The organism is Pseudomonas sp. NPDC077451 (genome assembly GCF_044543345.1).
Taxonomy (GTDB): Bacteria; Pseudomonadota; Gammaproteobacteria; order Pseudomonadales; family Pseudomonadaceae; genus Stutzerimonas.
On sequence record NZ_JBITVX010000018.1, the window covers coordinates 1 to 57,506 of the forward strand.

At 60.9% G+C, this 57,506-nt stretch carries 48 protein-coding genes and 1 pseudogene (1 of these 49 running past the window's edge); 27 read left to right on the forward strand and 22 right to left on the reverse strand.

All coding sequences use genetic code 11. The features are described 5' to 3' along the window. Positions 1-91: 91 nt before the first annotated feature. Positions 92-1,750 carry an ATP-dependent nuclease gene (locus tag ACIGHL_RS20145; protein ID WP_499176707.1) on the reverse strand — a complete coding sequence of 553 codons (1,659 nt, stop codon included), beginning with the start codon at positions 1,748-1,750 and terminating at the stop codon, positions 92-94. 461 nt (positions 1,751-2,211) lie between these two features. Beyond that, the gene (locus ACIGHL_RS20150) at positions 2,212-3,078 is read right to left on the reverse strand and encodes a LysR family transcriptional regulator (protein WP_446697717.1); all 867 of its coding nucleotides are present in this window, start codon (positions 3,076-3,078) and stop codon (positions 2,212-2,214) included. 122 nt (positions 3,079-3,200) lie between these two features. On the opposite strand from ACIGHL_RS20150, the gene ACIGHL_RS20155 reads away from it, so the two are divergent. Then, on the forward strand, positions 3,201-3,869 hold the full coding sequence (locus ACIGHL_RS20155; RefSeq protein ID WP_446697718.1) for an NADPH-dependent F420 reductase: 669 nt from the start codon (positions 3,201-3,203) through the stop codon (positions 3,867-3,869). A gap of 237 nt (positions 3,870-4,106) precedes the next feature. On the opposite strand, the gene ACIGHL_RS20160 is transcribed toward ACIGHL_RS20155, so the two are convergent. The 5 genes from ACIGHL_RS20160 to ACIGHL_RS20180 all read right to left on the reverse strand — a co-directional run bounded on the left by ACIGHL_RS20160 (position 4,107) and on the right by ACIGHL_RS20180 (position 11,983). Then, positions 4,107-6,068: a methyl-accepting chemotaxis protein gene (locus tag ACIGHL_RS20160; RefSeq protein ID WP_446697709.1), complete on the reverse strand. Its 1,962-nt coding sequence runs from the start codon at positions 6,066-6,068 to the stop codon at positions 4,107-4,109. Positions 6,069-6,520: 452 nt separating this feature from the next. After that, positions 6,521-7,309, reverse strand: a complete 789-nt coding sequence (locus ACIGHL_RS20165) for a WecB/TagA/CpsF family glycosyltransferase (protein WP_446697710.1) — start codon at positions 7,307-7,309, stop codon at positions 6,521-6,523. A 498-nt stretch (positions 7,310-7,807) separates the two neighbouring features. Beyond that, entirely contained in the window at positions 7,808-9,544 is a 1,737-nt protein-coding gene (locus tag ACIGHL_RS20170) for a diguanylate cyclase (RefSeq protein WP_446697711.1), read from the reverse strand. Positions 9,545-9,906: 362 nt separating this feature from the next. Then, complete coding sequence (locus ACIGHL_RS20175; RefSeq protein ID WP_446697719.1) at positions 9,907-10,608, reverse strand: SDR family NAD(P)-dependent oxidoreductase; 702 nt, start codon at positions 10,606-10,608, stop codon at positions 9,907-9,909. Positions 10,609-10,672: 64 nt separating this feature from the next. Beyond that, positions 10,673-11,983 (reverse strand): ABC1 kinase family protein, encoded by a 1,311-nt coding sequence (locus ACIGHL_RS20180; protein WP_446697712.1) that lies wholly within the window; start codon positions 11,981-11,983, stop codon positions 10,673-10,675. Positions 11,984-12,429: 446 nt separating this feature from the next. On the opposite strand from ACIGHL_RS20180, the gene ACIGHL_RS20185 reads away from it, so the two are divergent. The 3 genes from ACIGHL_RS20185 to ACIGHL_RS20195 all read left to right on the forward strand — a co-directional run bounded on the left by ACIGHL_RS20185 (position 12,430) and on the right by ACIGHL_RS20195 (position 17,323). Beyond that, on the forward strand, positions 12,430-13,956 hold the full coding sequence (locus ACIGHL_RS20185; RefSeq protein WP_446697713.1) for an ATPase domain-containing protein: 1,527 nt from the start codon (positions 12,430-12,432) through the stop codon (positions 13,954-13,956). Continuing rightward, complete coding sequence (locus ACIGHL_RS20190; protein WP_446697714.1) at positions 13,940-15,661, forward strand: response regulator; 1,722 nt, start codon at positions 13,940-13,942, stop codon at positions 15,659-15,661. The genes ACIGHL_RS20185 and ACIGHL_RS20190 overlap by 17 nt, the downstream gene beginning before the upstream one ends. A gap of 135 nt (positions 15,662-15,796) precedes the next feature. Next, entirely contained in the window at positions 15,797-17,323 is a 1,527-nt protein-coding gene (locus tag ACIGHL_RS20195) for a sialate O-acetylesterase (protein ID WP_446697715.1), read from the forward strand. 1 nt (position 17,324) lies between these two features. On the opposite strand, the gene ACIGHL_RS20200 is transcribed toward ACIGHL_RS20195, so the two are convergent. Next, entirely contained in the window at positions 17,325-18,245 is a 921-nt protein-coding gene (locus ACIGHL_RS20200) for an AraC family transcriptional regulator (RefSeq protein ID WP_128119534.1), read from the reverse strand. A gap of 209 nt (positions 18,246-18,454) precedes the next feature. On the opposite strand from ACIGHL_RS20200, the gene ACIGHL_RS20205 reads away from it, so the two are divergent. Continuing rightward, entirely contained in the window at positions 18,455-20,764 is a 2,310-nt protein-coding gene (locus ACIGHL_RS20205; RefSeq protein ID WP_128119535.1) for a putative bifunctional diguanylate cyclase/phosphodiesterase, read from the forward strand. 79 nt (positions 20,765-20,843) lie between these two features. Here the strand turns inward: ACIGHL_RS20205 and ACIGHL_RS20210 are convergent, their stop codons facing one another. From ACIGHL_RS20210 to ACIGHL_RS20220, 3 genes are all read right to left on the reverse strand, one after another. After that, a complete protein-coding gene (locus ACIGHL_RS20210) occupies positions 20,844-21,296 on the reverse strand; it encodes a PA2169 family four-helix-bundle protein (RefSeq protein WP_128119536.1) in 453 nt (150 codons plus the stop codon). A 116-nt stretch (positions 21,297-21,412) separates the two neighbouring features. Beyond that, complete coding sequence (locus ACIGHL_RS20215; protein WP_128119537.1) at positions 21,413-22,768, reverse strand: heavy metal sensor histidine kinase; 1,356 nt, start codon at positions 22,766-22,768, stop codon at positions 21,413-21,415. Then, positions 22,765-23,436 (reverse strand): heavy metal response regulator transcription factor, encoded by a 672-nt coding sequence (locus ACIGHL_RS20220; protein WP_127838681.1) that lies wholly within the window; start codon positions 23,434-23,436, stop codon positions 22,765-22,767. Before ACIGHL_RS20220 ends, ACIGHL_RS20215 begins: the two co-directional genes overlap by 4 nt. Before the next feature lie 146 nt (positions 23,437-23,582). Here ACIGHL_RS20220 and ACIGHL_RS20225 point away from each other — a divergent pair, with 146 nt between their 5' ends. Beyond that, positions 23,583-24,077, forward strand: a complete 495-nt coding sequence (locus tag ACIGHL_RS20225) for a GlcG/HbpS family heme-binding protein (RefSeq protein ID WP_446697716.1) — start codon at positions 23,583-23,585, stop codon at positions 24,075-24,077. Positions 24,078-24,089: 12 nt separating this feature from the next. Then, positions 24,090-24,500, forward strand: coding sequence for a hydroxyisourate hydrolase (gene uraH / locus ACIGHL_RS20230; RefSeq protein ID WP_128119538.1), 411 nt, complete (start codon positions 24,090-24,092; stop codon positions 24,498-24,500). Positions 24,501-24,563: 63 nt separating this feature from the next. Here the strand turns inward: uraH and ACIGHL_RS20235 are convergent, their stop codons facing one another. Next, entirely contained in the window at positions 24,564-25,817 is a 1,254-nt protein-coding gene (locus ACIGHL_RS20235; RefSeq protein ID WP_128119539.1) for a sensor domain-containing phosphodiesterase, read from the reverse strand. Positions 25,818-26,373: 556 nt separating this feature from the next. Here ACIGHL_RS20235 and ACIGHL_RS20240 point away from each other — a divergent pair. Genes ACIGHL_RS20240 through ACIGHL_RS20250 form a run of 3 tightly spaced genes read left to right on the forward strand, consistent with a single transcriptional unit; the run spans position 26,374 to position 30,517 of the window. After that, positions 26,374-27,951 carry an MFS transporter gene (locus ACIGHL_RS20240; RefSeq protein ID WP_128119585.1) on the forward strand — a complete coding sequence of 526 codons (1,578 nt, stop codon included), beginning with the start codon at positions 26,374-26,376 and terminating at the stop codon, positions 27,949-27,951. Next, positions 27,948-29,132 carry an HlyD family secretion protein gene (locus ACIGHL_RS20245; RefSeq protein ID WP_128119540.1) on the forward strand — a complete coding sequence of 395 codons (1,185 nt, stop codon included), beginning with the start codon at positions 27,948-27,950 and terminating at the stop codon, positions 29,130-29,132. The genes ACIGHL_RS20240 and ACIGHL_RS20245 overlap by 4 nt, the downstream gene beginning before the upstream one ends. Beyond that, complete coding sequence (locus ACIGHL_RS20250) at positions 29,129-30,517, forward strand: efflux transporter outer membrane subunit (protein WP_241509040.1); 1,389 nt, start codon at positions 29,129-29,131, stop codon at positions 30,515-30,517. Before ACIGHL_RS20245 ends, ACIGHL_RS20250 begins: the two co-directional genes overlap by 4 nt. 227 nt (positions 30,518-30,744) lie before the next feature. Here ACIGHL_RS20250 and ACIGHL_RS20255 read toward each other — a convergent pair whose 3' ends face one another. The 4 genes from ACIGHL_RS20255 to ACIGHL_RS20270 all read right to left on the reverse strand — a co-directional run bounded on the left by ACIGHL_RS20255 (position 30,745) and on the right by ACIGHL_RS20270 (position 34,779). Beyond that, complete coding sequence (locus tag ACIGHL_RS20255; protein ID WP_128119541.1) at positions 30,745-32,139, reverse strand: PepSY-associated TM helix domain-containing protein; 1,395 nt, start codon at positions 32,137-32,139, stop codon at positions 30,745-30,747. A 221-nt stretch (positions 32,140-32,360) separates the two neighbouring features. After that, positions 32,361-32,747 (reverse strand): DUF2946 family protein, encoded by a 387-nt coding sequence (locus ACIGHL_RS20260; protein WP_128119542.1) that lies wholly within the window; start codon positions 32,745-32,747, stop codon positions 32,361-32,363. A 61-nt stretch (positions 32,748-32,808) separates the two neighbouring features. Continuing rightward, the gene (gene xth / locus ACIGHL_RS20265; RefSeq protein WP_128119543.1) at positions 32,809-33,654 is read right to left on the reverse strand and encodes an exodeoxyribonuclease III; all 846 of its coding nucleotides are present in this window, start codon (positions 33,652-33,654) and stop codon (positions 32,809-32,811) included. Between the two features lie 216 nt (positions 33,655-33,870). Then, positions 33,871-34,779, reverse strand: a complete 909-nt coding sequence (locus tag ACIGHL_RS20270) for a LysR family transcriptional regulator (RefSeq protein WP_216706932.1) — start codon at positions 34,777-34,779, stop codon at positions 33,871-33,873. 115 nt (positions 34,780-34,894) lie between these two features. Here ACIGHL_RS20270 and gcl point away from each other — a divergent pair, with 115 nt between their 5' ends. The 6 genes from gcl (at position 34,895) to ACIGHL_RS20300 (ending at position 42,790) form a co-directional block, all read left to right on the forward strand. Continuing rightward, positions 34,895-36,676 (forward strand): glyoxylate carboligase, encoded by a 1,782-nt coding sequence (gcl, locus tag ACIGHL_RS20275; protein ID WP_216706933.1) that lies wholly within the window; start codon positions 34,895-34,897, stop codon positions 36,674-36,676. 205 nt (positions 36,677-36,881) lie between these two features. Continuing rightward, positions 36,882-37,664, forward strand: coding sequence for a hydroxypyruvate isomerase (gene hyi / locus ACIGHL_RS20280; RefSeq protein WP_128119545.1), 783 nt, complete (start codon positions 36,882-36,884; stop codon positions 37,662-37,664). Positions 37,665-37,857: 193 nt separating this feature from the next. Then, on the forward strand, positions 37,858-38,748 hold the full coding sequence (locus tag ACIGHL_RS20285) for a 2-hydroxy-3-oxopropionate reductase (protein ID WP_128119546.1): 891 nt from the start codon (positions 37,858-37,860) through the stop codon (positions 38,746-38,748). 345 nt (positions 38,749-39,093) lie between these two features. Next, on the forward strand, positions 39,094-40,365 hold the full coding sequence (locus tag ACIGHL_RS20290) for a glycerate kinase type-2 family protein (RefSeq protein WP_128119547.1): 1,272 nt from the start codon (positions 39,094-39,096) through the stop codon (positions 40,363-40,365). A gap of 51 nt (positions 40,366-40,416) precedes the next feature. Next, the gene (pyk, locus tag ACIGHL_RS20295; protein WP_128119548.1) at positions 40,417-41,832 is read left to right on the forward strand and encodes a pyruvate kinase; all 1,416 of its coding nucleotides are present in this window, start codon (positions 40,417-40,419) and stop codon (positions 41,830-41,832) included. A gap of 73 nt (positions 41,833-41,905) precedes the next feature. Then, a complete protein-coding gene (locus ACIGHL_RS20300) occupies positions 41,906-42,790 on the forward strand; it encodes an urea transporter (protein ID WP_128119549.1) in 885 nt (294 codons plus the stop codon). Between the two features lie 3 nt (positions 42,791-42,793). Here the strand turns inward: ACIGHL_RS20300 and ACIGHL_RS20305 are convergent, their stop codons facing one another. Further along, positions 42,794-43,018, reverse strand: coding sequence for a DUF2188 domain-containing protein (locus tag ACIGHL_RS20305; protein ID WP_128119550.1), 225 nt, complete (start codon positions 43,016-43,018; stop codon positions 42,794-42,796). 281 nt (positions 43,019-43,299) lie between these two features. Here ACIGHL_RS20305 and hmpA point away from each other — a divergent pair, with 281 nt between their 5' ends. The 5 genes and pseudogenes from hmpA (at position 43,300) to pncB (ending at position 46,768) form a co-directional block, all read left to right on the forward strand. Next, on the forward strand, positions 43,300-44,478 hold the full coding sequence (hmpA, locus tag ACIGHL_RS20310; RefSeq protein WP_216706934.1) for an NO-inducible flavohemoprotein: 1,179 nt from the start codon (positions 43,300-43,302) through the stop codon (positions 44,476-44,478). A 59-nt stretch (positions 44,479-44,537) separates the two neighbouring features. Further along, entirely contained in the window at positions 44,538-44,771 is a 234-nt protein-coding gene (locus ACIGHL_RS20315) for a hypothetical protein (RefSeq protein WP_045429252.1), read from the forward strand. Between the two features lie 239 nt (positions 44,772-45,010). Next, a pseudogene (locus ACIGHL_RS20320) lies at positions 45,011-45,169 on the forward strand (con-10 family general stress protein); the annotation flags it as partial. 191 nt (positions 45,170-45,360) lie between these two features. Next, a complete protein-coding gene (locus tag ACIGHL_RS20325; RefSeq protein ID WP_128119552.1) occupies positions 45,361-45,540 on the forward strand; it encodes a hypothetical protein in 180 nt (59 codons plus the stop codon). 28 nt (positions 45,541-45,568) lie between these two features. Beyond that, entirely contained in the window at positions 45,569-46,768 is a 1,200-nt protein-coding gene (gene pncB / locus ACIGHL_RS20330) for a nicotinate phosphoribosyltransferase (RefSeq protein ID WP_216706935.1), read from the forward strand. Between the two features lie 5 nt (positions 46,769-46,773). Here pncB and ACIGHL_RS20335 read toward each other — a convergent pair whose 3' ends face one another. Next, on the reverse strand, positions 46,774-47,964 hold the full coding sequence (locus tag ACIGHL_RS20335) for a GGDEF domain-containing protein (protein WP_216706936.1): 1,191 nt from the start codon (positions 47,962-47,964) through the stop codon (positions 46,774-46,776). 405 nt (positions 47,965-48,369) lie between these two features. On the opposite strand from ACIGHL_RS20335, the gene ACIGHL_RS20340 reads away from it, so the two are divergent. Continuing rightward, positions 48,370-50,286 (forward strand): autotransporter domain-containing protein, encoded by a 1,917-nt coding sequence (locus tag ACIGHL_RS20340; protein WP_216706937.1) that lies wholly within the window; start codon positions 48,370-48,372, stop codon positions 50,284-50,286. Positions 50,287-50,359: 73 nt separating this feature from the next. On the opposite strand, the gene ACIGHL_RS20345 is transcribed toward ACIGHL_RS20340, so the two are convergent. After that, positions 50,360-51,262, reverse strand: coding sequence for an ATPase (locus tag ACIGHL_RS20345; RefSeq protein WP_216706938.1), 903 nt, complete (start codon positions 51,260-51,262; stop codon positions 50,360-50,362). A 369-nt stretch (positions 51,263-51,631) separates the two neighbouring features. Here ACIGHL_RS20345 and ACIGHL_RS20350 point away from each other — a divergent pair, with 369 nt between their 5' ends. After that, a complete protein-coding gene (locus ACIGHL_RS20350; RefSeq protein ID WP_216706939.1) occupies positions 51,632-51,904 on the forward strand; it encodes a hypothetical protein in 273 nt (90 codons plus the stop codon). A 6-nt stretch (positions 51,905-51,910) separates the two neighbouring features. On the opposite strand, the gene ACIGHL_RS20355 is transcribed toward ACIGHL_RS20350, so the two are convergent. Further along, on the reverse strand, positions 51,911-52,798 hold the full coding sequence (locus tag ACIGHL_RS20355) for a LysR family transcriptional regulator ArgP (RefSeq protein WP_064481796.1): 888 nt from the start codon (positions 52,796-52,798) through the stop codon (positions 51,911-51,913). A gap of 96 nt (positions 52,799-52,894) precedes the next feature. On the opposite strand from ACIGHL_RS20355, the gene ACIGHL_RS20360 reads away from it, so the two are divergent. Together ACIGHL_RS20360 and ACIGHL_RS20365 are read left to right on the forward strand one after the other, a co-directional pair. Beyond that, positions 52,895-53,497 carry a LysE/ArgO family amino acid transporter gene (locus tag ACIGHL_RS20360; protein WP_216706940.1) on the forward strand — a complete coding sequence of 201 codons (603 nt, stop codon included), beginning with the start codon at positions 52,895-52,897 and terminating at the stop codon, positions 53,495-53,497. Between the two features lie 362 nt (positions 53,498-53,859). Next, the gene (locus tag ACIGHL_RS20365; RefSeq protein ID WP_128119559.1) at positions 53,860-54,438 is read left to right on the forward strand and encodes a superoxide dismutase; all 579 of its coding nucleotides are present in this window, start codon (positions 53,860-53,862) and stop codon (positions 54,436-54,438) included. Positions 54,439-54,721: 283 nt separating this feature from the next. On the opposite strand, the gene dcd is transcribed toward ACIGHL_RS20365, so the two are convergent. Further along, positions 54,722-55,288, reverse strand: a complete 567-nt coding sequence (dcd, locus tag ACIGHL_RS20370) for a dCTP deaminase (protein WP_045161043.1) — start codon at positions 55,286-55,288, stop codon at positions 54,722-54,724. Between the two features lie 321 nt (positions 55,289-55,609). Here dcd and ACIGHL_RS20375 point away from each other — a divergent pair, with 321 nt between their 5' ends. Beyond that, positions 55,610-55,819: a cold-shock protein gene (locus ACIGHL_RS20375; RefSeq protein ID WP_003282211.1), complete on the forward strand. Its 210-nt coding sequence runs from the start codon at positions 55,610-55,612 to the stop codon at positions 55,817-55,819. Positions 55,820-55,930: 111 nt separating this feature from the next. Here the strand turns inward: ACIGHL_RS20375 and apbC are convergent, their stop codons facing one another. Then, the gene (apbC, locus tag ACIGHL_RS20380) at positions 55,931-57,025 is read right to left on the reverse strand and encodes an iron-sulfur cluster carrier protein ApbC (RefSeq protein WP_216706941.1); all 1,095 of its coding nucleotides are present in this window, start codon (positions 57,023-57,025) and stop codon (positions 55,931-55,933) included. A 194-nt stretch (positions 57,026-57,219) separates the two neighbouring features. On the opposite strand from apbC, the gene metG reads away from it, so the two are divergent. Next, positions 57,220-57,506 carry the 5' portion of a methionine--tRNA ligase gene (gene metG / locus ACIGHL_RS20385; RefSeq protein ID WP_216706942.1) on the forward strand. 1,756 nt of this gene lie beyond the right edge of the window, so only the first 287 of its 2,043 coding nucleotides appear in the window; its start codon is at positions 57,220-57,222; the stop codon falls past the right edge of the window.

Consider the following 57,506-nt stretch of genomic DNA (forward strand, 5'->3'; position numbering starts at 1 on the left):
TCACGATGTGATACACGGTAAGCGTTCAGCGTGTGATACAGCTACCCGTGCAGCCTGTGATACAGATACGCAAGGTGAGTTAGCTAGACGCTTACGCTCCATCACCTTTCCAACGTTTCAGCAGCACGCTCAAGATCGCCTTTAGCTCGTCAGCGGTGGTTTGATCTGTTGGTACCCTTTCTCTGAGGTCTGATGGCCAAGATTCGCTGGCGACCAGATCGGTAGCATACTTGCGAAGCACAGCCACATCAGTTCCGTTGAGAACGACATTCTCGAACCCTGTTTCGGGAGCCTCGTAAGGGAAGTCAACCGACTCGGTAATAGCCTGCCGCTGTGCCAGCTCTTGCTGGTCGAAAACTGCGTACACCGTTTTCCCTAAGCCACGGTAGTAAGCCCCCATGGCAGCTATCTGAGAGTCGCTGCCGGCATCTAGGATGGGGATACCTAATGCCTCTAACGGCATGAACCGGTTAGGATCTTCCTTGTGGAGCATGCGAGCCACTGCGGGCCAAGCATCATATTCAGTGCGTCCCTCTGCAAGAAGCACACGCCGTGCAAGCAAGGCTTCACAGACCCGCTGCCGGATATCTTGCCTATAGAGCTTGGCTTTGATGCCAGGTGGCATCCCGGCCTCGCGTGCCTGCAGATGCCCTTCCTCCCGACTAACTACGACGATCTGCTGTGGCGTGAATTCTTCAAGAACGTACGGAGAGTGCGACGTGAACAGGGCTTGGGCTGACTTACCTCGGACGCCATTGATGATGCGTTTTTGGATATGGGGAGGGATGGCAATTTCTGGCTCCTCCATTGCAAAGATGACGTTCTGCTTCAGCTCAGCGATGAGTGATAGCAGCGCCAGAACCATCATGTTTATCGTGCCGGTGCCCTGATGTTGAAACGGTGCGGCATGTTCGCTGCCGTCGCTACGTTGAGCACCGGTGGCCATGAACACTGTGAGTGTCCGACGAAGAGACTCTCTTGTGAGGTCAGATACCCGCATGTGGGGATCAGTACCGCCATCAGACGGCATATAGCTTCTGATAGCGGCCTGTACACTTGAAAGGATGTTACTGATCCCAAGTTCCGGCTTTTCGGCAACCTCAAGGTCGCGAAGTTCGACAAGCAAGTCCTCCCAGATCTTGAAGTTCTTTTCCTGCTGTAACCTCAGGATGATGTCGAGCAACGAGCCCCGCTCTAGGCTTAAAGCTCGACTGCCAGTGCGCACAGTTCGAAGGTAAAGGAACCCGCACTCTCGTTTGTCAGTGTTTCGAAAGGCATCAAATGTACCGTCTTGCCTTTCAGGAGACGCGAAGTACGTTGAGCCGATGAAATCATCATCCTCGGCGTCATACCCACCGGTGAAACCAACGCGTAGGCAGGTTTGAACCCCTTCTGCATCTGTCCCCTGAGCGGGAGGTCCATCGAGAACCTTAGAGTGCTTGTTATCCCACCATTCAAGGTGGTCTCTGAAGCGCATTTCCTGGTCTGCATTCAACCCAGTAATCACGAGCTCAATGCTAATGGGGACAGGCTGCCCCTCTGGACCAATGTATTCGCTAGCGTAGAAATCGTGTTCATCAATAACCGGGCGACGTGACAAGCGCTCCGGCCCCAGAACAAGGTCAATAGCCTCGAGAAGGGTGGATTTCCCTATGTTGTTGTCGCCGACGATAACCGCATGATCAGGAAGAAGAATATCTGCAGTTCTAATCCCTCGAAAATTTTCCACTTTCAGGCTTGCAACACGCATGTCATCCCTCTTTCCTTGCGCTGATTTCGATCCCACCCCCAGGATAGCGTCTAAGCAAGCACGTGCGGTTGATTACGAAGGGATACTGAAAACGTGCCGATGACTCTCACTGCAGGCTGGGCAATATCTCGCCAAGCAGTCAACCCACCGTACCTCCTGTTAATTGGCAAGCCCGGCGCCGTGAGGAGTTTCAGCGGAATCTGCTGGAAAGACCGCTTCCGGTCGGAAGAGGTCATTCTGTGTTTAGGAAAACCGGGCAATTCACGGGATAGGTACGCCTGCTGCAAGCAGAAACTCTCAGATTAACCCTCAAGCCTGAGCAAGGACGCTCAGTGAAACGCCGGCACACCTGACCGGCTGGCTGCCGCTGAAGCTAGTTTTTCAACAGAATCGGCCAAAAGCGGACACTAACGAATCCTGGGGTCTCCATGGTTTGGGGTGTCTTCGAAACCGGGGACGATTCAGAAACGCGCAAGAGCAGCATCAATAAAGTGGCGCACCTTAACTGTTCTTTGGCGGTTGGCTGTGTAAAGCAAGTGCATGGGCCGGCTTGGAGTCTCATATTCAGCGAGCAGTCTAACCAGTTCGCCGCTGCGCAACGCTGGCGTAAGAAAATCTTCAGGACCCAGTACAATTCCGAAGCCTTCCAGGGCTGCCGACACAAGGGCTCTACTTTCATTGACCGACAATCTGCTGGAAACCTGTACCCGCTCGGTCACTGAGTCCTTGGAGAACTCCCACTCTCGATCAGCCGGGCGCGACCAGTACGCATATCCAAGACACTCATGGTTCGTCAGATCGTTTGGCACTAGCGGGACACCGCGGTCGGCCAGATAGCTTGGAGCCGCGCAAGCTATCAATTTGTAATGCCTCAATGGCCTTGCCACTAAGGTTGAAGATGCCAACGGGCCGATCCTGAACGCCACTTCATACTCCTCATCGACTAGGTCGACTAACCGATCGGTCAAGTGTAGGTCGATTTCAATTCTCGGATGTTGTCGCAAAAAATCGGTGATGAAGGGCATTAGGCTGTGAGAGCCGAACGTTACAGGTGCGCTAACTTTCAGCCTGCCGCACGGCGTGTCACTCATGACTTGAACAAGGGAATCGGCTGCCTGAGCTTCACTGAGAATGTGCTTGCAGCGTTCGTAGTAGGCGCTGCCCAATGCAGTCAAACTCTGGCGGCGAGTGGTCCGGTTCAGCAAACTCGCTCCCAGCCGCTGCTCCAACGCAACGACGTGCTTGGCCACCATTTGCGGCGACAAGCTTAATCGCTCCGCCGCCTTGGCAAATGAGCCGCTCTCTACCGCGGTCACAAACGCTGCCATGCTCGTCAAACGATCCACGATTAGACACTCTTAGTAACGAGACTAGGAATTAGATGATTATTTATCTGCTACTGGTTGGCAATCATCATGAATTCTCCATCAGCCTTAAGCGGAGCAATCACATGAGGATTGGCATCATCGGAGCAGGTTTTATAGGGCGTGCGGTAGCTACATTGCTCCTCGCAGCTGGGCACGAGGTGCTGCTCAGTAATTCACGAGGTCCCGAGAGCATGAGTGGTGTGCTTATTGATATCCCTGGCTCCCAAGTCGGCACGATTGAGGACGCATCGAAATTCGGTGAAGTTGTATTGGTGGCCATTCCCTTCCGACGCTACCTAAGTCTTTCAGCCGAATGGCTTGATGGCAAAATCGTGTTGGACGCAAACAACTATTACCCTGACCGCGACGGTCAGATTGGTGTTCTGGATAGGCTCGAGAAAACCACGAGCCGCCTTATCGCCGATCACTTACGGGGGTCCAAGGTGGTCAAGTTGTTCAATGCAATTCTTGCCGAAGACTTGACGCGTGATTCACGCCCTAAAGGGGCGCCTGATCGACGAGCACTGCCGGTCGCTGCGGACGACTCTACGGCAAAACAACTCGTGATCTCGCTGCTGGATGAAATAGGATTCGACGCGGTCGATGCTGGAAAATTGGATGAAAGTTGGCGATTTGAACGGGCGAAGCCGGCCTACTGTATACCGCTGAACAAAAGGGATCTGATTGTTGCCCTGGCATTGGCTGATCGAGTGGCTGAACTTCCCGACGGCTCGTGGCGCCGCGGAGCATAGAGTGAGGAGAGATTGACCTACATCTAAGGTGGCGTGCTTTGTGGCTAAAAAAACCTGTCCTTAATGGCCGCTTCTGGCCGATAGCGGCCCCTTGCGGCTTCGTTTATCGACCTACCGCAGTCCAATACATAAGAAAGCCATTAGCCGAATATCGAACGGATAACGGCACATAACACCCTCCACCTCATCCACAAAGCGGCCGTTTGGCGGCAGGGGGTTACACCGCAGCGTCGCGGCTCAAGCAACCTTGAACCGGCCCACCAGCTGTTGCTGCTGCTCAGCCAGGCGGGCGAGTTCCAGACTGGTCGTGGCCGTCTGTTCTGCGCCCGCGCTCACCTGAATCGCGACATCGTTGATTTCGACGATGTTGCGATTGATGTCTTCGGCCACCGCACTCTGCTCCTCCGCTGCCGTGGCGATCTGCAGGTTGCGATCACTGATCGCCGACACACCTTCGGCAATCTCTGCGAGCAACTCACCCGCCCGGCCAATGTTGCTGGAGCCGTTCTGCGCTTTGACCAGTGTTTCCTGCATCGAGCGAGCTGCCCGGTCAGCCCCGCCCTGGAGGTTGGCGATCATCTCCTGAATGCTGCCGGTTGATTCCTGTGTCTTCTGCGCAAGCGTCCGTACCTCAGACGCGACGACCGCAAACCCACGCCCGTGCTCCCCTGCTCGGGCAGCTTCGATGGCCGCGTTGAGCGCCAGCAGGTTCGTCTGGTCGGCAATCCCACGGATCACATCCAGCACTGACGAGATGGAATCGCTCTCGCGCTTCAGGTCCGCGATGATGCTTGCCGTCTGGTCAGCTTGGTCAGAAAGCTCACGAATGACGCCAATGGTGCTTTCAACCTCGGCTCGCCCTTGAGCGGTATTGGCGTTGAGCTGCTGCGACAGTTCGGCCGCATCGTTTGTGCTTCTGGCCACATCGCGCACAGTCGCGCTCATTTCGTTGATGGCGGTCACCACCAGCTCGGTTCCCTGACGCTGCCGATCGATACTCTCGCTCGTTTGTACGGTGACTGCGGATGACTCCTCGGCGGCGGTCGCCACCTGCGCCGTTGCGGTACTGATGTCTTGAACGACCTGTTGCAGCTCCATCGCCATGAGGTTGAGGTTGCGTGAGATCTCGCCGAATTCGTCCTTGCCCTCGTAGCGCGCCTTGGCCGTCAGATCCCGCGCCGACAGGGCGAGCAGCGCCTGATTGACCTCCCGAACGGCCAGCTTGATGTTGCGAATAATTAGCAAGGACAGGCCAACCACGACCAACAGCGCAATGACCACCGCGGAGACGGTCATCCACAAGGCGCTCTGTGCCTCGTCGCGCGCCAGAGCGGCCAGGGTCCCGACGTCCTGAGCGAGTGCCTGTTCCAGCTCACCCATAAGGTCGATCCGGTTGGTGGCTGTCTCGAACCACGTTTCACTGTCAACGCCCAGGCTTTGGCCAATCGGCACCTCAAAAGCCAAGCGTTGCAGCCGCGCCACTTCGAGCGCGCTCGGCTGCTGCAGTTTTTCGTCCAGCGCACGGGTAAAACCCTCCGCCGCCGCACGACGGAAGCCTTCCATATAGGCAGAGAATTCACCGAGGTTTCGGCTGAAAGATGCAAGCAAAGGCGCGTCGAAGCGATCCTGAGCGAAGACAACACCCAGCATTGCGCGCTCGCGGCCTGCACGCTCCTTCATTTCGATGAACTGGTTGAGGCCGCCTAGCGCTCGTGCGAGCGTGGCGTCCTGCACCCCGCGCTCCACCGCATGCGTGAAACCGATCAGGGACCTGATGTAGCCGGTGAAGCGAGCACCGGACTCGACATTGGTGATCGCAAACGTATCGACCTGCGAACGTGTTGCCGGAAGCTCATCAAGGCCCTTTAGAACATTGCCTATGTGCGAGCTATCCCGTGCGGCAAGTTCCCTCACGGCGCTCAACGCTTCATCGGTAGCTTGACGCATGCCTGGCAGGCGATCCGCCATGGTGCGTCCCTGGCTCCCCAGGTAGACCCCACTGGCGCCACGCTCACGCTGCAATGCGGTGATCAGGCGGCTGACGGTCTGCGCGGCCACGCTGGCCTCTACAGTGTCCTCCATCTGTTTTAGCGTGCTGTAGCTGTTAGCGATGTAGAGGCTGGCCAGCCAAAGGAAACCGAGTACCGGACACGCAAGAATGAGCACGAGCTTCGCGCTCAGGGGAATATTTTTCAGCATAGGAACCTCATGCTCCGTTTGTACGGAGCGGCGCAGGCATGGGCAGTTCTCGCTCCGGTGCACTGCGATGCAATACATCCAATGCGTGAGAGCGGTTTTACGTCTGTTTGGGCGGTCGAAGCTTTTCGTAGATGCTCAGAAGCTTTTCGTGGTGCCCAATATGGTGGCCGACGCATGCCGAACAGCTTGCGTGGACTCCGTTTTGACGGGCGGTATTTTTTAGGCTTAAGCCTCAGCCACCCATGACGCAAGTCAATTAAGTAACGCCAATATCTCGCCACTCGTCGGGACGCGCATTACTCGGTAGACCTGTTCCGATTGAGGGTGGGCGGCGGCTGCGCCGCCATGGGTTGGGCTAGCGAAATCCTTTCGATTACAACCAGAACAACGACAGCCGTCGGGCCGGACGGCTGTCGTAAGAAAGGGGAACGACGGCCGTCACGCTCCGGCCGTCACCGAAATTGCCGGTACACGATAGGCATGATGCGAACCGCGTCTTTGGCGTAGCGCTTTGCCAGGCGTCGCGGTTCGGTGCACATACGGTGCAACCATTCGAGCGACATGCGCTGCATCCATCTCGGCGCTCGCTTAACCTTGCCGGAGAGGAAGTCGATTGATGCCCCGACGCAAAGTCCAACCCCTCGTGCTCGACCATCTGCTCGAATCAGTCGCCCCAGAACTTCCTGGCGAGGGCAACCTACGGCAAGTACCACGAGCTCGGCAGGATGACCGATGACGAAGTCCATGCACCTCTGAACGTCCTGCGGGTTGTCGTCGAACCCCATGGGCGGGTTGTGATGGAAAAAGGTCACATTCGGGTATAGCTGACGCATCGTTCCTACGCCCGATGCGTCGCTGCCAACCACCGTTACCCGCCACCTTTTCGCCTCGGCGACATACATCAGTTCCGCGGTCAGGTCGCTGCCAGGGATAACGTCCGGGACAGGGATGCGCAGCAGTGTCATCAAGCCTTTCAACACCTGGCTGTCGCAAATCCTGTGACTGGCGTTTGCATAGGCGCGGCGCAGTTCGGGATCGTCTTCGAGCCGGACCACATGGTTGACGTTAGGGGTGACGATATAGCTGAACTCGCGGTTGCTCGCCTCGATGATGTGGGCGATGAGTTCAGCATTCGATCCGTCATAGAACTCGATATCGAACCCTCTTACTGTGCTTTGTCTGTTGCAACTGGACGGTCGCTCGTCTGCATGGGGCTCCTTGGGTCCCAAAAGCTTTTGCAAAACGCTGTCTCCTCGTCAGACATAGGGCATCGCATAGGGGTGCATTCAAGCCAAGCCAGCATTAAACGCCGCTGAAGCTTGCATTGTTCTTAAACTGAACCCGATCGAATGCAGAGGTTCGAGCCAAGCGGCGAGGAACCGGACGGCGAACAGCTGGCTTTGACGCGTCCGTGGCGATCAACCTGCAGCGCTGCCGTCTGACACGCATTTGCGGTCGCTTCGGCAGCTGTGTCGGATCAATAAGGATGGGGACAGTGCTCGGCCAGCTCGCAACGCAACGCCGTGTGGAATCGAGCACCTGGGCAATGCCCTTGGCGTGGGGGGAGTAGGTCGCAAAGAAACAACCGCATCAGGTCGTCATGGGATCCTATGCGATGCCGCAGCGCATCAACAGCGATGCGCGGCAGGCAAGCCCCATCCATATGGCTTTATAGAGAGTTGTCCAATCCGTCCCGCCGATGGTCAGGCGGTTGGGTCACAACGGGCACACCAATCGGTTCAATCGCTTACGCAATCAGCCAACGCTTCGATGCTAGAAGCCATAGCGGGCTCTGCTTGGCACACGCGGTTGCGACCGCTTTCCTTAGCCTCGTACAGCGCCCCGTCGGCGCGCGCCAGTGCGGACTCGATGCTCTCTTGGGTGGTATCGATCTCTGCGACACCAATACTTACGGTGACCTGAATGCTCTCGCCTATGCTGGACGTAACTTCCAGCACCTGCACGGCGCAACGGATGCGCTCGGCAAATTGGCCAGCCTCCAGGAGGTTAGCCCCTGGCAGCAGAACGACAAACTCCTCGCCGCCCAAACGAGCAACCAGGTCAATAGTGCGACTTTCTTCTTTCAGAGTTTTCGCCAAGAGCCTGATGACCTGGTCGCCACTGGCGTGGCCGTGGGAGTCGTTAATGCGTTTGAAATGATCAATATCGAGCGTCACGATCGATATCGAAGTGCGGGAGCTTCTGGCCAGCTTGAGTAAGTAATCTGATTCTGGAAAGAAGTACCGTCGGTTATACAGCTTGGTCAGCGGGTCAGTGTCCGCCTGCTTTTTCAAATCCGCTTGAGAGGCACGCATATCCTCTAGCAGCTTGATTCGGTGCGAGATAATGAATGCCAGTGTCAGCGCTTCGAGCACGATACCGATGCCAACCCCATGACTGCTTACATAGGTCGGCGAAAGGATGCCTTTATAAGTAAGCACGGCAAGAATATTGAATAGTACGAAGAAGCTGTGGCCAACCAGGAAATACTTTACGAGCGGATGACCTTTGCGATACAGCGAGATGCTGACCGAAAAGGTGACCAGCATCATCAGCGCTGCCAGACTGCTTGCCGGTTTGAGCGCAGCAGAAATATCGAAAAAGGACCATATGAAGGTGACCGCCAGCAGCGCAATCAGTGCTTGCAGAAAGCGGTGCTCGGTGGGGTATAACAACTTCGTCTCGAAGATTGACATCATGAACAGCAGCAAGAAGATGGGCATCGTAATCAGCGACATGTTCAGCTGGAAAACTGCGTCACCATACCCATTAAACACGCTGGCAATCAGGCCGTAGGAGAGCGCGATCCAGACCAGCCCTGAGATAAGATAAAGCGAATAGTAGATGTTCTCCTTGTTACTGGTGGCGAAATACAGCAGCGCATTGTAGAACACGAGAGCGAGCAGCATGCCGACCATAAGAGCGATATCGGTATTAACACTTACCAATGCCAGACGCGACGCTCGTTCGTTATAAATATCGATCGCGAACCATTGGTGAGAATAAGATACGCTGCGCAAGTACAGCGTGCTGGACTGCTGCGCGGGAAGCGCCAGCGGGAAAACTAAAGTTCCGCGAAACATCAAGCCTGAATCAGCAGCTTGATTCATATTAAGCTGTTCGCGTTGCCGCAGCTTGCCGTCCCGTTCTTCATAAATTTCAACTGAGCGTAGATGGTATGCATGCGGAAGGTGAATAAACAGCTTCTGATCCGTATCCGATGCGTTGCGCAGAATAAGCCGGTACCAGGCGACCCTTGCATCAGCGCCAAGAGAGGTCCGGTTGCCAGTTTCGTTAAATGGCTGGGCTCTGGCCTGATCAAACGTCAGGTTGTGCGAGGCATCGACAAAATAGCCCATCCGAAAATCGGTCTGTTTGATCGGGTGCTCGTCAATTACTACCTCTGGTGCTGCCCGTGTCTGCGCCGCTGCCAGCAGCACAATAAACGCGAACAATACCTGCTTATATAGATCCATCTGCCAAAGCCTGTCTTATGTTCGCGTGTGCCCGGGTCATACGTAGCGCTGCAGTTCTTTAATGGAATATACGCAAAACGGACCATCACTCCCATTGTGAAATCATGAACATAGAGGGAGCGCGCCTGACAGATGCTAGGGGCCAATGGCAGGGAAGACTATTCGAGCATACTTTCCCCTCGCGGACGGCTCGACGTAAGTCCCGTTGCACTCGGTTGTGGAACCGTTTCCTGAAGGCTATTTATTTCAGGATCAGTCGAACCGGGTTACCTCAAGCTGCCGCGCCACCAGCAATTAGAAACGACACACCCTATGTAGCTGAAAATCAGCTGTCCTTGCCCTCCCTACTTCATCGCCCGCTTCTACCAGGGCAACGCTTCACCGCTATAGGCGTAAAACCCACCGCTCGCCTCGGGCCCCACCCCGTCGACAACGCGCAGCAGATCATCCGCTGCATCGGCGGCAGGCCGGCCAATCTCGGCGCCGCGGAAGGGCTGGGATAGATTCGAGCTGACCGTGCCTGGGTGCAACGCCAGCAGTACGGCATTCGGCTGGCTGCGCTTGATTTCGATGGAGGCGGTCTTGATCAGCATGTTCAGCGCGGCCTTGGAGGCGCGATAGCTGTACCAGCCACCGAGGCGGTTGTCGCCGATGCTGCCGACTTTGGCTGAGAGCATCGCCAGCACACCCCGCTGACGGTCGAGCAATCCGGAGAAATACCGCAGCAGCAGCGCCGGGCCAAAGGTGTTGACTTGAAAGGTTTCGAGTAGCTGCTGATGGTCGAGGTCAGCGAGGCGTTTCTCCGGCATGAAAGCATCGCTGTGCAGCACGCCGGCGGCGTTGATGATCAGGTGGAACGGCCCATGCCTGGCTAGCTCTGCCGCAGCCTGCTCGATGCTGACCGGATCAGACAAGTCCAGCGGCGGCGAAGTCGAGCGCCCCAGTTCCGTTACTGATGAGCAGCGCTGGTCCATGCGCAACGCGTCGACCAGCGCAGCCCCGATGCCGCCGGAGGCACCAATGATCAGCGCGCGATAGCCCTCGGGAAACGATTCCATCTGCATCATGGTTGCCTCTGGCCAAGATCCGGCCTGGTTGGGTGGGTCGGGCTCGGTTCAGATCGAGCGCTTAGCCCGGTTTGTTGGTTTGCAGGCCGGCGCGCCATTGCTCGATATGGTTCGCCAGCAGGTCGGCCACCGGCAGGCATGCGCCGAGTCGGTAGAGATTCCAGTAATGCCCTTCCAGCGTGCGGTTGACCAGCAGCGTACCGGACGCCGGCTGCAGACTGCCGAGCGCGGACATCAACAGCGGCGAGAGCTCGATCAGTTGCTGATGCAGCGATGCGCCGCGGAAATCCCATTGCGCGCCCGGTTGCAGCAACGGGTGCAGCAGCAGATGGATGCGGCGATACAGGCTATGCGGTGGCGCGCTCCCAGGCTGGCGACCGCCGAGTGCCTGGAAGCCCGCCTCCAGCGCCTCGCTGGAGGGGCCGCGCAGGGCATCGAAGATCTGCACATAAGCACGCAGCAAACGCTCCGGCAGTGGCACCACACTGCCAAAATCGTAGACCACCAGCTCCCCCGTCTCGGTCCAGGCCAGATTGCCCGGGTGCGGATCGGCGTGCAGCTGCCCGAGGCCGAACGCCTGCTCGGCAAGCCAGTCGCACAGCGCTTCGGCCAGTCGTTGGCGAATTTCGGTAGGCGCCTGCTCAACCTCGTTCATTGAGCGCCCCGGCCGCTCCTCCAGCACCAGCACACCTGGGCGGCACAGTTCCGTTGCGGCAAAGGGAATATGCACACCTGGCCAATCCGCAAAGTGCTGACGGAAGCACTCCAGATTTTGGCGCTCGGCGTCGTAGTCGAGTTCCTGGTCGATGCCGCGTTGCAACTCACGGTAGACGGATTCGAGTCGCGCCGAGGGCGTGCCGAACAATCGCCCCAGCGGCATCAGCCGGCGCAGCTGACGCAGGTCGGCGTCGCAGATGGCGCGGATGCCCGGATACTGGATTTTCATGATCAACGCCCGCCCCTGCTGATCACGCGCCCGGTGCACCTGCCCCAGGGACGCCGCCGCGGCGGGTTGCGCTTCGATGGTGTCGAAGAGTTCGTACAAGCGTCCGTCATAGCGACGCTGCAGGTGTGATTCGAGCGAGGCGAACGGCAGCGACGGCACCTGATTCTGCAGACGAGACAACGCCGCACTGACCGGTGGGGGCAGAACGTCCTGCCACTGCGAGGCTTGCTGGCCGAGCTTGAGCACCGGGCCTTTCATCTGCCCCAGCGTATCCCCCAGCAAGGCCCCGATCGGCGCCCAGTCGATGCGTGCCTTGCCGGGGGTGATGCGCTGCACCAGCAGGTTCCCGGCGATACGTGCACCGGTGCCGCCGAGATTGAGAAAGCGCCCCAGTGCAGACGCCGATGGGCGAGAGAAACGAGACATGCAGGTTACCCGCGGCAGGCAAAGCCTGATCATGGGGCAGCTGACCAGACGAACCAAGGGTCAATGGTTGCAACCTGTTGCGTCGTCATCTCGTCAGTAGCCTGTTCGACACAGCAAACGAAACGTCTGCAAGCCTGGCCTGGCGGGCTATCAAGCCCCCCATAAAGCCGGCTGAGCGCGTCTGGCAAACAGGCTGACACGGAACGGGCTTGGGAAAAACGAGTCGGATTATCTGACTGCGCCCCTCGGCTATCGTCCGCCGAACACCTGCAATAAGCTCGCTCGGTATGCCTCTGACGATTGTTCGAGAGGGTTTTAGCCCGACCCGCCGAATAGGCACTTTACGGGCGTGTTCCGCATGGCCCTTGTTCTGAATGCATGGACTCGGCCGGCTGGAACAACAAACGCGGCTTCATTCATACAGAAGCCTGCGTAAGGAGTACGGAATGACCGATCCCATTGATCCTTCCTTCAACCCGGACGAAGACTTCCCTCGTATTTCCACAGGCAGCGAAGGACTGGACGACATCCTCGGCGGCGGCCTGGACCCGAACCGGATGTACCTCTACGAAGGCAGCCCGGGCGCCGGTAAAACCACCATCGCCATGCAATTTCTGCTGGAGGGCGTTCGTCAGGGCGAACAGGTCCTTTATGTGACCTTGTCGGAAACCAAGCAAGAACTGGAACTGGTCGCCAAGCGGCACGGGTGGTCGCTCGAAGGCATCGACGTGTTCGAGCTGGTAACCCCCGAGGCCAGCCTGGACCCCGAGCTAGAACTGACTGTCCTGCATCCGGCAGAGATGGAGCTGAGCGAAACCACTCAGCAAGTCTTCGACCGCGTGACACAAACCAACCCGACCCGGGTGATCTTCGACAGCCTCTCGGAAATGCGACTGCTGGCGCAAAGCCCGCTGCGCTATCGGCGTCAGGTTTTGGCGCTCAAGCACTTCTTCACCACCCGCCGCTGCACCGTGATCCTGCTGGACGACCAGACCTCGGAACTGGGCGACCTGCAGCTGCACTCGATCTCCCACGGCGTGGTCATGCTGGAGCAGCTGGCCATCGACTACGGCGCCGAGCGGCGGCGTTTGCGCGTGGTGAAGATGCGCGGCATCCAGTTTCGCGGCGGCTATCACGACTTCGTCATCCGCAAAGGCGGGCTGCAGATCTTCCCTCGTCTGATCGCGGCCGAGCATCACTCCCGCTACATTGGCGAGGCGGCCTCATCCGGCAATGCCGCACTGGATATCATGCTTGGCGGCGGTCTGGAGCGCGGCACCAACGCGCTGTTTGTCGGGGCAGCGGGCGTCGGCAAGTCGTCCCTGGCATTGAGTTTTGCGGTAGCCGCATGCAAGCGCGGCGAGCAGGTCTCCTTCTTCGTCTTCGACGAAAACATCGCCACGCTGCTGGCGCGCGGACGGTCGCTAGGGCTTGCCATGGAGCCCTGGATCGAACAGGGCCTGCTGCATCTGCAACAGGTTGATCCGGCTGAGTTGTCACCCGGTGAATTCACCGCAGCCGTGCGTCGCAGCGTTGAAGAGCAAGGCTCGAAGTTGGTAATCCTGGACAGCCTCAACGGCTACCTGCATGCGATGCCGGATGGCCGCTTTCTGATTCTGCAGATGCACGAGCTGCTGAGCTACCTGGGGCAGAAAGGCGTGATCAGCATCATGGTGCTGGCCCAGCATGGACTAGTGGGCCCAATGGATACGCCAATCGATATCAGCTACCTCAGCGATGCGGTTATCATGCTGCGCTACTTCGAGCACGCCGGCATCGTCCGCAGGGCCTTGTCCGTGGTCAAGAAGCGCAGCGGGCGGCACGAGAACACCGTTCGCGAATACCGGCTCAGCACTACCGGCGTCGAGGTCGGGCCACCGCTGAGTCACTTCAGCGGGATTCTATCGGGCACACCGGAATACACCGGTGATGCGACTGAGCTACTGACAGACGAGCATGACGACGCCCACTAAACCAGAGCATCCGCTGATCGTCGTCTACGCCCCCATCGGCCGGGATGGCCCGGCCACAGCCGAACTGCTGCGCCGCAGCGGCATGGATGCGGTGGTCTGTCATGGCGTCGATGAAGTGCTGCAACGCGCCGAAACCGATGCCGCGGCGGTGTTCATCGCCGAAGAAGGCCTTTTTGGCCATGATCTACAGGCCTTGTCCGACTGGGTCGATCAGCAACCGCCCTGGTCGGACTTTCCGTTTGTAGTCCTCACCAGCAAGCACCAACAGCCCGCCGTTGCCGCCTGGCGTCAGCGCATGGTGGCGGCGCTGCGCAACGTCTCGCTGCTGGAGCGGCCGGTGCAGAGCATCACCCTGACCAGCGCCGTTCAGGCCGCCGTACGGGGTCGCCTGCGTCAGTACGAAGTGCGCACACTGATCGACGCGCGCGAACGCGCCTCACAAGAGCTCGAAGCACTGGTGGTGGAGCGCACCAGCGAACTGGAACGCACCAACCTCGAATTGCGCACGCAGATGGCCGAGCGTGCGCACATCGAAGAAACCCTGCGGCAAACGCAGAAGATCGAAGCGATCGGCCAGCTCACCGGTGGCATCGCTCATGATTTCAACAATTTGCTGATGGTGATTTCTGGCGGGCTCGACATGCTTGATCGCCGCGCCGATCCGGAGCGCCGCAAGCGCCTCATGGACGGCATGCGACAAGCCGCCCAGCGCGGCTCGGCACTGACCCGCCAGCTGCTCGCGTTTTCCCGCCGTCAGTCATTGGCGCCGGAAGCCGTCGACCTGGCTCAGCGGATCAGCCAAATGCGCGAACTGCTCGACCGCAGTTTGCGCGGCGATGTGCACGTGAAAGAAGAATTTGCGTCGGACCTTTGGCCCGTCGAGGTGGATCCAGGCGAACTCGAGCTGGTCATCCTCAACCTCGCGGTCAATGCGCGCGATGCCATGCCTGAAGGTGGCTCGATTCTTCTGCAGGCCTGCAACGCACCCAACGAGCAGGTGCTGGGTCGCCGGGGCGATTTTGTTCGCCTGGCGGTCATCGATTCCGGCGTCGGCATCCCAGCTGACGTTCGCAATCGGGTCTTCGATCCCTTCTTCACGACCAAGGAAATCGGCAAGGGATCCGGGCTCGGCCTCGCTCAGGTATACGGCTTCGCGCGGCAATCCGGCGGCACGGTGTGGATCGATACCGAATGCGGCCAGGGCACCAGCGTGGTGATGTTGCTGCCGCGCTCGGTCAACTTGCCGAGCCCGGCGAAAGACCAACCGCTGGTGAACGAGCCCGCCCGGCGCTCGGCCGGCAACGTATTGCTGGTTGATGACGATGACGAAGTGGCCGCACTGGTGGGCGAGATGCTCGAACACCTCGGCTATGAGGTGACCTATGCCGCCAGCGCCGCGGCAGCGCTGGGTGCGCTCGCCAATGAGCGGGAAGTCGACGTCGTGTTCTCCGACGTGATGATGCCCGGCGGCATGAACGGGCTGGAACTGGCACGAGAAATCCGGGCGCGCCAGTTCAGTGTCCCGGTTCTGCTCACCAGTGGCTACGCCGAGGCGATCAAGCAAACGGCCGAAGCCGAAGGCGTACAGGTGCTGGCCAAACCCTACCGGCTGGAAGAGTTGGCAGCGGCTCTCAAGGGCGTGGTCGAAAACATCTTGGCCCCCCACAGCCTTGCCGCTCGCGATGTGCATCGCCTTGATGGCTAGGGCCCGTCGCGCACTCCATCAGAACTAAGCGCATCCCAGGCCGTCGAAACGCCTGCCCTACGCTTGCGGTACGCCGCATCCGGCCGCCTCCCTTGCATCGCGCTCGTTTGCGCCTCAATCACAAGGAACCGATCGATGCTCCCTGCTGACAACCAGTCCCGCCGAACCTTCCTGGCCCCTCGCACCCCGATTGCTTATGCCTTCAGCGGCCTGCTGTTATCAGGCGCCGCACTGTTCGCCCATGCCGATGAACAGGCTATCGCGGCGCGCGACGCGCAGAACAAGCGCTGGAGCCAGCAGATGATCGAGCAACCCAAGCATCAGCCGCCAGCGCTCGAGGCGAAGTACAACCACATCATCACCTTCGGTCAGTCGCTGGCCTCGGCAGCCGAGGGCTGGCCCGCGCTGTCGAAAAAGCCGGGCTACGACAACCTGATGCTGGGCGACGCGACGCGCTCGGCGACCTTCAGTGGTGATCGTTTCGTGCCGGTCGGTGGTGCCGCTTTCAAGCCGCTGCAGGCGGTGGTGCAGCTCAAACGTGACCCCAAGGTTCTGCTCGACCCGCAGGCCGTCGCGCAGTTGGAAGCACAGGCGCAGGAAGAAGGCGAGTCGGTCGAGGTGGGCGCATTGAACATGGCCCGGCGGCTTTATCTCGACAGCAAAGGCATCGAGGCCGACCCAGAGCATTTGCTCGTCGCCAGCAACGCCGCCACCTCCGGCCGTTCCATCGCACAGCTATCCAAGGTCGGCGGAACCCACGAATACAAGCGAGTACTCCAGGCTGTGGATCAGGCCCGGCAGGTCGCGCAAGCCGATGACGCCAGCTACACCCTCAGCGCGCTGTTCTGGTTGCAGGGCGAATACGACTATGCCGAAGTCCAGGGCGGCATCAACGACAAGGCCACCTACAAGAAGATGCTGCGTCAGTTACGCAACGACCTGAACGAGGACACCGCCAAGGCCATCGGCCAGAAGCGGATGCCGGCGTTCATCAGCTACCAGACCGACGCCAAGACGTCGGTCGTCGATGGCAGCCTGGACATCGGCCTTGCGCAGTGGGAACTGGCGAAGGAAGAACCCAACTGGTACCTCGCCGGCCCGGTCTATCCCTACGTCGACAAAGGCACGCATCTATCCGCCAATGGCTATCGCTGGTTCGGCCAGATGCTCGGCAAGGTGTTCCATCAGGTGGTGGTCGAGCAACGTGGTTGGCAACCGCTATCACCGCTGCGCGCGACCGTCGAAGGTCGTGAAATCCTGATGGACTTCCACGTGCCACATCCGCCGCTGGCGTTCAGCGAGCCCTATCTCGGGCACAAGGCGCAGATGATCGAGAACTATGGTTTCGTCATCACCGATGACAAGGGCAAGGTGCCAGTGGAAAACATCGAAGCCGCTGCCGATACCGTGTTGCGGCTGGTTGTCGGCCGCGATCTGGTGGGCATCCCGACCATCCGCTACGCCAGCCATGCAACAGGCGGCGCCGGTGAGCTGCATGACAGTGACCCGACCGTAGCGGACGCCACCTATGAATACCTGCCCGACGAAGGTATGCCGGAAGAGGCAAACATCGAGGCGCTGGTCGGCAAGCCCTACCCGCTCTACAACTGGTCCATTGCCTTCGAACTCAAGCCCAGCCAAGGGCATGACTCGCCGCGCTGAGTCAGGCCGTGCTGCGCAGGCGGGCCAGGTCCTTGACCGGGGAGGCGCCGAATAAGCGGCTGTATTCCCGGCTGAATTGCGAGGGACTTTCATAGCCCACCCGGTATCCCGCTGCCGACACTTCCAACCCTTCGGCCACCAGCAACCGGCGGGCTTCCTGCAGGCGAAGCTGCTTCTGGTACTGCAACGGACTCATGGCCGTCAGTGCCTTGAATCGATGATGCAGGCTGGAGCTGCTGAGATTGACCCGTCGTGCTAACTCATCGATGCGCAGCGGCTCGACGTAGTTGCGGTTGAGCCACTCGATCGCATCGTTGACCCGGTGCGACTGACTGCCTTGCAGCGCCACCGCCTGAAGGTGGTGTCCCTGCGGCCCGCAGAGCAGTCGGTAGAAAATCTCGCGCACTGCCAATGGCGCGAGGACCGGGATGTCCTTGGGGTTGTTTAGCAGGCGCACCAGCCGCAGGGTGGCGTCCAGCAGCGGCGCGTCGATACGGTCCAGATAGAGGCCACGCCCCGCGGTATCTTCCGGCGCTGGCGCCGGGTTGGCGTCGGCAACCAGCCCGGCAATCAGTGATGGGTCGATGTCCAGCCGAATGCAGATGTAAGGCTCCTCGCTGGACGCCCGGATCACGCAGCCGGCAACAGGCAGCGTCACCGATACCACCAGATAGTGCAGCGGGTCGTAGCGATACAGCTCGTCAGCCAGGCGCACTTCCTTGCCGCCCTGAACGATGACGCACAAGGCCGGCTTATGCAGGCCATAAGTCATCTCGCCAGGCGCTGCGCAGCGGATCAGATGCAGCGGCTCGATGGCGGTCGGATGCATACCGTCGCCGCTGACCGCGCCTTCGACCAGCCGCGCCAGCTCGGCGCGCTGTGCGCTGGTCTCGTCACTCGATGGGGAAATGAAGGAATTCATGAGCAGCGGGTTCCGGAAAACGGATGAAACAGCTTAGCAGTTCGCTTGATTTTGCCTGAGCGATGAGAACCTTTGTGTGCAGAACCGTTCGAGTGCCGGCGATTCGCGGCGGAGCATCCGCAGCCAGCCAATGTGCGCCTCCGAATGCTGTCATCGCCATGACATAACGTGATGATATTTTGCCATCACTACGCATTGAGTGCCCTGCCGTGATTCGACGGTTCCTGTCCTCCCCCACGTTTCCTCAAGCGCTGTTGCTATCGCTCTGTATAGCCACGCTGGCATTACTGTGGGGAACGTATTGGCACCACGGACAGACGTCGCGAAGGGCAGCGTTGCAAGCCAAGGCCGCCGAGCATCTCAGCCTGGTCCGTAGTGCCGTGGAGAACTTGCAACAACGCGTCGACCGGGTGCGGGTCATCGGTCACCTGATGTTGAGCGACGGCTTCAGCTCCGACGATCAAAACCTCGTTCGCATGCTTGCAGAGGATCCTACCCTCAAGCGCTTGAATCTCTACGATCTGAACGGGCGCCTGCTCGCCAGCACGTCTGACTCCCAGCCACTGCCAGAACAATGGCTCGCGGAACTCCGCGCCCATATTGCGCAACACGGTAACAAGCCCCTCCTGCCTCGACTTATGGCGTTGCAGCAGGCCGCAGCGCCTGCAAGCTGGCAGTTGCCTTTTCTGATACCGCTGACCGGCCCCGACTCGATTGAGTTGAAGCGCATCCTACTGGTGCAGCTGGACGTCAGCCCACTCGCCGTTCTACTCAATCACGCCGACCTGGGCGCTACCGGGCTGGTGCGATTGCTGGACAGTGCTGACGAGGGACGGCTCCACTTCACAAACGGTGGCATGACCGCCGCAGGCAAACGCCTCAGACCCGGTCTGCCTGCGGCGTCGGATGTCGGCATGACCATCCAATACAGCACTGATCAGGAATATCAGAGCCTTTACAGCCGCGCTCCTGATAGTGGCTTCAGTGTGGTCGTCAGCCAGCAGATCGACGACATTCTCGCGGCCCACCAGCGCAGTTTCAGCCGTCAGTTGTGGATGAATCTGGGCATGACGCTGCTCATCCTCGGCGGGGCAATCTGGGCGATGCGGCTGTTGCAGAGGCGTCACGAGGCATTCTGCGCCCTGGAGCAGGCCCATCGGATCGACCAAGAGCGGATCAGTCGTCTGGAGGACGAACATCGGCGCAGCACCCATGCAGCCGCTACCGACCACCTGAGCGGCCTGCACAATCGCCGGCAATTCCTGGATATCTGCGCTGAAACCTTGGCTCGCCAGCGCAATCTGCGACGTTTGATGGCGATACTCTTCATCGACATGGATCGCTTCAAATCGATCAACGATTCGCTGGGGCACAAGGTCGGGGATCTGCTACTGCAGGCCGTGGCGGGCCGGATCAGCCGCACGCTGGAGCCCGGTGATCAGGCGGCGCGCTTCGGTGGTGATGAATTCGTCGTGCTGCTCGCCGGCGACCGAAGTGAAGAGCAGATCGACACCTGGGTCCGCGATCTGGTGAACAAGCTCACCGCCGTCTATGCCCTCGATGAACATGAGGTCAACACCAGCCCGAGCATCGGTGTCAGCATCTGTCCCCGTGATGGTCAGGAGGTCGACGGTTTGATCCGCTGCGCTGACGCCGCGATGTACTCGGCCAAGCAGTCCGGCCGCGGCCAGTACCGGTTCTTCGACCCCTCCCTGAACCTTACGGATATCAATGAATTCTCTCTGGAGCAGTCGCTGGTTGCCGCGTTGAGCGAGCGGCAATTCGTCCTGCACTATCAACCGCAAATCCAGCTGGATTCGATGCAGGTCTGCGGATATGAGGCGCTGGTGCGCTGGGAACACCCGCAATTCGGCCTGCTCTACCCGGATCGCTTCATTTCGCTGGCCGAGCGCAGCGGGTTCATCGTCGCGCTCGGCTGGGAAGTGATACGTCTCGCGCTCGAGGAGCTCAAGCACTGGCGGGCACAAGGTCGTTCCTCGCGTTTAGCCGTCAACGTCTCGGCCATCCAGCTTCGACAAGCCGATTTCAGCGAGCGCTTGCTGGGCGAGCTGGCGCAGCGCGGCATCGAAGCCTGGCAGTTCGAGCTTGAGATTACCGAAACGGTCGTACTCGATGATGAAGGCATGGCCATCGAGCATCTCGAACGGCTGCGTGTGGCTGGGCTGAACATCAGCCTAGATGACTTCGGCAGAGGCTATGCGGGCTTCGCCCACCTGCACTCGATGCCGCTCAATACACTGAAGATAGACCGGGCGTTGATCGCCCCGCTGTCGAACAGCTATGACGACAACCCCATCGTCTCGTCCACCATCACGCTGGCGAAGCGCCTGGGTCTGACGGTGGTGGCCGAGGGCGTGGAAACGCGGGATCAGCTCGTCTATCTGAAGCTGGCGGGCTGCGACATCGCGCAGGGCTATCATTTCAGCCGCCCCATGTCAGCCGAACAGCTCTATCAATACGCTCCGTTCACCAGAACGGCGGAACCCGTATGTGGATGACGCAGCAGCCCGCATCACGGGTCCAGCATTGACAAAAAAACGCCGGCACTGAGGCCGGCGTTTTCGCAACATGGATCGATCAGCTACGGGCGCGCTCGGCGTCGCGCAGTGCCTTGACCTCATCGTGGTTGCGCTGCACGCCCTGCATCTGACGCTCGACCACTGAACGCACATCCATTGGCAGGTCCTTCTCGAGCGCTTTGCGGTAGCTCTTGAGGGCGACGTCTTCGCCACGCTCGCACTCGTTGAGGATGGACTCGTCATCCTTGCCGGTGACCTTGGTCTTCAGGTCGACCCAGCGACGGTGCATATCACCGGCAGTGCTGGTGGAGGTTTCCGGATCGCCGCCCATGGTGCGGACCAATTGCTGCAGCTCAGCGGCTGCCGTGGCGCAATCCTGGGCACGTTGATTCATGGTGGTCTTCAGCTGCGGATTCTTCAGGTCTTCAGCGCATTCGCGGAAGCCTTTTTCGCCGTCTTTACTGGTTTCGATGAGATCGTTGAGTACGGAAATGGTGTCTTTGTTATCCATTGAGAAAGTCTCCTACGGGCTTGGATGAACGGCCGGAAAGAACACGGCCAACCTGTTAAGTCGACTGTGCCGTTTCGATAAAGGTTCAGCCCGTCTGCCCGGTGGGACCGCAACGTTCAGCGAGGAAAGGACAGGCTGAAGCAGGTAACCGACGCGTCACTGGTCACCCGCACTTCACCGCCATGCAGCTGCATGATCGAGCGCACAATTGCCAGCCCCAACCCGCCAGAGTCGCCCGGTTGGGCACGTGACGGATCGCAGCGATAGAAGCGGTCGAACAGCCGCGGCAGGTGTTCGGCTGCAATCGGCTCGCCGCTGTTTTCGACAGTGATCACCACGTTGTCAGCCGTATGTTCGCAGCTCACGCGGACCTCCGTTCCCGTCGCGCCATAGCGCAGCGCATTGGCGATGAGGTTGGCCAGCGCCCTGCGCAGCAGATCCGGATCGGCGTGCAGGCTGCCGCTCGCCTCGTTCACTACCCGCATCTGGTGCTCTTCGGCGACGCCTTCGAAATAATCACCGAGCTGTTCCACCGTTTCGGCCAGGTCGATGTCCTGCCGGTGAATCGCAGCATCGACCTGCTCGGTGCGGGCTAAAAACAACATGTTGTTGATCATCCTGGCCAGACGCTCGTATTCCTCCTGATTGGAAGCCAGCAGGCTCTGGTAATCCTCCAGCGAACGCACCCGCCGCAAGGTTTGCTGGGTCTGGCCCATCAGGTTGCTGAGCGGGGTGCGCATCTCGTGCGCCAGGTCCTCGGAAAACCGCGACAGCTGGGCAAAACCGGCCTCCAGCCGCGCCAGCATCTGGTTCAGTGCCTCGCTCAAGGCCCGCAACTCGCTCAGCTCGGCACTGTCCTCGATGCGCAGATGCAGGTGCTGGACGTCGATCGCCAGCGCCCGGCGGGTCAGCTGACGAACCGGCCGCAGTCCTCGTTCACTCACCAGCCAGCCCAGCAGAAACGCCAGTAGCGCACCGGTTGCCAGGGCCAGCCAGAGTTTCAGGCGGTACGCGGCAAGCATCTGCTCACGCTCGCCCAGCAATTTGCCGGCGATCAACGTCAGGTCGCCGCTTGGTCGTTCGATATCTATCCAGGCCAGCCGCGCCTGATCACCCAGATCCCGCAGCCGTGGGTGATCCGACGGCGGCAATTGCGGGATCGCCAACTGAACGGGATTGATCTCGATCAGCGGCGCCCCACTCTCCCCCAGCACCCACAGCAGACTGTCGCGATTGCCGAGCATGTTGGCGTAGAGCTGAGGTCGCTCGCGCAGCACCTCGATGCTGTCACTGTCATCGAGCAAGGCCGCCATGCGCTCCAGCCGCCCGAGCAGCGCCTGGTCGTCGCGCCAGGCGATCTCGCGCTCCAGCGATTGATAGAGGTAGAAGCCAATCGCACCCAGCAACGCCGTGCTGACCAGCGCAAACATTAGTGCCAGACGCAGGCTCAGCGAGCGCGGCAGCAGTTTCATTCCGGCACTTCCAACAGGTAGCCCATGCCGCGCACGGTGTGGATCAGCTTGGGCTGGTAAGGGTCGTCCACCTTCGCCCGCAGCCGGCGGATCGCGACGTCGACGACATTGGTATCGCTGTCGAAATTCATCTGCCAGACCTGCGAGGCGATCTGCGCCCGCGACAGCACTTCGCCTTCGCGGCTCAGCAGCAGATGCAACAGGGCGAACTCCTTGTTGGTCAGCGTCAACCGCTCACCCTGACGCGTCACCCGACGGCGCAGCAGGTCCAGCTCCAGATCGGCGACCTTGAACTGCTCGACTTCGCGCGGCGGCCCGCGGCGCAGCAAGGTGCGCACCCGCGCCAGCAGCTCAGCGTAGGAAAACGGCTTGACCAGATAATCGTCGGCGCCCAGCTCAAGGCCCTTGACCCGGTCCTCCACGGCATCGCGCGCGGTGAGGAACAACACCGGCGTCTGCGCCTTGCGTCGCACGATCTGCAGCAGCTGCCAGCCGTCGATGCCCGGCAACATGACGTCGAGGATGATCAGGTCGAACTCGCTTTCCTGAATCAGGTGCTGACCGTCCAGGCCGTTGAGCGCGACCTCCACCAGATAGCCCGACTCGCTCAACCCCTTGCGCAGGTAATCGGCCGTCTTGAACTCGTCTTCTACCACCAGTATGCGCATCTGCTTCCTCCGGGCGAGGCGCATAGGCTAGGCGCCCACGAGCGTTTATCCCATTACAAATACGTAATGCGCAGGCAATGGGTTTGACGGGGCCGACCGCACAGGATGGCGCCACCTGCTCCACGGAGCCCATTGAGGAGAAACCGATGCGCATTGTCCCCCTTTCGTTGGTCGGCCTGGCCCTTGCCGGTGCCCAGGCCATGGCCGCAACGCCGCAGCCTGTTACCCAGCAGAATGTCTCGCTGCAACTGGCCAACGCCCTGCTCGACTCGACCATGGCGGCCTGCCATGCCGAGGGCCGTACCGCCGCGGTGGCAGTGGTCGATCGTGGCGGCAACCTGATCGCGCTGCAGCGTGACGACAATGTCGGCCCGCACAACACCATCGCCGCCCAGCGCAAGGCCTACACCGCGTTGTCCAGCAAGACACCGACCCGCCTGTTCGGCGAGCGCGCCCGCAACAACCCGGACGCCGCCAACCTCAACACTTTCGATGAACTGTTACTGCTCGGCGGCGGCGTTCCGCTGCGGGTCGGCGATGAAGTCATCGGCGCCATTGGCGTAGCCGGTGCCGGCGGCGCCGAGACCGACGAGGCCTGCGCCACTCAGGCAATCGCAAAACTGCTTCCTTCCACCCGTTAACCGGAGCTCAACATGACTAACCTGAAAACCCTTTGCGCCAGCCTCGCTCTTGCCAGCCTTTCCAGCCTCGCCATGGCTGCCGACAACCCGCTCAGCGTGCATGTGCTCAACCTCAACGACGGCCTGCCCTCGCCTGATGTGAAAGTCACGCTGGAAAAGCAGAACGGTAATCAGTGGACTGCCCTGAACGATGGCGTGACCAACCAGCAAGGCCGCATCACCGCGCTCTATCCGCAGGACAAGGCACTGGAAAAAGGCACCTACCGCGTCACCTTCAAGACCGGTGACTGGTTCGAGGCGCACGATACGGCGAGTTTCTTTCCGGAAGTCCCGGTGATCTTCGAGATGGACGGCACCGTGCCGCACTACCACATCCCGCTGCTGCTCAGCCCATACGGCTTCTCGACCTATCGGGGCAACTGAGCCATCAGAAAGGGCCGACTGACAGGACACCAGACGGTTTACACCTGTCAGTCGCGGCCTCGTCTAGGTCTGCTGGCTGCCACCCAGCGGCCCAGGGCGGCCGAGCAGATAGCCCTGCGCCTTGGTCACCTGAAGCTCGCGCAGGATTTCCAGTTCGGCCTCTGTCTCGACGCATTCGGCGACGATCTTGCAGTCGGTCTCCTGACCGAAGCGGATCAATGCCGACGCCAGCGCCCGGCAGTCGCGGTTGCTGTCGATGTTGCGGATCAGGCTGCCGTCGAGTTTGATCACGTCCGGCTTGAGCTTGAGGATGTGGCGAAAACTCGCATAGCCAGCACCTGCATCATCCACCGCCAGCAGCAGGCCCTGCGCGCGCATGGGTTCGAGCGCTTCGGCGATCAGGTCATAGTCGCGCACCGACGCGTGCTCGGTGACCTCGAGCATCAGCCTGTCCAGGGGCTGGCCGTCCAGCAGGGTTCCGAGTGCCCCGGCGAGGATGGTTTCCGGCGAGACGTTCAGCGACAGGTAGCGGTCCTGGCGAATGCCACTCAGGCCTTTCAGGGCTTCCTGGACGAGCGCCATTTCCAGTTCGCATTGCAGACCGACCTGCTCGGCCTCGCCGAACCAGAGATCCGGGGTACGTTGTGGTTCGCCGGAGAATCGCGCCAGCGCTTCGTAGCCCACCACGTCGTTCTGCCTCACATCCACGATCGGCTGATACACGACGTTGTACGCCTGTTCACTCAGCACGCTGTTGATGCGCGCGAGCCGCTCCTCCTGTTCGCGCTGCTCCTTGGCCTGAGTCTCGAGCAACCGGCCGGCAAAATCGGCGAACAACCGCAGGGTATCCAGATCACGTTCGTTCAAGGTGCCGTCAGGCTTGGAACTGAAGCAGCAGAAGGTGCCGTACAAGCGACCATCGCTGAAACGGATCGGCACGCTGATATAGGCGCTGATCGACAATATCTCGGTGATGGGCAGCGCCACCGCTTCGGGCAGTTTGCTGGTGTCGGGGATCAGCTGCGGCAGCCGGCCATCCACCACCCGCTGGCAGTAGCTGTCTGAAAGAGGATCGGAGCCGCCCACACATATCGGCGGCGGATCGCTACGACCGCTTACATGGCGGAACACGCGAAAGCCCTGCACCATCTCGGCGACGAACGCGACATCCATGCCCAGGTGCGAACGCACTGAGCGCAACGCTTCGCAGAGCATGTCGCCCACCGTATGGCCCGCTGTTTCCAGGTCCCGCAGCATGGCCGCCGGGTCGCCGCCCCGCTCGAATGCCTCGGGTCCCAACCGAACGTTCTGCAGCATTCACACCTCCGGTGAAATAGCCGTTTCGTTTCGACGGCTCGGGTTGACGGTCCTTATCCAGCGGCGAGCACAAATGCGCCCCGCTGCATCGTTGAGACCTTTGGCCAGTGTTGTTGGTTTCTGGCGACTCGCCTGAGTTTTCCGGACGAAGGGCCCCCCGCAGCGTGCTTCTAACGTCGATTTGCCTGGTGCTGAACGTCCTGAACCGGTCTGGCCTGCATCCCGGCGGCTCCATCGATTGGCTGAATAGCTGTTGATCACAAACAGCCACGCCTTAGCAGCACGCAGCCGCCTAGCTCGAAGAGACCCTCAAACATAGCCAAGTTGCCGTCCCCGTCCGTTCATGTAACGGACCAGCTGCACGGCCGTCGCCGAGAGCAGCGGCACCATGCTTTGCCAAGTGTGACCAATCATTTCACGCTAAAGATTGTCCCAAGGGAGTAGCCGCCGCCCCGATGCGGCGCTCCGATCAGTTCAAACCGCCCTTCGAGCCTTGCCTACGATGCCGCAATACCTCGCCCCCGTTCCTCGCTGGGAACCCGAAGAACGCCCCTCGATGCCGGGCTCGCCGGCGATCCTGCTGCATCCCATGCCGCTGCGCATCGCCTATGCCTGTGTTGCCGTACTGGTCGGCATCACCGGCGGGCTGGGCAACGCACTGTTCATCGCCAACCTGCCGAGCATTCAGGGCGATCTGGGCCTGACGCCGTCACAGGCGGCCTGGCTTCCGGCTGCCTATTTCATGGTCAGCGTGTCGGCCAACCTGCTGATGATCAAGTTTCGCCAGCAGTACGGCCTGCGCCGCTTTGCCGAGATCGGCCTGACGCTCTACGCATTGCTGAGCATCGCGCATGTTTTCGTCGAAGGCTTTGAGATGGCCGTTTTCGTCCGCGCAGCCAGTGGCCTGGCCGCTGCGACCACCTCCTCCCTGGGCCTGTTCTACATGCTGCAGGCGTTTCGCAAGGTCGATCTGCCCAAGGCGGTGATCCTCGGCTTCGGCATTTCCCAGCTGGGCACACCCCTGGCCTGGCTGATGTCCCCTGCGCTGCTGGTGATGGGCGAATGGCATCGCCTGTATGTGTTCGAAAGCGGTCTGGCGCTCTGCTCGCTGGCCGCCGTGGTGGTGCTCAAGCTACCGCTGGGCGAGCGCATCAAGGTGTTCGAACCGCTGGATTTCCTCACCTTCGCCCTGGTGGCTCCCGCGCTGGCGTTGATCGCGGCGGTGCTGGCCCAGGGTCGCATCCTCTGGTGGACGGAGGAGCCCTGGCTGGGCTACGCCCTGATTGCCGCGCTGCTGCTGTTCTGCGCCGCCTTCATGATCGAACATCACCGGCGCAACCCGTTGTTGCACACACGCTGGCTGGGCACTGCCGAGATGCTGCGCTTCGCCTTCGGCGCGCTGGCGTTGCGACTGCTGCTGTCCGAACAGACCTACGGCGCGGTGGGCCTGCTGCAAACCCTCGGCATGGGCACCGAACAGCTGCAGCCGTTGTACGCGGTGATCCTGCTGGGCCTGGTCATGGGCATTGCCGGCAGCGCGATGACCTTCAGCCCGACCCGGGCCTTTCCGCAGATTCTGTTGTCGATCGTGCTGATTGCCATCGCCAGCTTTCTCGATATCGATGCCACCAACCTGACCCGTCCACACGACATGTTTCTCAGCCAGGGCCTGCTGGCCTTCGCCAGTGGCATGTTCCTCGGTCCGCTGCTGATCACTGGAATCGGCCGCGCGCTGCGCAACGGACCGAACTATCTGGTGACGTTCATCGTCTTGTTCACCATGACCCAGAGCCTCGGCGGCCTGGCCGCACCAGCGCTGTTCGGCACCTATCAGGTGATGCGTGAGAAGTACCATTCCAGCCACCTCACCGAACAGGTGGTGGCCGGCGACCCGCGGGTTGCCGGACGCTTGCAGGCCCAGAGCCAGGCGCTGATACCGCGCCAGAACGACCCTCGGCTTCGCCAGGCACAGAGCGCGGCGCAGTTGAGTCAAGCGGCCACGCGAGAAGCCAACGTGCTGGCCTTCAATGATGTATTCCGGCTGATCGGCATGCTTTCCATCGGCGTGTTCGGCTGGACGCTCTATCGCACCCTGCGCATTGCGCAGCAGAACAGGAATTCCGCCTCTCCATGAGCGAACGCACCCAACCCGAGGAACAGCAAAGCCTGCAGCCGGCCCAACCCACGCAGCCTTCTGCGGCTGCGACCGACGCGGGACCGACCCCGGACGATCCGCCAAAAACCATCAAACCGAGCCGCCGATCGGTGATCCTGATGGTGCTGGTAGCGCTTATCGGCGTCCTGGCGATCCTTTATGCCTGGCAGCTCTGGCCGTTCACCGGCCGCGTGGCGGTCACCGAGAATGCCTATGTGCGCGGACAGATCACAGTGCTGGCGCCACAGGTCAGCGGCTATGTCACCGAGGTGCTGGTGCAGGACTTCGAAGAGGTTGCGCAAGGCCAGCCATTGGTGCGCATCGATGATCGTCAGTACCGCCAGCTGGTCGAACAGCGCAGGGCCGAGCTTGCAGCGCGCCGCTTCGAGCTTGAGAACCTGGCGCAGACCCTGGCCTCCAACCGGGCGACGCTGGCCGCCCGCCGCGCCGAATTGGCCGCTGCCGAAGCGGAGCTGAAACGGGGCCTGGCGGATGAAAAACGTGTCAACGAGCTGGCCGAACGGGGTTCAGTCTCGATCCGCGAGCGTGATCAGATCCGTGCAACCGCTCGCGCCGACTCGGCCCAGGTGCAACAGGCGCGGGCGGCCATCGACATCGCCGAACAAACGCTGAAGGCCAGCGAAGTCTCACGCGGCGGGTTGCAGGCACAGGTAGAAATCGCAGAGTCGGCGCTCAAGCGCGCGCAGATCGATCTGGACAATACGGTAATCGACGCACCGCGCGACGGGCAGGTCAGCGAGGTCACGGTGCGCCAGGGCCAATACGTGACGGCCGGCTCGCAGCTGCTGTACCTGGTGCCGGAGCAGCTCTGGGTAATCGCCAACTACAAGGAGACCCAGACGTTCGCCATGCGTCCCGGCCAGCCGGTCGAGATTGAGGTCGATGCGCTGGATGGGGCTCGTCTGCGCGGCCATGTACAGCGCCTGGCCCCTGCCACCGGTTCGGAATTCAGCGTGCTTCGCCCGGACAACGCCACCGGCAACTTCACCAAAGTGGTTCAGCGCGTGCCGGTACGCATCTCCATCGCCCCGGATCAGCCGCTCGCCAAGCGGCTGCGCCCCGGTCTGTCGGTGGTGACTCATGTGGACACCGGCGCCACAGAGGCAGCGGAGCGATCCACCGCGGACAGCGCGCAATGAGCGGCCTGGTCCGCGCCCTGCACCGGCTGATGCCAGGTCTGCTGCTGGTTACGCTGGCCGGCTGCATGCCGCCTCGGCAGCCGCTTCCGCCTGAAGCCGCGCTCACCCCACCGGCAGAATGGCGGGAACCGGGATCGAACATGGCCGACGTGTCCGCGACCTGGTGGCAGGCGTTCGGTGATCCTCAGCTGACGGCGCTGGTCGAGGCGGCACTGGCGTACAACACCGAGGTGCTGAGCGCCGCCTCTCGCGTGGAACAGGCACGTGAACAGATCCAGCTATCGCGGGCCGCGCTGCTGCCATCGCTCGACGCGGCGCTGGGAGCGCAACGCACCCGCGAACTCAGCGTTCTGGGCATGACCCATACCACGGCCGTGCAGCCGTCATTGCAGGTGTCCTACGAAGTCGACCTCTGGGGACGGCTACGGCGCTTGAAGGAAGCAGCGCAACTTGAATATCGCGCGACCGAGGCCGAGCGCGACGCCGTCAGGTTGGCAGTGGCAAGCACCACCGCCCGAACGTATGTGTCGCTGCTGTCGTTGGACCGCCAGCTGTACGTCACACGTGAAACCGTCGACTCCCGCCGAGAGGCGCTGCGCGTCGCCGAGGACCGCGCAGCCCTCGGCTACACCTCGCAGCTTGAGCTGACCCAGGCGCAATCGGAATACGAAGCCGCCGCCGAATTGCTGCCGCAGCTGCAGCAGGCCATCCGGGAGCAGGAAAATGCCCTGCGCCTGCTCACCGGCCGCTTCCCAGGGGACGTGGAGCGCGGCGCCGGGCTGCTGGCCATCGAGCCGCCTCCGGTGCCGGGCGTGCTGCCTTCGGAGCTGCTGCGCCGCCGCCCGGACATCCAGCAGGCCGAGCTGCTGCTCGCGGCCAGCAGCCTGAACCTGCAAGCCCAGCGTGACCGATTCCTGCCGCAGGTGCAGCTGTCTGCCAGTCTCGGTCGGCTGTTCGTCAACTCACTCGATTACGACCCGGTGCGTGTCTGGGATCTCGGCGCCAGTGTGCTGGCACCGATATTCGATGCTGGCCGCCTGGAGGCAGGCGTGAACATCGCGGTCGCCCAGCGCAACCAGGCGGCCTTCGCCTACCGCGCCGCGGCGCTGGACGCCTTCAGGGGAGTGGAGAACAGCCTTTCGGCGGTCAGTAACCTGCGCCAGCAGCTCGCGCGCGTCGCGGCTCGCCGCGCCGTACTCGAGCGTTCCCTGACCTACGCCGAGGACCGCTACCGCGCGGGCTATTCGTCGTACCTGGAGACCCTCGATGCCCAGCGCAACCTGTTCAATACCGAACTGGCGGCCGTACAGCTCCGCGAGAGCCGGCTCAATGCGCTGATCAGCCTTTACCAGGCATTGGGCGGTGGCTGGCAAGCCGAACTCTGATCAGAGGCACTGAGCTGAGGGCTCAGCGGTTGAGGATCGACCCGTCAAATGCGTTGGAGACCGGCGCAGTGATCGACGCCGGACGTCCAAGCAGATAGCCCTGCCTGGATCCGCGCCTTGCGGGTGCGGACCCTGAACAGTTGGCCGGATACTACTGATACAAATGGCCATGCTGTGATTTCGGCGACGGCCGGCTCTAGACCGCGCCTGTTGCTCTATCGCTATGCTCAGGCATCCCGCCGGACCACACCGGGCTCTGTACGCCGGGCAACCACTGCCACCAGATCAACCACTAGAAACAGCAGAAGACTGCCGCCCAGCACCGGCAGGCAGTAGCCGAACAACAGCGCTACGGTGGCCGTGACCCAGCGAGCACGGGGCGACAGCTTATGCATCGCCTGGACTATCCCCTGCCCGCCAACTCGACGTGGCATACGACGTCGCCACCACATCAGATAACCGAAAGCCACCAGCACCGCCAAGCCGAGCGCGGTGGCGGCCAACAACAGCTGATTAGCCAGACCGAACAGCGACCCCATATGCGCATCGATGCCCCAACGCGTCAGCTTGGCGGCGACAGGAAAGCTCGCGAAATCGGTGCGATCGGTGATCCGCAGCGTGCGCGGATCGACGGCCACGGCGTCCACCTGGGTGGGCCAGCTGCGGTCGATCTCGGTCACCGTCCAGGCACGATTCGGCCCGGCGGCGGGCATGATTTCGACCTTGCCAGCGTCTATGCCGCCCTCACGTGCGGCGCTGAGCACGCTATCGAACATCTGCGGTTCAGCGGTTCGTGCCACCGGCATGGCCATCCCGGTGTGGTGCGCGTGTTCTCCCGCCGCTGTCACCGCTTCGCCATCCAGCGCCGTGGACACGCTCGGCGTCGACATGCCCAGCGCCGCCCGCGCGACGCCGATGTTGTCGCCCGCCCAGCGCGACCAGGTCAGCCCCGTGGCGGAGAAAAACAGCAGCCCGATCAACAGGCACAGCCCCAGTGTGGAGTGCCAGTGCCTCAACCCTTTTGAGCGCGTACCCGAGGCGCGCCGCCGCCTGATGATCCACAACGCGAAACCGCCCAGCGCCGCCACCCACAACCAGGACGCCGCCAGTTCGCTGTACAGCCTCCCCGGTTCGCCGAGCAGCAGACTGCGATGGAACTGGTCGAGCCAGGTACGCAACGGCAGCACGCCACTGGTGCCGTAGACGAGCAAGTCACCGCGGATTTCAACGGTCACGGGGTCGATGAACACCGCGCGACTCTCTGACTCGCCCAGCTCTGACGACTTGAACATCACCCGTGTGGTGGTGCCCGGTTCCGGCGCCGGGCGCACCGCCGACAGCGTCGCCGCTTCGCCGACATGGGCCTGGGCAATCTCGATCTGTCGTGCCAACGGTTGCGGCGTGCCGGTGCTGTCGGTGTACAGCTGCTCGGCATAGAGCCGATCTTCCAGTTGCGGTGTCAGCGCGTAGACCAGGCCGCTCAGCGCAGCAACGAAGATAAAAGGGCCGACCAGCAGCCCGACATACAGGTGGAGACGAATCAACAGCGCCAGCAACGGGTGCTGCGTGTGGGAAACCAGGGGTGGCGCCTCGGGGCGGGCGCCAGCGGTACTTGAAGTCATGACTATTTACTCGATCAAAACGGCAGCAGCTTCTCTGTAGGAGCCAGCTTGCTGGCGATCAATGGCACTGTAATGGATCGGGATCGCGAGCAAGCTCGCTCCTACAAAGGCGGGACCGTATTTTCGCGCTGCCGGCCGGGACGTAGCCTGCAGCAAGGGCCAGCAATCAGCGGCGGCACGCATACGCGACCGCCGATGGCGGTCAGATCAGGGGTTATCGATCAGGCGAGCGGGGATGCGCGGGGATTCAGTGCAGGCCAACGGTAACGCGGCGACAGCTGCGGCGCAGTTGCTGTGGGCAGGCTGCCGGCCCGCACCAGATGAGGTTGATGGAGCACCGGCGAGCCGGTCGTAATCGCAGCGAGAGATTCCGAACCCGCCGCACAGCAGCAGGGCATCCCCTGGTGATGACTGGGCTTGGGTATAGATTCATCGACGTGGGCGTGCTGGACGTGGCCGGTGTGATGCTGGCTGGCCTCGGCCATTGGGCAATGCCCGCCCGTACCGTCCATTCCTTGCATATGCGCGGCCATCAGCGGCATCGCGAACAGATGCAGCAGAACGGCAAAGGCCGCTATCCAGATAGGCGCACGACTAGGGCGACGCATGACGGGCAAGCTCCAGCAGAAGCGGAAAGCGCCAGGCGCGTTGAGCGCTGGCGCGGTGAGTTTACTTGGTTGTCTTGGCTTTGCTGCGTTTGGCTGGCTTTTCCTGCACAGCCTTGCCGCTCGCCTCGCCTTTTAACGTGATCCAGGTCGGCGCGTGGTCGCTGGCATGCTCCTGGTCACGCACCCAGCGATCGACCCCGGCATCGATCAGCCGTGGCGCCAGATCGGCGCTGAGTAGCAAGTGATCGATGCGCAGGCCGGAGTTCTTCTGCCAATGCTGGCGAAAGTAGTCCCAGAACGTATAGATGCGCTCGTCCGGATACTTGGCACGCAGTGCGTCGGTCCAACCCTGCGCCAGCAGCCGCTCGAAGCATTCGCGGCTTTCGGGCTGCAGCAGTGCGTCCTTGGTCCAGGAGCGCGGGTTGTAGATGTCTTCGTCAGTGGGAATTACGTTGTAGTCACCTGCCAGCACCACCGGATGACCGCTGGAGAACAAGCCGGCGGCGTGCTCGATGAAGCGCTCGAACCAAGCGAGTTTGTACTCGAACTTCGGCCCCGGCTGCGGATTGCCGTTGGGCAGGTAAAGGCAGGCGACGATCACGCCATGGGCGGCAGCCTCAAGGTAGCGGCTGTGTGTATCGTCCGGATCGCCCGGCAGGCCGCGGCGGATTTCCAGCGGGTCGTCGCCCTTGGACAGAATCGCCACGCCGTTCCATGACTTCTGCCCGTGCCAGATGGCGCCGTAGCCGGCCGCACGGATGTCATCGATGGGGAAATCGGCGTCCTGCGCCTTCAGCTCCTGCAGGCAGACCACGTCCGGCTGTTCGCGCTCCAGCCATTCGAGCAAGTTGGTCCGACGGGCACGGATGCCGTTGATGTTGAAGGTGGCAATTTTCAGGGAGTCCACGGGTAGCCTCGCGCCGATTCATGACCCTTGTTGTGACTCGTCACGGGGCAGCGGGGTTCGCCGTGTTCAATTACCTCTACACCCGTCACATGCGTGTGGCCCCCCGGTGGGCTGAAGCCCACCCTACAGATCGGAGTGGTACGAAACCCGCCCCACCCATAGATCGACACACGTAGGGTGGGCTTTAGCCCACCAGGCGGTGCGTGGAGGTTTGACTCAACGCACTTCCCAGTAGCCTGGCGCGTTGTAGATCTGCTTCAGATAATCGATGAAGAAGCGGACCTTGGCCGGCAGATAGCGCTGCTGCGGATACACCGCCTGGATGTCATAGGCCGGCAAGGCGTACTCGTCGAGCACCGTCACCAGCTCGCCGCGCTTGAGTTCGGCCTGGATCTCCCAAGTCGAGCGCCAGCCGATCCCCAACCCCTGCTTGACCCAGTCGAACAAGAGCTCGCCGTCGTTGCAGTCGAGGTTACCGTCTACTCGCACCGCTACCTGCTTGCCGTCACGCAAAAAGGTCCAACCGCGCTGCTGCCCGCCTTGCAGGTTGAACGCCAGACAGTTGTGTCGCGCCAAGTCCTCCAGGGTGCGCGGCACGCCCTGCCGCTCGAAGTAGTCGGGCGCGCCACAGACCACGCGGCGGTTGGGAAACAGCTTGATGGCGACATAGTTGGGATCGGTCACCTCGCCGATGCGGATGCCCATGTCGTAACCGTGGCGCACCAGATCGACCACGCTGTCGGTGAAGTTGAACGACAGCTGCAGGTCCGGGTAGCGCGCCTGAAAGGCTGGCGCGTGCGGCCCGATATGCCGGCGACCGAACGCCGCCGGCGCCGAGACCACCAGATGCCCACGCACCGAGGTGCCGTGGTGGCTGATGCTGGCATCGGCTTCCTCGAAATCCTTAAGCAGCCCGCGGGCGCGCTCCAGGTACTGCTCGCCAAGATCGGTCAGCGCCAGCCCGCGCGTCGAGCGGTGCATCAGCTTGACGCCCAGGTGCCGCTCCAGCGCATCGAGCCGGCGGCCCATGACCACCGGCGTTACGCCTTCCTTCAGCGCAGCGGCGGCAAAGCTGCCGTTTTCAGCGACCAGCACGAAGCTGTGCAAGGTTGTGTAGCGATCCATTCGATACTCCTGATATCGACAGAAGTGAAGTTTCTGCCAATTCCCTCGTTCCAGCCAGCCCTTCATGCTTGGGCCACGTATAAAAACTATCGAGTTACCGAAGAGGACACGACCCATGGCCCGAATGAGAGCAATCGATGCCGCAGTGGCGGTGTTACGCAAGGAAGGGATTGATACCGCCTTCGGCATCCCTGGTGCCGCGATCAATCCGTTGTATTCCGCCATGCGTGCCGACGGCAGCATCCGTCACATTCTGGCTCGCCACGTCGAAGGCGCTTCGCACATGGCCGAGGGTTACACCCGCACCAAGGCCGGCAACATCGGCGTGTGCATCGGCACCTCGGGCCCGGCCGGTACCGACATGATCACCGGCCTTTACTCGGCCTGGGCCGACTCGATACCGATCCTCTGCATCACCGGCCAGGCGCCGCGTGCTCGCCTCTACAAAGAAGACTTCCAGGCTGTGGACATCGAGTCCATCGCCAAGCCGGTGACCAAGTGGGCCGTGACCGTGCGTGAGCCGGCACTGGTGCCGCGCGTATTCCAGCAGGCCTTCCACGTCATGCGTTCCGGCCGCCCCGGCCCGGTATTGATCGACCTGCCGTTCGACGTGCAGATGGCCGAGATCGAGTTCGACGTCGACACCTACGAGCCGCTCTCGGTCTACAAGCCGGCCGCCACCCGCAAGCAGGTCGAGAAAGCCATCGACATGCTCTGCGCTGCCGAGCGCCCGCTGATCGTCGCTGGCGGGGGCATCTATAACGCTGGTGCCGAAGCCCTGCTGGTGGAGTTCGCCGAGACCGTGGGCGTGCCGGTGATCCCGACCCTGATGGGCTGGGGCTCGATCCCTGATGACCACCCGCTGATGGCCGGCATGTGCGGGCTGCAGACCAGCCACCGCTACGGCAACGCCAACATGCTGGCCTCGGATTTCGTGCTCGGCATCGGCAACCGCTGGGCTAACCGCCATACCGGCTCGGTGGACGTCTACACCAAGGATCGCACCTTTGTGCACGTGGATATCGAGCCGACCCAAATCGGCCGGGTGTTCTCGCCGGACTTCGGCATCACTTCCGATGCGGGCGCCGCACTCGAGCTGTTCGTCGAAGTCGCGAAGGCGCGCAAGGCTGCCGGCCAGCTGCCGGATCGCACGCCGTGGGCCGCCGACTGCCAGGAGCGCAAGCGGACAATGCTGCGCAAGACGCACTTCGACTCCGTGCCGATGAAGCCGCAGCGCGTGTACCAGTGCATGAACAACGCGTTCGGCCGTGACGCCTGCTACGTCAGCACCATCGGCTTGTCGCAGATCGCCGCCGCGCAGTTTCTGCACGTCTACAAGCCGCGCCACTGGATCAACTGCGGCCAGGCCGGCCCGCTCGGCTGGACCATTCCGGCAGCGCTGGGTGTGGTCGCCGCGGACCCAACGCGCAAGGTGGTGGCGCTTTCGGGCGACTACGACTTCCAGTTCATGATCGAGGAGTTGGCCGTGGGCGCGCAGTTCAAGCTGCCCTACATCCACATCCTGGTGAACAACGCCTACCTCGGCCTGATCCGCCAGGCGCAGCGCGGCTTCGAGATGGATTACTGCGTGCAGCTGGGCTTCGAGAACATCAATGCCGACCACAGCGGCATGGAAGGCTACGGCGTGGATCACGTCGCGGTGGTCGAGGGCCTGGGCTGCAAGGCGATCCGCGTGTTCAAGCAAGAAGATCTGCGCCCTGCCATCGACCAGGCCCAAGCCTGGATGGCCGAGCATCAGGTGCCAGTGGTGATCGAGGTAATCCTCGAACGTGTAACCAACATCGCCATGGGCACCGAGATCGACGCCATCAACGAATTCGAGGCGCTGGCTGAAGGCCGAGAAGACGCACCGACCGCGGTCGCGTTGTTGGATTAATGGAAGACGCACCGCCCGTAGGAGCCAGCTTGCTGGCGATCCCGAGCGCCATTGCCTGCTGATCGCCAGCAAGCTGGCTCCTACGAAAAGCGCGACACAAGGGCTCTATCACGAAGACCCGTAGGGTGGATATCGCGAAGCATATCCACCAAAAACGTAGCACCGACGTACCGAACCGATCCCTACAGATCACAAGGAGATACCTATGCCCCGTTTCGCCGCCAACCTGTCCATGTTGTTTACCGAGCTGGACTTCCTCGACCGCTTCGCCGCCGCAGCCGAAGCCGGCTTCAGCGGTGTCGAGTACCTCTTTCCCTACGACTACCCGGCCGAAGAAATCAAGGCACGCTTGGACGCCCACAACCTGACCCAGGTGCTGTTCAACCTTCCAGCCGGCGACTGGGCCAATGGTGACCGCGGTATCGCCTGCGATCCCGAGCGGGTCGAGGAATTCCGTGCGGGCGTCGACAAGGCCATCGCCTACGCCAAGGTATTGGGCAACAGCCAGATCAACTGCCTGGCCGGTATCGCACCCAAGGGCGCCGACCTCGGCAAGCTGGACATGACCTTTATCGAGAACCTGCGCTACGCGGCGAAGAAGCTCGAAGCGGAGGGCATCCGCCTGGTCATGGAGATGATCAATACCCGCGACATCCCACGCTTCTTCCTCAACAACACCTCGCAGGCGTTGGAGATCCGCGACAAGGTCGGCAGCACCAACCTGTTCCTGCAGTACGACATCTACCACATGCAGATCATGGAAGGAGACCTGGCGCGCACCCTCGAGAACAACCTGGCAGTGATCAACCACGTGCAGTTGGCGGACAACCCTGGCCGCAACGAGCCAGGCACCGGCGAGATCAACTACCGCTTCTTGTTCGAGCACCTGGACCGCATCGGTTACCAGGGCTGGGTCGGCTGCGAGTACAAGCCCGCCACCACCACTGCGGCCGGCCTCGGCTGGCTGAAGAGCCACAACGCGATCTAATAAATAGCCGAAAAACGTAAGCGAGGCAGGCAAGACGAGGCGAAGGAGGCCGAAGAAGCGGACCGGGCTCGCGTGCGAGTTTAGTTTTCTAAATGAGCATTCTGACCGGGCTGGCGCCCCAGGCCGAGTTCAACGAAGTATTGCCAACGCAGGTAGTTTTTCAGCAACTAGAACGAATTTGAGGAGAATTATCATGGCTAAGATTGGATTTATCGGCACCGGCATCATGGGCCTGCCCATGGCTCAGAACCTGCAGAAGGCGGGCCACAGCCTTTTCGTTTCGACTCACCACGATGCGGCGCCAGCAGCTCTGCTCGAAGCGGGCGCCGTTGGCCTGGCCAACCCGAAGGAAGTCGCGCAGGAAGCCGAGTTCATCATCGTCATGGTGCCGGACACCCCGCATGTAGAAGACGTGCTGTTCCGTGAAAACGGCATCGTCGAGGGCGTCGGCCCGAACAAGCTGGTGATCGACATGAGCTCGATCTCCCCCAGCGCCACCAAGGCGTTCGCCGAGAAGATCAACGCCACCGGCGCCCAGTACCTCGACGCGCCAGTATCGGGCGGTGAAGTCGGCGCCAAGGCCGCGACGCTGTCGATCATGGTCGGCGGCAGCGAGGAAAGTTTTGCACGCGCCCTGCCGCTGTTCCAGGCGATGGGCAAGAACATCACCCTGGTCGGCGGCAACGGTGACGGGCAGACCGCCAAGGTCGCCAACCAGATCATCGTCGCGCTGAACATCCAGGCGGTTGGCGAAGCCCTGCTGTTCGCCGCGAAGAACGGCGCCGACCCGGCCCGTGTCCGCGAAGCGCTGATGGGCGGTTTTGCCGGCTCGAAGATCCTGGAAGTACACGGCGAGCGCATGATCAAGGGCACCTTTGATCCGGGCTTCCGCATCAGCCTGCACCAGAAGGACCTCAACCTGGCATTGGCCGGCGCCCGCGAGCTGGGCCTGAACCTGCCCAACACCGCCAACGCCCAGCAGGTGTTCAGCACCTGCGCGGCCATCGGCGGCAGCGGCTGGGACCATTCGGCGCTGATCAAGGGGCTGGAGCACATGGCCAACTTCTCGATCCGCAAGGACTAAACAGAAACCTCAGCCTTCGAGCACGTTGCGCCGAGCCAAGCGCCCCACCTTCAGGGACAGACAGACCAGGTGGTGGGAACCGCAACACTTGGCGCAGCGATGCTCAAAGGGTCGGATTGGAGTTGCATGGGGTCGGAATCACAGCGTCCCCCACAACCTCAGCCCTGCGCATCTGCGATCCGATCGCTGCCCTCGGGCGGCACCCTTTCGACCTGCTCGGCACGAGGAGTCACGGCCTGACTGCCGGGTGGGTCGATTCCAAACCTTAGGACTTGCCTTTTGTACTTGCATAACCGAGCCCTAAGGTCTGGAATCGGGCACCTGACCTAATAGATGGAGTTGTACATGAACCTCGACCCGCAAGCCTTCCTGCGCGACCTGTTCACCGCCGCCATCGATGCCGCCCATCCACGCCAGGTACTGGCCGACCATTTACCGGCCGACCGCAGCGGCCGCGCAATCGTCATCGGAGCAGGCAAAGCGGCAGCCGCCATGGCCGAAGCCATCGAAGCGGTATGGGAAGGCGAGCTCTCCGGCCTGGTGGTGACGCGTTATGGTCATGGTGCCAATTGCCGCAAGATCGAGGTGGTCGAGGCCGCGCATCCGGTGCCGGATGATGCTGGCGAGCGCGTTGCCCGACGCGTACTGGAGATGGTCAGCAACCTCGAGGAAAGCGACCGAGTGATCTTTCTGCTTTCCGGCGGCGGTTCCTCACTCCTGGCACTGCCAGCCGAAGGCATCAGCCTTGCCGACAAACAGGCGATCAACAAGGCGCTGCTGCGCTCCGGCGCGCACATTGGCGAGATGAACTGCGTACGCAAGCACCTCTCGGCGATCAAGGGTGGCCGCCTGGCTAAAGCCTGCTGGCCAGCCAGCGTCTATACCTATGCCATCTCCGACGTGCCGGGCGACGAAGCGACGGTGATTGCCTCCGGACCGACCGTGGCGGACCCAACCACCTCGGCCCAGGCGCTGGCGATTCTGGCGCGCTACAACATCGAGATACCCGAAAACGTGCGCGCCTGGCTCGAGGATCCCCGGTCAGAAACCGTCAAAGCGGACGATCCATGCCTGTCGCGTAGCCATTTCCAACTGATCGCCAAGCCGCAGCAATCCCTTGATGCGGCGGCCGAAAACGCCCGTGCAGCCGGCATCACGCCGCTGATCCTGGGTGACCTGGAAGGCGAAGCGCGCGAGGTGGCCAAGGTCCACGGCGGCATTGCCCGTCAGGTGGTGCTGCATGGCCAGCCAATCACCCCGCCCTGTGTGATCCTCTCCGGCGGTGAAACCACCGTGACGGTGCGCGGTAACGGCCGCGGCGGCCGCAACGCCGAGTTCCTCCTCGGTCTGACGGAAAACCTCCAGGGGCTGCCCAACGTCTATGCACTGGCAGGCGACACTGACGGCATCGACGGTTCGGAAGACAACGCCGGCGCCTTGATGACCCCGGACAGCTATAGCCGCGCCGAAACCCTTGGCCTGAAGGCCGCCGACGAACTGGCCAACAACAACGGCTATGGTTACTTCCAGGCGCTCGATGCGCTGCTGATGACCGGGCCGACACGGACCAACGTCAACGATTTTCGCGCCATCCTGATCCTGCCGTCGTCCCGCTAGCGGGGCACCGGCATGCACGGTCCATAACCACAACTGCCGATAGAGCCTGCCATGACACCCGACAAGAAGGTCAAGATTCTCGCCACCCTGGGCCCTGCCACGCGCAGCATCGATGATGTGCGCGAGCTCGTGGAAAACGGGGTCAATCTGTTCCGCCTCAACTTCAGCCATGGCGAGCACGCCGACCATGCCGAGCGCTTCGGCTGGATTCGCGAAGTGGAACGTCAGATGAATCAGCCGATCGCCATTCTCATGGACCTGCAGGGGCCCAAGCTGCGCGTCGGTCGTTTTGCTGAGGGCAAGGTGCAGCTCAAGCGCGGTCAGGCGCTGCGCCTCGACCTCGACCCGACGCCGGGCGACATCAGTCGGGTCAACTTGCCGCATCCTGAAATCATCGATGCCCTGCAGCCCGGCATGAGTCTGCTGGTGGACGATGGCCGGCTGCGCCTGACGGTAACTGCCAAGCACGCCGACGCGATCGACACGCGGGTGGTGGCTGGCGGCGAGCTGTCCGATCGCAAGGGTGTAAACGTGCCCGAAGCGTTGCTGGAGCTGAGTCCATTGACCGAAAAGGATCGTCGCGACCTGACGTTTGGTCTGGAGCTGGGCGTCGACTGGGTGGCGTTGTCCTTCGTCCAGCGTCCGCAGGACATTCACGAAGCCCGCGAGCTGATCGGCGACCGCGCCTTCCTCATGGCCAAGATCGAGAAGCCTTCAGCGGTACAGCACCTGCGAGAAATCGCGCGTCTCTGCGACGCGATCATGGTGGCACGTGGCGATCTGGGCGTCGAAGTGCCGGCCGAAAATGTCCCGCGGATCCAGCGCAACATCGTCCGCACCTGCCGCCAGCTGGGCCGACCGGTGGTGGTCGCGACGCAGATGCTCGAATCGATGCGTTTCTCACCGGCGCCGACTCGGGCCGAGGTCACCGACGTGGCCAATGCCGTGGCTGAAGGCGCCGACGCGGTGATGCTCTCGGCGGAAACCGCATCCGGCGAGTACCCGCTGGAAGCGGTGAGCATGATGAGCAAGATCATCCGTCAGGTGGAAAGCGGCCCGGACTACCAGGCTCAGCTGGACGTCAATCGGCCAAGCGCCGAGGCCACCCTGCCCGATGCGATCAGCTGCGCCATTCGCCGTATCAGCGGCATCCTGCCGGTTGCGGTGCTGGTCAATTACACCGAATCAGGCCGCTCCAGCTTGCGCGCTTCGCGGGAGCGACCGGCCACGCCAATCCTCAGCCTGACGCCGAATCTGACGACCGCACGCAAGCTGACCGTGGCCTGGGGAGTTTATTCGGTGATCGACGCACGCATGTACGACATGGAGCAGGTCTGCCTCAACGCGCTCGAACTGGCGCGTGCCCAGGGCATGGCGGGCACCGGCGATACCGTCGTGATCACCGCGGGCGTGCCGCTCGGCCAATCTGGCACGACCAACTCGCTACGTATCGAAACGCTCAACTAACCCGCCCAGCGAAGCTTGCGCCGGTGGATTCGCACTCCATCGGCACAGGCCTGCGCGCCCTTCCGACGTGCCCATGCACCTTCATCTCATTTATCTGATCCGCTCGACACTCAACGGCATCAGCCAGGTCTTTTTGCAGCGCCATCTGGGCTGCGGCCTGCTGATCCTCGTTGCGATCGGCCTGCATGATCGCGCGCTGCTGGCCGGCGCCCTGCTCGGGCTACTCAGCGGCACCTGCATGGCATGGCGGCTCGGTTATTCGCGTGACGATATCGAAAGCGGCTTGTACGGCTACAACGCGGCGCTGCTGGGGCTGTTGATCACCCTGATGCTTGGTCTTGTGCCGCTGGCCTGTCTATTGACGATCCTGTCTGGCGCACTGTCGACTCCCGTGCAGCACCACCTGCTCAGACGTATGCGCGAGCGGCGTAGCCTGCCGGGCTTCACCCTGTCCTTCGTACTGTTGGGTTGGTTGGCGATGGGAGTCTGTGGTGTTCTGGATGGCGTCGTTGAGGCGCGCGTCCCCGAACACCAACTGGGTGGATGGGGTGCGCTGGGCGGAATAGTGAAAGGGCTGGGTCAGGTGCTATTTCTTGCAGATCCGCTTGCAGGACTGTGCCTGTTTGCGGCGTTGCTGCTGGCTGATCGACGCGCTGCAGCGTGGGCGCTATGCGGCTCGGCGGTTGGCATTTACGTAGCCTTGCTGACCGGCGCCTCCGAGCCAACGGCCCTGGCCGGGCTGGCTGGCTACAACCCGGCCCTGGCAGCCTTGGCGTTGAGCCAGGTCCACCGCTCGCCACTGGTGCCAGCGCTGGGCATCGGCTTGGCGATCATCTTCCGACTGCTTTTCGATCAGCTCGGCCTGCCGCCGCTGACCATGCCCTTCATCCTCGCCTGCTGGGCAGTCACGCTGGGCAAACGCCAGCATCAGGGCCGAGGCGGGTTGCAGCCGAGCTGAACCTTAACCCTTGGTGGCGCGAGGGTCCTGGTCCCGCGGGTAGGTCCGTTCCTCTTCGATTTTGCCTTCTAGGGTGTGGATCTTCACCGAGGCGGTGCGCAACTTCATGTAGTCGCGGGTCTCGTTGATGATGTCTTCCTTGGTCGCCGCCTCGAGCAGCGCGCGCTTGTCGCCCTCCTCGCGCAATACCCAGCGATCGTCATCATGCGTGATGTGGTAGTTCTCCATGTTGCCCTCCGTCATTCAGCGATAGTCGAAGTTATAGAACGCTGCGGTTGCTGACCGTTCGATCGGTCGCTGCTGGCACGTGAATACTGGGTTCAATCTACCCCGCCGGGTTCGATAAACCCAGATAATCGGGGTAAAAACAACCATCACTGCTCTATGGCCCTTGATTCCGGTCAATTTCAGCCTGGAACGATTATTGAAACAGCATGGATACCTGTCCCGGTTGCGTGGTCACCACGTCGCCTTATGAGAGACAGCCTTATCGATGACTGGAGCCTTCCATGCTTTGCGCCGAACACCGTGCCCTTATCACCGCCACCGTCCCGTTGCTGGAAAGCGGCGGCGAAGCCCTCACCGATCATTTCTACAAACTGATGCTGGCCGAATACGCAGAGGTCCGCCCGCTGTTTAACCAGGCGCATCAGGCCAGTGGTGACCAACCGCGTGCGCTGGCCAATGGTGTGTTGATGTACGCCAAACACATCGACCGCCTCGATCAGCTCGGCGGCCTCGTCTCGCAGGTGGTCAACAAGCACGTCGCCTTGCAGGTGCTGCCAGAGCACTACCCCATCGTCGGTTCGTGCCTGCTGCGAGCAATTCGCGAGGTACTTGGCGCCGATGTCGCCACGGACCCGGTCATCGAGGCCTGGGGTGCCGCCTACGAGCAGCTCGCCGATATTCTCATCGGGACTGAAGAGGCGCTCTACAACGCGACAGCCGAGGCGCCTGGTGGCTGGCGTGGAGCGCGGCGCTTCCGGGTCGCACGCAAGGTAACCGAGAGCAGCGAAATCACCTCTTTCTATCTGGAGCCGGAGGACGGCGGTCCGGTGGTTGAGCACAAACCAGGGCAATACATCAGCCTGCGTCTGCTAATCGATGGGCAGGAGATCCGCCGCAACTATTCGCTATCGGCTGCGAGCAACGGCCGGGACTACCGGATCAGCGTCAAACGCGAACCCGGCGGGGTGGCTTCCAGCGCTCTGCACAGGATGCAGCCTGGCGAGACGCTGGAGCTGTTCGCGCCCGCTGGCGACTTCACCTTGCAACCCGGTGACAAGCCGCTGGTGCTGATCAGCGGCGGCGTTGGTATCACCCCGACGCTGGCGATGCTCGAAGCCGCGATAGGCACCCGCAGGCCGATTCACTTCATCCACTGCGCCCGCAACGCTGAAGCGCATGCCTTCCGCGAAACCATCGACCAGCTCGCCGAGCAGCACGGTCAGCTCAAGCGCTACTACTGCTATGACGAACATAGCGGCGAGGAACAGCAACCAGACGCCATCGGCCTGCTGACCGAAGCACGACTGGACGCCTGGTTGCCAGCCGAGCGCGACCTGGACGCGTACTTCCTCGGGCCGAAACCCTTCATGGCAGCGGTGCGTCGGCAACTGCACGCACTCGGAGTACCGGCTCAGCAGGCGCGGCATGAGTTCTTCGGACCGGCAAGCGCACTGGAGTAAACCCGGACGGGCCAGTCCGAGGGCTGGTCCACTCCCATCACCGACACGAGGAGTTTCCCATGTTCATGCAACCACTCGACTCGCACCGTCTGCTGACTGTCGCCAACTTGTCGATGGCACTGGGAGTGCTGCTGCTTCTGTTGGGCATCGCCGGCGCTTATGTATTTGATGACCACCTGCTGCTCGGTGCGGTGGTGGCCAGCCATGCCTTGGTGATTCTGGGCCCGACCGCGCTGAAGATCGGTTACGTGATGCGTCTGCTGGCACAACGCCAACTTGCATTGGTGGCCTAGCCTGGCGAATGGGGCATCGAAATTGCTGCATGTTAAATAATGTCACTGCCCTTTACCGCTTCGTTGTAGTTGCACTTAGCCATGAATCGTCAGGGGCAACCACTCGTCCGCAGTTCGTTAAAAAACGGAAACTACTGGCCTGCTCCTCGGCTCTGAAATATTGAAGGCTGATGAAGTTGTTCAGCCCCGCAGAAAGTCTTGTCCATTGAGGAGAGTAAGACATGGCAAACAAAAATCCTGGCAACTTTGCAAATGACCGCGAAAAAGCGTCTGAAGCAGGCAAGAAGGGCGGCCATAACAGCGGTGGCAACTTCGCCAATGATCGTGAAAAGGCCTCCGAAGCCGGCCGCAAAGGCGGACAGAATAGCCACGGCGGTGGTCGCAACAGCAACAGCTGATGCTATAGGCACCAAAGGGCAAAGGTAAAACCTTTGCCCTTTTTTGTTGCCCGCTGCTTTTTTATTCGCAACTACTCGAAGTTGAAATGGTGTTTTTTTTCACGACAATAAACCGGCACCAAAACTTCCATTTGCTTGAATCTTCATTCAGCTTCAACAAATAAAAAGCTATCAACCGAGGAACTAGCGATATGAACACTTCTAATCATGGCACCTCGTCAACCAACCCCGGCGATGAAGCAGCGCCAGGGACGCCGGGCACCGGTGAAAATATCTGCCCTGTATGCAACGGTAATGGCCGTACCGATACAGGAGAATGTAAAAATTGCGGCGGCACCGGTAAGGTGATCGAAGGCATCGGCGGAGCCTGATCCCGCCTCCGCAACCAGGAAACAGCCCATGCGTGTCAGCGCCTTCTCCGAACGAATCATCCAGAGCCTGCTGGACACCGACTATTACAAGCTGACCATGATGCAGGCGGTGCTGCACCACTACCCAAACGCCGAAGTGGAGTGGGCTTTTCGCAGTCGATCCGAAGAAGACCTGACACCTTATCTGGCCGCCATCCGGGAACAGCTGGAAGCATTGGCGGAGCTGCGATTCGAACCGCCAGAACTGGCATTCCTTGAACGCATTCCCTACATGCAGCCGGATTTCATCCGGTTTCTCGGGCTGTTCCGCTTTGACCCCCGCTACGTGCGGGTGGAGCTTGAAGACGGCGAGCTGGTGGTCTACCTGCGCGGCCCCTGGCTACATGTGATCCTTTTTGAGGTGCCGTTGCTGGCCATCATCAGCGAGGTCCGCAACCGTGCCCGCTATCCGCAGGTGACGCTGGAGCAGGCCACCGACCGTCTGGAAGAGAAGCTGCAGTGGCTGCGCGACGAAGCCACGCCCGCAGAACTGGCCGGTTTCAAACTGGCCGACTTCGGCACGCGTCGGCGCTTCTCGTTCGGCGTCCAGGCTGCGGTGGTCAAACGGTTGAGCGAGGCGTTTCCCGGACACTTCGTCGGCACCAGCAACGTGCATCTGGCGCGCACACTGAATCTCAAACCCATGGGCACCATGGCACATGAGTGGATCATGGCCCACCAGCAACTCGGCCCCCGACTGATCGATAGCCAGAGCGCGGCTCTGGACTGCTGGGCACGTGAATACCGCGGCGCGCTGGGCATCGCCATTACCGACTGCATCACCATGGACGCTTTCACGGCGGACTTCGATCTGTATCTGGCGAAGCTGTTTGACGGTCTGCGCCATGACTCGGGCGATCCGGTCGAGTGGGCGGAAAAAGCCATCGCCCACTACCGACAGCTGGGCATCGATCCGATGACGCGGCAATTGGTGTTTTCCGACGGACTGGATTTCCCAAAGGCGCTTAGTATCTACCGCGCCCTGGTCGGGCGCAGTAACACCAGTTATGGCATCGGCACTCAGCTGACCTGTGACATACCCGGGGTCGAACCGACCAACATGGTGATCAAGATGACCAGCTGCAACGGTCAACCCGTAGCCAAGATCTCAGATTCACCGGGCAAGACCATGTGCCGGGACGAAGCCTTCGTTAGCTACCTCAAGCATGTGTTTGGGGTGAATCGCTGACCCGCTCAAGCGGCTGATAGAGGCTCTTCGGATAGCTCGCCTGGCGTTTCGAAACATAGGCGGTTGCGCCCGGACGTTTTAGCCAGGTACATCCGTTTGTCAGCCAGGTCCAACAATTCGTCCGCGCTTTCGGCAAAGTCAACGCAACGCTCAGCCAAGCCAATACTGGCAGTGACAGGGCTGCCGTCAGGACGCGCGCCAAGGCCGTCCTTGACCATGCGAGCGAGCGCCAAACGCGCCTGTTCGCGGTCGGTGTCAGGCATGATCACGACGAACTCCTCGCCCCCCCAGCGCAGCAAGCTGTCGGTGCTGCGCAAGCTGGCCAGCATCTGCTGGGTACATTCGCGCAGCACCTGGTCGCCGGCGTCATGGCCGAAGCTGTCATTGATCCGCTTGAAGTGATCGAGGTCGATGAAAGCAACGGCAAGGCCGGTGTCGTGACGTCGTGCGGTGTCCCATTGCAGTTTCAGAATCTCCTGCCCGCTGCCGCGAGAAAAGACGCCGGTCAGCGGGTCTCGAATGGCCTGGCGCACCAGCGCGACCATGAAGGCCAGCTGGCTGAGACTCGCCAGTGACGTGACCCCGGCGATCAGTATCAGCAACCAGAATCCGCCCGCGTAGGAAGGCCAGTTGAGCGTCGTCCACGACAGATAACCGGCCAGTGCGTGCGCCAGAAGCAGGACGGACGCCATGACAAGGTTCTCTAACAAGGTCAGCGGGAATATGGCCAGCCCGGCCATCAGCACGAACGGCAGGAACGCATACCCAGTGGCTACCACTGCCGAGACCTGGGTGAGCTGATAACCCCCGAGCAACGTATGCGAAGCGATATAAAACACGGTGGGAATGGCGAACAGCAGCGCAACTGCCCGATACGCATCAAACAGATTGCCGCTGGGCCGATAGAACAGCAGCAGACAGGCAAAGGCGGCGCAGGCGAGCAAGCGAAAAGTTGCCAGTCCGAGCCAAAGTGGATAGGTAAAAACCATCAGATCGATGATCCCCCACACCGGCGTCAGTACCGCGAAAAGAAACGCGAAAAGCCTGACCCGGTTGACGATCATGGTCGCGCGACGCTCGCTCATCAGCATGGAATGGCGGTGTGGAATGACCAGCTTCATGAACTCAGTGGACCTGAGCTCACTGGGCAGCAGTGTAGCCAGGCGGTTCAGAAGAAGATCGATCAAGGACGGCATTTTTTAAAATCACCCGATAGAACATTGGAGTGGCCGTCCACGTCCTCGTGCCAGCCGCGCCGAATAGTAGCACTTAGCCATTAAAGCGCCGCATCATCCGAAGACCTTTGCTAACCCCGCTGTCAACCGAAGGGCCCGCTAAATGACAACGCCGCATAAAATCCTCATGTTTTATGCGGCTTTGATGGTTAGCGGCCTTTGCCGATCGCTCTATAGCAATACTGTCTTAAAATTTGTAACAAACCGTTTGGCAGCTCCTTTACGCCAGTAATCCGTTCGAGCGACAGCAAATCGCCCGCTAAATGACGCTTTAGAGCGCTTATGTCTTCCTGCATTGCCGACTAGCTTGGCTAGTGTCGGAGCTACGACTTCGGCTGCCAAACAAGAACAATAAGGAGACACCCAGTGCAGAGCGCCCTTAAGCCCCTCGCCCTCGCCATTTTGCTGGCGGGCGTATCCGTTGCAGCAAATGCGGATACCAGCCCATATAGCCAATTCGTTAACTTCGGCGACTCGCTGAGCGATGCCGGCAACTTTCCAGACGTTGGTAGCCCCCTATTGGGAGGAAACCCAACAGGTGGTTTGCGCTTTACCAATCGCACTGGCCCGACCTACTCGGCGAACAACACCGAATATGCGGGACAGGTTGTTACCCAGCTACTCGCTAATCGCCTCGGACTGCAGGCGTTGCCATCGACGCCGATCCTGCCGCGCCTTCTAACAGGCAATCCTGACGGTACCAACTACGCGGTAGGTGGTTACCGTACGGATCAGATTCTTGACTCGCTCATCGGCACCTCGACCGTCGACGCTGGCGGTGGACTATCACGCAGTCGCCCGGGATATCTGGTGGAAAACCCACGAGTCGACCCGAATGGCCTGTACTACCTCAACGGTGGTGCCAACGACATTTTCCAGCTTCAAACCAATCCTGTAACCATGGCGGAGGCTGCTGGAAATATGGTTGCGGCTGTCGGCGCACTGCAGGCGGCCGGTGCACGCTATATCGTCATCTCCGACCTGCCGGATGTGGGCAACACCCCGTTAGGTAACAGCCTGCCGGGCTTTAGCAATGTATTGAACAACCTAAGCGACGCGTTCAACGCTGAACTTGCTGCTGGACTCCAGGCGCAGGGCGGCAACTACGTCCTGTTGAACAATCGGCTGTTGCTCTCGGAAGTTCGCGCCGACCTCGCTCGCTACGGATTCGATCCGACCATCAATCAAACTTCGGTCTGCTTTGATGGAGGCAATTGCCCGCTCGACCCGACTTACGGCCTGGGTAGCGCCAACGCTGACCCGAGTCGCCTGCTATTCAACGATCAGGTGCATCCAACTACCGCAGTCCACCAAATAAGCGCCGACTATGTCTATTCGATTCTTTCCGCACCGGCAGAGGTATCACTGCTGCCCGAAATGGGCCGCTCCGCGCTGCGCAACCACTTGCAGCTACTGGGCAACGAGCTAGCTGCCCAGCACGGCAACTGGCAGTCGGTAGGTGGATGGCGAACTTTCGTCCAAGGCGGTTACAACCGGCCGGAGTACGATGGCTTCGGTGGCGGCGATGGCGACAGTCCGACTCTGGCAATCGGCATGACCAACCGTGTCAGCGAACACTGGCTGGCGGGCCTCAGCCTAGGCCTGGCGCAAAACTCCCTGAGCCTTGGTGAAGGAGACTCGGACTTTGACATGCGCAGCTATTTAGCGACTGCCTTCGCCAGCTATCAACAGGACCGTTTTTTTGCCGACCTCAATGCCAGCGCTGGGTATCTCGATTACGACTCACTGGACCGGAACTTCTCTTTGGGTATAGCGGAGCGCTCTGAGAAGGGTAGTACGGAAGGTGTGGTCTGGGGCGTTTCGGCCAAGACCGGCTTCAACCTGATGCAAATGGGTGATCCGCTACAGTTCGGCCCGTTCATCGGTGCCAGCTATCAGAAAATCGACGTGGACGGTTATAGCGAACAGGGCGCCAGCTCGACCGCTTTGACCTATGAAGATCAGGAGCTCGATTCACTTCGTTTGGCGGTTGGCATGTTTGGCAATTACGCATTGACGGAGCGCACTCGACTGTTTGGCGAGGTTGCACGCGAGGTCGAGCGAGAGGATGAGAAGCGCGAGGATCTGCGCATGTCATTGAATAGCGTAACAACTAATAGCTTCGAGCTACCGGGTGCGACCCCGACTGGCGACCAAACCCGCTTCAGTATCGGTATCGCTCATCAGCTGACGGCCGGGGTCAGCATTCGCGCTAATTACAACTACCAGGGCAATGACAACCGCAACCAGGGAGTTGGTTTATCTCTGGCGCTGGACCTGTAAACCGCTACTCCTCGTTTGGCTGACTCGCCTGGCCGCTGCGCATATACGCAGCGGCTTTTTTCTTAAACGGCAACTAGCGCTGGTCAATCTGCTGCTGCAAGTTGGCGATCTGTCCCTGCAACGTGTTGATGCTGCGGGTCATCTGGGCCCGGAATGCGTCGAACTCGGACGTCACTACGCCTGGCGTAGCCGCAGGTCGGTTATCCACTTCACTGCGCAAGACAAGTACATCCTGCTCCAAGCGACTGATCGCCTGACTGGCGTCGCCCCGTTGTTTCAACGCTGCGATGTCCTTGCTCAGTCCGTCGATTCGAGCAGACATCTTGTCTAGCTCGCCCACCGTGCCCTTTAGCCCCGCCATCGATGAGGTCAGCGCCACCTGCTCACCGGCGACCTTTTTCACGGACTCGGCAAGCGCGGCCGTAGCAGACTGATGGCCACGTACGTCAGTAGCGATTCGCTCGATCTGGCTGCCCTGCTCGTCCAGGCGCTTATCCTGATTGCCCTGTTTACCGGTCAGGCTTTGCTGCTGGGTGGTGATGGCGCGCTGTTGTTCGGCCAGGTCCAATGCCTGCTTTTCCAGCTGCTTGATGCGCAGTTTAAGCGCCTCGCCTTCTGTAGTGACGCTGGATTCCGTTGCCACAATCTTGCCGGAAATGTCCTGCAGACGACCGCTCGCGTCTTCGCTGATGCGCGCGAAACTTTCCTGAGTTGCAACCAGCTGGGCCTCGAGCCTCGATACCTGCTGCATGCCCCACCAACCCAACGCTATCAGCAAGCCGAACAACACCAGGACCAGGAACCACAACGGTGCGGTGCTGACGGTACGGCGCTTCTGGCGCGGGCGCGCATCGTCGGGTGCGCTGCTGGCAGACTGGCCGATCGGCTCAAGCTCAGGCGCAGGATACGGATCTCGATCGCGGCCTGCGGTCAGGCTGGGTATGTTGTCCAGTTCGTCGTGAGCATCGTTGCGCATGGGATACCTTTAATGGCGCGAAGCGAAAGACAGCGCGCAGTATAACGATTCAGCACAGGCACTTCAGCGCGAACACCACCCATAAACTGCACCCGGAACAGGCGTCCCGCACCGCGGTGTATCAAGACCGTGCAAACCGACATGGCGGGCAAGCGATCAGCTCGTCACTGCGCCATGTTGGGAAGACTGCATCCAAGCGGCAAGGTTAACCGCGGTGGGCTTCATCCAGCCTTACACATCGAAAGAAGTCAGCCCGAACAGGAACTGGTACGCCTGTTGCTTTGGCTTTGATGCCAGCGGATAGCGCTTTCCGACACGGATGTCGGGCCAAGTACGTCGATCGGTTGCTAGATTGGAGGACGCTTCATTATGGAGTTCAACAAGGCCGTACTCGATTGCATGCAGCACCTGCGCCGCCGGCTGCGCGATGAGCAACAGGTGGATATTCGCCTTAGCCAACCGGACGCGATCCAGGCCATGCTGACCGCCTGCCTCTGTTCTGGCGACGAGATGACACGGGACCTGGGCAAACAGCTGGCCACGTACAGCGACATGCCAGCTCCCGACCGAACGCCATCACCAACAGCGGGCCGCAGCGGGCCCTCGGTGCGCATCTACCGCGGCCAGCGAGTCCTGAACTGAACCGGCTCAATAGATCAACCACTGCCTAACCGAGCGCGACAGCTGCCGCGTAAGCTCGGCGAGCAACTCACCGCCGTTGCGCCAATGATGCCAGTACAACGGCACATCGATCGGATCACCCGGATACACATCCACCAGCGCTCCGCTGGCCAGCTCCGCGCCTACCTGCAGTTCAGGCACTAACCCCCAACCCAGATCGCTCTGCAGCAGGCGAACAAACCCTTCTGACGAGGGGCACAAGTGATGGCTGAAAGCCCCCTTCAGGCCCAACGCAGCGAGATAGCGATGCTGCAGCTGGTCGTCAGGACCGAAGACAATTGCCGGCGCCTTCAGCAAAGCCTCGGCTGGCGCGCCCGGCTTAAGATGGCGGGCGACATAGGCGGGGCTGGCAAGAGCGCGGTAGCGCATGGCCCCGAGGAATTCGCTTCGCGCACCGGCCAACGGCCGTTCAACCGCACACACGCACGCCGCCACCTCCCCGGCGCGCATGCGCTTTAGCCCAACATCCTGATCCTCCAGCACATGATCGAGCACCACGCCATGCCGTGTGCAGAACGGTGCAATCGCACCTGGCCACCAGGTAGCCAGGCTGTCGGAGTTCAGCGCAATACGCAGCCGCTCCGGTAGCCGACTCTCGTCCAGCTCCGGCACCTGCCCTTGAAGATCCCGCTCAAGCAGTCGCACCTGTTGCACATGGTTGAGCAAACGCCGGCCAACCTCGGTGGGCTGCGGTGGCGAAGCGCGCAACAACACCGGCTGCCCCAACCGCGCTTCGAGCAACTTGATGCGCTGCGACACGGCCGATTGCGACAGCCCCAACGACTGCGCAGCGCGATCGAAGCCGGCCTGCTCAACCACCGCCGCCAAAGCGACCAGCAGCTTGTAATCGAACATTCGATTTCCTTATGGGGCATTACCTAATTTCGTTTTTCTTATAATGCAACAGCCCTGACACTGCGAGCACCTTTCAACAAACACAGGCAGCGCATCATGTGGCAGAGCTACTTCAACGGACTATTGGTCACCGCCGGCCTGATCGTTGCTATCGGCGCGCAAAACGCGTTCGTGCTGGCGCAGAGCTTGCGCCGCGAGCACCATCTGCCCGTAGCCGCACTCTGCATTCTTTGCGACATTCTGCTGGTCAGTGTCGGCGTCTTTGGCCTCGCCGCCGTGCTGGCGGAAAACCCTTTGCTGCTGAAAATCACCCGATGGGGTGGCGTGCTGTTCTTGCTGCTCTATGGCGTCATCGCGTTGCGCCGCGCAGCGCGCCCGAAAGCCCTGCTGGAAGACACCCAACGCGGTCCGCGCTCGCTGCGGAGCGTATTGCTCGCCGCGCTGGCCGTCACCCTGCTGAACCCGCACGTGTATCTCGATACGGTATTACTGATTGGCTCACTCGGGGCGCAGCAACCCGAGCCAGGGGCCTATACGCTAGGCGCCGCAAGCGCGTCGACGGCATGGTTCCTAATCCTTGCCCTGGGCGGAGCCTGGCTTGCACCGTGGCTAGCACGACCGCTGACCTGGCGACTAATCGACCTGGGTGTCGCGACCATGATGTTCGTGGTGGCCGCGCAGCTTGTTGTCCTCGCCTAAGGAACGCCCCCGTCAATCGGAGGTCCACGCAGAGGGCCTCGGTATCCTCGCACCTTTTGGCAGATCTCGATTAAGAGGCTCTGGCTCCGGCTTCTCCACACAGTTGATGCGTGGTTTTGCCACAGGCTGAGTGCTATGATCCTTGGTCCGCGGGCATGGAGTGGAACGCTTCAGCCCGCCATTGCGGCCGCCCGTGATCGGCCGAAGAATGCGCACCTATGTAGCGAGCGAAGGGAAAGACAGGCGTAAACGGACGAACATCAGTGCAGTAGTTTTCTCCGTTCCGCGAGGCGCTGGCCACCAGCGCAGACTGCCTCCTTCCGAGCCGCATCTATTCTCGACACCTGAGCAGGAGATACACCATGGCTTTCGAATTGCCGCCGCTTCCGTTTGAAAAGAACGCCCTCGAGCCGCACATTTCCGCCGAAACTTTCGAGTATCACCATGGCAAGCATCACCAGGCCTACGTGACCAACCTGAACAATCTGGTTCCGGGCACCGAGTTCGAAGGCAAGGACCTGGAAACCATCATCAAGACCTCTTCCGGTGGCATCTTCAACAATGCCGCTCAGGTCTGGAACCACACCTTCTTCTGGAACTGCATGGCGCCGAACGCCGGTGGCCAGCCGACAGGCGAGCTGGCTGACGCCATCAACGCCGCGTTCGGTTCCTTCGACAAGTTCAAGGAAGAGTTCACCAAGACCGCCATCGGCACCTTCGGCTCCGGCTGGGCCTGGCTGGTGAAGAAGTCTGACGGTAGCGTCGGCCTGGCGAGCACCATTGGTGCCGGCAACCCGATGACCGCTGGCGACAAGCCACTGCTGACCTGCGACGTCTGGGAACATGCCTACTACATCGACTACCGCAACGCCCGCCCGAAATTCGTGGAAGCGTTCTGGAACGTGGTCAACTGGGACTTCGTCGCGAAGAACTTCGCCTGAGTCCCGTCTGCTTGATGGGGCGCCTGTCGCCTCATCATCCAGGCACCAAAAATGCCCGCATTGTGCGGGCATTTTTTATTCAAACGAAACAGAAGCAGCGGAACAGTGACAGCTTCGACAAGAAGCCCGTCTGCCGAAGGACCGCAGCTCACCTCGGGGACGCGCTCTAGAAGGCGGTTAGACCAATTGGACAGCCGCCCCATGCACCTGGATAGTCAAAGCGCGAGACACGCGAACGGCGGTTGTCGCCCGCTTGAGCTGGCAGCCAACTCGCTGATCGAAATCAGGCCTTTGGCAATGTCACGCCACGCTGACCCTGATACTTACCGCCGCGATCACGGTAAGAGGTCTCGCACTCTTCATCCGATTCCAAGAACAGCATCTGCGCCACGCCTTCGTTGGCGTAGATCTTCGCTGGCAGGGTGGTGGTGTTGGAGAACTCCAGGGTCACGTGCCCTTCCCACTCTGGCTCCAGCGGCGTCACGTTGACGATGATGCCGCAGCGCGCATAAGTGCTCTTCCCCAGACAGATGGTCAGCACGTTGCGCGGAATGCGGAAGTATTCGACCGTGCGCGCCAGTGCGAAAGAGTTGGGCGGGATGATGCAAACGTCGCTCTTGATGTCGACGAAGCTCTTCTCGTCGAAATTCTTCGGATCGACGATTGCCGAATTGATGTTGGTGAAAATCTTGAATTCATCGGCGCAGCGCACGTCGTAGCCATAGCTGGACACGCCGTAAGAGATCAAGCGCTCGCTGCCCTCGCCGCGCATCTGGCGTTCGACATAGGGCTCGATCATGCCGTGCTCCTGGGCCATCCGACGAATCCATTTATCCGATTTGATGCTCATGGCGGGCGTCCTGACTGGGCTGGTGGGCGTTCATATAAGGGTGTGCATCTTACCGACCCCACGGAGCCGGTTCAAAGCCCACGAACCGGGTCCATGCGTCGCATCTCTGACGCTTTGGCCGGAAACTGAAAATAATGCTCGCATTGCGACAGAAATGGAGTATCTTTCATTGGCTGCTGCTGCATGTGTCACCGTGAATCGCTACATGTTTAGATTTCGATCCGATCATTGCTACGACTCCTAACTCCTTGCACACAGTCACCGTTCGGGGTATTTGCCCGTTCAAATCATCTCTACACCTTGTTCAAGGAGACATTTCAAATGTCCAATCGCCAAACCGGTACCGTTAAGTGGTTCAACGATGAGAAAGGCTTCGGCTTCATCACTCCGCAATCCGGTGACGACCTTTTCGTACACTTCCGCGCCATCCAAGGCGACGGTTTCAAGAGCCTGAAAGAAGGCCAGCAAGTTTCCTTCGTCGCTACTCGCGGCCAGAAGGGCATGCAAGCTGAGGAAGTTCAGGTTATCTAACCTGAAGCTTCTTTGCTGAAAAAGCCCCGCTTCGGCGGGGCTTTTTTATGCCTGCGATTTACTGATGACCGATCAGCCACGGGCAGCGCGAAGCGCCACCCTGCTTTGAAATTAGTCGTCGGTTACTACGATGTTCGGCATCGACTGCGCAATGATCTGCCCGCTCAGCGAAATCCGTGCGCCCACACTGCGCGCCATTTGCTGATAGATCATCGCGATCTGGCTTTCAGGATCGGCAATGGTGGTCGGCTTGCCGGCATCGGCCTGGCTGCGAATTGCCATCGACAGCGGTAGCGAGGCCAGCAGCTCCACGTTGTACTGCTCTGCCAGCTTCTCACCACCGCCTTCGCCAAACAGATGCTCGGCATGACCGCAGTTCGAGCAGATATGGATGGCCATGTTCTCCACCACACCCAGCACCGGAATGTTCACCTTGCGGAACATCTCCACGCCTTTCTTGGCATCCAGCAGCGCCAGATCCTGCGGCGTGGTCACGATGACCGCCCCAACCACAGGCACCTTTTGCGCCAGGGTCAGTTGGATATCGCCTGTGCCCGGCGGCATGTCCACGATCAGATAGTCCAGATCCTTCCAGGCCGTCTGAGTGATCAGCTGCAGCAAAGCGCCGGAAACCATCGGGCCGCGCCAGACCATCGGTGTCTTGTCATCGGCCAGGAAAGCCATCGACATAATCTGTACGCCGTGGGCCTCCAGCGGGATAAAGGCTTTGTTGTCACGAATTTCGGGGCGGGTGCCTTCGGGAATGCCGAACATAATGCCCTGGCTCGGGCCATAGATATCCGCGTCCAGCACACCCACCCGTGCGCCTTCGCGAGCCAGCGCCAGTGCCAGATTGGCGGCCGTGGTGGATTTCCCCACGCCGCCCTTGCCGGAAGCGACGGCGATGATGTTCTTCACATTGGCCATCGACTCGAGCTGGTCCTGCGCCTTGTGCGAGCGGATTACGCACTCGACTTGCACGTCCGCTCGAGTGACGCCTTCCAGCTGCTCAATGGCCATCGCCAACATCTGTGCCCAGCCGCTGCGAAACAGTCCGGCAGCGTAGCCGAGTTCAATCTGCACGCTAACGTGATCGCCCTGGACATCGATGGAACGCACGCAACCGGCAGTGACCGGGTCCTGGTTCAGGTTAGGGTCGGTGTACTGACGCAGTACGGCTTCCACAGCTTCGCGTGTGACGGTCATGACTACTCCCAAGAAAACCTAGTAAAACAGACGGGCATCTTACCCCGTGGTGCCGTATGGGCTCATCAACCGCGTCAACATGGCGCGGCACTCGGCATCTGACCGGCACCAGCCGCGCCAGTGCGGGTGAAAAAAAAACGTCGCACCTTTATAGTGACCAGCTCACTTCGCAACCCCGACTGCAGATTCCCCCCATGTCCGAAGCCCGTCAGATCCTCGTTACCAGTGCCCTGCCCTACGCCAACGGTTCGATACACCTTGGCCATATGCTCGAGTACATCCAGACGGACATGTGGGTGCGCTTTCAGAAGCTGCGCGGCAACCAGTGCATCTACGTTTGCGCCGATGACGCCCATGGCTCGGCCATCATGCTGCGCGCCGAAAAGGAAGGCATCACGCCCGAGCAGCTGATCGCCAACGTGCAGGCCGAGCACAGCGGAGACTTCGCCGACTTTCTGGTCAACTTCGACAACTTCCACTC

Excerpts from the sequence above, each read along its gene's own strand:
- ACIGHL_RS20145 (WP_499176707.1), bottom strand. The coding sequence starts at position 1,750 with ATGCGTGTTGCAAGCCTGAAAGTGGAAAATTTTCGAGGGATTAGAACT.
- ACIGHL_RS20150 (WP_446697717.1), bottom strand. The coding sequence starts at position 3,078 with ATGGCAGCGTTTGTGACCGCGGTAGAGAGCGGCTCATTTGCCAAGGCG.
- ACIGHL_RS20155 (WP_446697718.1), top strand. The coding sequence starts at position 3,201 with ATGAGGATTGGCATCATCGGAGCAGGTTTTATAGGGCGTGCGGTAGCT.
- ACIGHL_RS20160 (WP_446697709.1), bottom strand. The coding sequence starts at position 6,068 with ATGCTGAAAAATATTCCCCTGAGCGCGAAGCTCGTGCTCATTCTTGCG.
- ACIGHL_RS20170 (WP_446697711.1), bottom strand. The coding sequence starts at position 9,544 with ATGGATCTATATAAGCAGGTATTGTTCGCGTTTATTGTGCTGCTGGCA.
- ACIGHL_RS20175 (WP_446697719.1), bottom strand. The coding sequence starts at position 10,608 with ATGCAGATGGAATCGTTTCCCGAGGGCTATCGCGCGCTGATCATTGGT.
- ACIGHL_RS20180 (WP_446697712.1), bottom strand. The coding sequence starts at position 11,983 with ATGTCTCGTTTCTCTCGCCCATCGGCGTCTGCACTGGGGCGCTTTCTC.
- ACIGHL_RS20185 (WP_446697713.1), top strand. The coding sequence starts at position 12,430 with ATGACCGATCCCATTGATCCTTCCTTCAACCCGGACGAAGACTTCCCT.
- ACIGHL_RS20190 (WP_446697714.1), top strand. The coding sequence starts at position 13,940 with ATGACGACGCCCACTAAACCAGAGCATCCGCTGATCGTCGTCTACGCC.
- ACIGHL_RS20195 (WP_446697715.1), top strand. The coding sequence starts at position 15,797 with ATGCTCCCTGCTGACAACCAGTCCCGCCGAACCTTCCTGGCCCCTCGC.
- ACIGHL_RS20200 (WP_128119534.1), bottom strand. The coding sequence starts at position 18,245 with ATGAATTCCTTCATTTCCCCATCGAGTGACGAGACCAGCGCACAGCGC.
- ACIGHL_RS20210 (WP_128119536.1), bottom strand. The coding sequence starts at position 21,296 with ATGGATAACAAAGACACCATTTCCGTACTCAACGATCTCATCGAAACC.
- ACIGHL_RS20215 (WP_128119537.1), bottom strand. The coding sequence starts at position 22,768 with ATGAAACTGCTGCCGCGCTCGCTGAGCCTGCGTCTGGCACTAATGTTT.
- ACIGHL_RS20220 (WP_127838681.1), bottom strand. The coding sequence starts at position 23,436 with ATGCGCATACTGGTGGTAGAAGACGAGTTCAAGACGGCCGATTACCTG.
- ACIGHL_RS20225 (WP_446697716.1), top strand. The coding sequence starts at position 23,583 with ATGCGCATTGTCCCCCTTTCGTTGGTCGGCCTGGCCCTTGCCGGTGCC.
- uraH (WP_128119538.1), top strand. The coding sequence starts at position 24,090 with ATGACTAACCTGAAAACCCTTTGCGCCAGCCTCGCTCTTGCCAGCCTT.
- ACIGHL_RS20235 (WP_128119539.1), bottom strand. The coding sequence starts at position 25,817 with ATGCTGCAGAACGTTCGGTTGGGACCCGAGGCATTCGAGCGGGGCGGC.
- ACIGHL_RS20240 (WP_128119585.1), top strand. The coding sequence starts at position 26,374 with ATGCCGGGCTCGCCGGCGATCCTGCTGCATCCCATGCCGCTGCGCATC.
- ACIGHL_RS20245 (WP_128119540.1), top strand. The coding sequence starts at position 27,948 with ATGAGCGAACGCACCCAACCCGAGGAACAGCAAAGCCTGCAGCCGGCC.
- ACIGHL_RS20250 (WP_241509040.1), top strand. The coding sequence starts at position 29,129 with ATGAGCGGCCTGGTCCGCGCCCTGCACCGGCTGATGCCAGGTCTGCTG.
- ACIGHL_RS20255 (WP_128119541.1), bottom strand. The coding sequence starts at position 32,139 with ATGACTTCAAGTACCGCTGGCGCCCGCCCCGAGGCGCCACCCCTGGTT.
- ACIGHL_RS20260 (WP_128119542.1), bottom strand. The coding sequence starts at position 32,747 with ATGCGTCGCCCTAGTCGTGCGCCTATCTGGATAGCGGCCTTTGCCGTT.
- ACIGHL_RS20270 (WP_216706932.1), bottom strand. The coding sequence starts at position 34,779 with ATGGATCGCTACACAACCTTGCACAGCTTCGTGCTGGTCGCTGAAAAC.
- gcl (WP_216706933.1), top strand. The coding sequence starts at position 34,895 with ATGGCCCGAATGAGAGCAATCGATGCCGCAGTGGCGGTGTTACGCAAG.
- hyi (WP_128119545.1), top strand. The coding sequence starts at position 36,882 with ATGCCCCGTTTCGCCGCCAACCTGTCCATGTTGTTTACCGAGCTGGAC.
- ACIGHL_RS20285 (WP_128119546.1), top strand. The coding sequence starts at position 37,858 with ATGGCTAAGATTGGATTTATCGGCACCGGCATCATGGGCCTGCCCATG.
- ACIGHL_RS20290 (WP_128119547.1), top strand. The coding sequence starts at position 39,094 with ATGAACCTCGACCCGCAAGCCTTCCTGCGCGACCTGTTCACCGCCGCC.
- pyk (WP_128119548.1), top strand. The coding sequence starts at position 40,417 with ATGACACCCGACAAGAAGGTCAAGATTCTCGCCACCCTGGGCCCTGCC.
- ACIGHL_RS20300 (WP_128119549.1), top strand. The coding sequence starts at position 41,906 with ATGCACCTTCATCTCATTTATCTGATCCGCTCGACACTCAACGGCATC.
- ACIGHL_RS20305 (WP_128119550.1), bottom strand. The coding sequence starts at position 43,018 with ATGGAGAACTACCACATCACGCATGATGACGATCGCTGGGTATTGCGC.
- hmpA (WP_216706934.1), top strand. The coding sequence starts at position 43,300 with ATGCTTTGCGCCGAACACCGTGCCCTTATCACCGCCACCGTCCCGTTG.
- ACIGHL_RS20315 (WP_045429252.1), top strand. The coding sequence starts at position 44,538 with ATGTTCATGCAACCACTCGACTCGCACCGTCTGCTGACTGTCGCCAAC.
- ACIGHL_RS20325 (WP_128119552.1), top strand. The coding sequence starts at position 45,361 with ATGAACACTTCTAATCATGGCACCTCGTCAACCAACCCCGGCGATGAA.
- pncB (WP_216706935.1), top strand. The coding sequence starts at position 45,569 with ATGCGTGTCAGCGCCTTCTCCGAACGAATCATCCAGAGCCTGCTGGAC.
- ACIGHL_RS20335 (WP_216706936.1), bottom strand. The coding sequence starts at position 47,964 with ATGCCGTCCTTGATCGATCTTCTTCTGAACCGCCTGGCTACACTGCTG.
- ACIGHL_RS20345 (WP_216706938.1), bottom strand. The coding sequence starts at position 51,262 with ATGCGCAACGATGCTCACGACGAACTGGACAACATACCCAGCCTGACC.
- ACIGHL_RS20350 (WP_216706939.1), top strand. The coding sequence starts at position 51,632 with ATGGAGTTCAACAAGGCCGTACTCGATTGCATGCAGCACCTGCGCCGC.
- ACIGHL_RS20355 (WP_064481796.1), bottom strand. The coding sequence starts at position 52,798 with ATGTTCGATTACAAGCTGCTGGTCGCTTTGGCGGCGGTGGTTGAGCAG.
- ACIGHL_RS20360 (WP_216706940.1), top strand. The coding sequence starts at position 52,895 with ATGTGGCAGAGCTACTTCAACGGACTATTGGTCACCGCCGGCCTGATC.
- ACIGHL_RS20365 (WP_128119559.1), top strand. The coding sequence starts at position 53,860 with ATGGCTTTCGAATTGCCGCCGCTTCCGTTTGAAAAGAACGCCCTCGAG.
- dcd (WP_045161043.1), bottom strand. The coding sequence starts at position 55,288 with ATGAGCATCAAATCGGATAAATGGATTCGTCGGATGGCCCAGGAGCAC.
- ACIGHL_RS20375 (WP_003282211.1), top strand. The coding sequence starts at position 55,610 with ATGTCCAATCGCCAAACCGGTACCGTTAAGTGGTTCAACGATGAGAAA.
- apbC (WP_216706941.1), bottom strand. The coding sequence starts at position 57,025 with ATGACCGTCACACGCGAAGCTGTGGAAGCCGTACTGCGTCAGTACACC.